Genomic DNA, 57,671 nt, shown 5'->3' with positions numbered 1-57,671 from the left:
GGCACATAAAAAGGCATGGATATATGCCATTGGAAAAAGTTAGATATAAATAGAATATGCAAGAGCGCATAGCTCGCCGCCATAACGATTAAACTCATAATAATCTCAACAAGTCTTTTCATTCTTCCACCTCCTTCCCCCATTTTTGGCAAAAGGGTAAAATACCCATACTTTACCATAAAGAAATAGTATCAATTTTCCAACCATTTTGCAAGCAATTCTTCAGCTTTTTCGCTATTAATTTCGTAAACAGATATAATTTCACTGAGTACAATCTGTCTAGCCATCCCTAAAATTCTGCATTCAGCCGAAGAAAGCTTCTTTTTCTTTTCCTGTTCATAGAGGACTTTAATAACCTCTGCGGCCTGATCCAATTTCCCTGTTTTTAAACGACAAAAGTTCTCCTTCTGTCTTAAATTCCAGTTATCTGATAATGTCGGCCTGCTTTTTCCTACCCGAACCAACGTTTCCTCAACCATGTCCCTTTCCTCCGGCAGGCGAATTCCGGATTTTTCTGCACCATCTTTTGGAATACGAATCATTACGTTGCCGGTGGGTATACGGATAATATAGTATTCTCCGTTTTCTGTTCCTTCAATTTCCTCAATATATCCAGCCCCATGCAATGGATAAACAATTTTCTGTCCTGCTTGAAACATAATCAATTCACTCCTTTTTTCTAATTTTTTCCGAAAAAGGAGATTTTTATGCCTATTATAGGACTTTATTATCATAAATCATTTTTCGACGGAAGTCTTTAAGTTTTCCTGACAATTTATTTAAAATTTATTGTCTTATTTTAATAAATTCATTTTCTCAGCAATCTTTAATCAAGATATAAGGAAAATATAAGTTATTTCCTGTACACCAAACACAATACTTAGACCAAAAGTATTTTTGTCTGTTTTTGAAAAAAACAAGTCATATTCTAAGTCTAGTAAATATGTTATTATGAGGAATAATTTTCAATGAAAAAACTCACCTTAACTACGAAAAGTTTTCGTTTCTTTTTTCCAATTGCGCAAAGTCCACAAAACATAGTTATTTAAACTACGTTCTGCGATTTGTATTGCAATTCTTTCGCTTTTTTGCTATCATATTGTTTATTGAAGTACAGCATCGAAGGAGGACGTTATGGCAGACTATCAAATTTTCAGTGACGGCGCTTGTGATATCGGGAAAGAACGGGAAGAAGAATTCGGTATATCTTTGATTCCTTTCTATGTATCCCTAGATCACCAAAAATATTTTAAGGAGATTGAAGAAATATCCTTAGATGAATATTATAGATTTATCATCGATGAGAACGGATACCCCAAGACTTCTTTGCCCTCTGTTCAAGATTTTATTGATGCCTTTCGTCCGGCTTTGCAACAAGGCAAAGATATTATTTGTACAACAGTTACACATTCCCTCAGCAGCTCAATACAATCAGCCACCACAGCAAAATTAATGCTGGAGGAAGAATTTCCTGATGCAAAGATTTATGTTGTGAATTGTTGGCATATTACAGGATCTCAAACCCTGATACTTATGGAAATGGCTAAAATGAAAAAAGCCGGTAAGACAATTGATGAAGTTTTGGACTACGTTGAAAAAGCCAAAGTAGATGCCCGTATTCACTTTATGGTGGGGGATTTAAGCCATCTTGAGGTTGGGGGCAGAATCGGCAAAATTGCCGCTCTGTCAGGTAGTATTCTAAAAATCAAGCCTTTGATTATTCTCAAAGGTGGAGAGATTAGTGTTGGCGGAGCTGTCAGAAGTAGAAAAAAAGGTCTGGCGAAGCTAGTTGATATTTCCATAGATCACTTTAAATCTACTGGTGAGAATCCAAAGGATTACATTGCCCATATAGGAACAACCAATGTTTGGGATGAAGTTCCCGAATTTGAAGAAGCGTTGAAAAAGGCTTTTCCTGAAATGGAATTCATCTCGCCCTTCCAAATTGGTGCCACCGTGGCTTCTCACACCGGTCCGGGAACGACAGGGTTCTGCTTCGCAAAAAAATATGAAGCTTACCACTTATAATTTGTTTACAGCGACAATCACAGCTTTGTGATTGTCGTTTTTTGTTTACTAGGTTTTACTGGACTCACCAAGCGGTTTGTATTAAGTGAAAAAACCTAACTCTACAAGGCATGCTTTCTGATATTTCCTCCTGCGCAATTCGATAAAATAAAAAGGCAGAGTCCATAAGCTCTCATATTTCTATAAAGACTTATGTCGCATCTTGCGGTAATCAACCCAAAATAATCCTGTTGAACGATTGTTTTTTTCTCTTCATTTGATACAATAGGTGAAGTGCAAATGAAATTTTTAACAACTTTTATTTTTTTTTAGATGGAATTATTTACTACAGGGGGACTTTTAAATGGAAATTGGTGGACTTCAAAAACTATCTTTACTGGATTATCCTGATAGAGCATGCTGCACTATCTTTACTTTAGGATGTAATTTTAGGTGTCCATTTTGTCACAATGCTTCCCTCATTCTCCCTCCTTTTTCAGGCAATATCATTTCTGAAGAAGAAATATTCTCTTTTTTGAAAAAAAGGATAGGACTTTTGGATGGGGTTTGCATTACCGGAGGAGAACCCCTGCTGCAAAAAAAATTGGAACCCTTCCTTTACCAAATAAAATCCCTTGGTTTTTCAATCAAGTTGGATACCAATGGTAGTTTTCCAGAAAGATTACAACGGCTTATCTCAAGCCAACTAGTGGACTATGTTGCCATGGATATAAAAAATGCCCCCAACAAGTACAGCCAGACCATAGGAATCAAGAATTTTGATCTTGCCCCAATCAAAGAAAGTGTGTCCACATTAATGGCAGATGAAATACCTTATGAGTTTAGAACCACCGTGGTGCGTGAATTACATACAGCAGAAGATATGCTTGCATTGGCCCAGTGGATTCAAGGCTCTGAAAAATATTACATTCAAAATTTTGTGTGTTCGGATGATGTGCTGATAAAGGATCTCAGTGGTTATTCTGAAAAAGAATTACAGAATATCCTTCTTAGCATACTTCCTTTCCTACCGGCAGCCGAACTGCGGGGGATATAATTATTCCACAGGTTGTGGTTCTATCTAAAATTAATACTACATATTGTATTTTATGATTGTATGTATAAGCCATCTGTGCTACAATGATGAAAATAAAAAGGAATCGAGGTTAAGAGAGATGTATAGAGTAATTAAAAGAGACGGTCAGTTTGCTGAGTTTGATTTAGTCAAAATCAGTAAGGCAATCACCAAAGCTTTTGAATCACAGAATAAGCAATATCATCCACAAACCATTGATTTTTTATCTTTAAAAGTCACAGCCGATTTTGAACCTAAAATTCAAGACGGTTTTATCTCTGTAGAAGATATCCAAGATAGCGTTGAAAATATTTTGAGTAAAAGTGGATACGCTGATGTAGCTAAGGCTTTTATTTTATATAGAAAACAGCATGAAAAAATGCGAAATATGAAATCAACCATTTTAGATTTCAAAGAAACCGTAGATAGTTACTTAAATGTAACGGATTGGCGAGTAAAGGAAAATTCCACTGTTACATATTCCGTAGGTGGTTTGATTTTGAGCAACTCTGGAGCCATTACTGCAAACTATTGGTTAAGCGAAATTTATGACACAGAAATTGCCCAAGCACACCGTGATGCAGATATTCACCTTCATGATTTGTCCATGCTTACGGGCTATTGTGCAGGTTGGAGCTTAAAACAGCTCATTCAGGAAGGCCTAGGGGGAATTCCCGGAAAGATTACCTCCTCCCCTGCCAGCCATTTAGCAACCCTTTGCAATCAAATGGTAAATTTTTTGGGTATCATGCAAAACGAATGGGCAGGTGCCCAAGCGTTCTCTTCCTTTGACACCTATTTGGCACCCTTTGTAAAAGCAGACAATCTCTCCTATGATGCAGTAAAAAAATGCATTGAAAGTTTTATTTATGGAGTAAATACCCCATCACGGTGGGGAACACAGGCTCCCTTCTCTAACATTACCCTAGATTGGGTTGTGCCCAATGATCTTGCGGAGCTGCCTGCAATTGTGGGCGGTAAGGAAATGGATTTCAAATATAAAGACTGTAAAAAAGAAATGGATATGGTAAATAAGGCCTTCATCGAAATCATGATAGAAGGAGATGCAAACGGACGGGGATTTCAATATCCTATCCCAACATATTCCATCACCAGAGATTTTGACTGGAGCGACACAGAAAACAATCGTCTGTTATTCGAGATGGCTGCCAAATATGGCACCCCTTATTTCTCAAATTACATTAACAGCGAATTGGAACCCAGCGATGTAAGAAGCATGTGCTGTCGCTTGCGTTTGGATTTACGGGAGCTTCGTAAAAAATCAGGAGGTTTCTTCGGCAGCGGAGAAAGCACAGGGTCTATTGGTGTTGTAACCATTAACCTGCCCCGCATTGCCTATCTAGCCAAGGATGAAAAGGATTTTTATGCCCGCCTTGATAAAAAGATGGATATTGCTGCAAGGAGCCTTAAAATCAAGCGTAACGTCGTAACCAAACTTCTGGAGGAAGGATTGTATCCCTATACAAAGCGTTACTTGGGAGGATTTGGAAATCATTTCTCTACCATTGGCCTAATCGGAATGAATGAAGCAACCCTCAATGCCAACTGGATAAAAAAAGATATTTCCCATCCCCAAGCTCATGCCTTCGCCAAAGAGGTTCTGAACTACATGAGAGAACGTCTTTCCGACTATCAGGAGAAGTATGGCGACTTATACAACTTGGAAGCTACCCCTGCAGAAAGTACAACCTTCCGTTTGGCAAAGCATGATGTAAAGCGCTATCCAGATATTATTACTGCCGCTAAAGCTGGTGAGACACCTTACTATACAAATTCATCCCATTTGCCAGTGGGCTTTACCGATGATATTTTTGAAGCACTGGATTCTCAGGATGATTTGCAAACACTTTATACCTCAGGCACTGTTTTCCACGCTTTCTTAGGTGAAAAACTTCCCGGATGGAAAGCCGCTGCAACTTTGGTGAGAAAAATAGCAGAAAATTATACTCTGCCCTATTATACACTTTCCCCAACCTATTCCATTTGTAAAAATCATGGATATATTAATGGAGAAAAGTATGTTTGCGACAAGTGTGGAGGAACAACGGAGGTTTACAGCCGCATTACAGGTTATTATCGTCCAGTACAGAACTGGAATGAAGGAAAAACGCAAGAGTTTAAGGATAGAAAACTATATGACTTGGACAAAAAGTGTGTTTTAAAACATACTTTGAAACAAGACAACCTTAAACTTGACAGCTTTCCCATAAAGAAAAAGCAAAATCCTGCAACAGAAAATAGGATTATGCTTTTCACCACCAACACATGTGCAAATTGTAACATGGTAAAATCCTTTTTGTCTCAAGCCAATATAGCTTATGATCTGATACAGGCAGAAGAAAATAGCGAATTGGTGGAGCAGTACGGAATTAGAAGCGTGCCTGCAATGGTTGTGCAAAATGGATTAGAATTCACATTACACGTAAATGCATCTAATATAAGAAATTATATTGAAACACAAACAGCACTCGTTTGATTCTACAGTGATTTGCTCAATAATAGCATGTAGAGAAAATGCTATCATCATAAATGGAATGCCATGACATCCCTGTCATGGCATTTAATATTTCAGCCAACTAATTTCTAGTTCTCCGACTATTTTTTTACAGGTAAAGACCTTCTTAGAGACTATTCCCACGCCTTCTTGCCTCAGCTTTCTAAAAAGCTTATACAAAATCTCGCACTAGAACCACATAGTTCAGCCTTGGATTTTAGTTATCCAGCTTTTCTAAACATACAATTGGCAGAACCAGATTGTTTTCCTCAAAGCAAAGCAATGAAACTGGGGATAGTATTAATACACTCGTATCCAAAACATAGGTTTTTTCATATATTATCCCCTGCAACAGAATTACTTCTTTATTCTTTAACAAAATCACCAATTCCGTCTAAAACAAGGCGTGGTCTATAGGGATATAGATCAATTGCTTCTCTTGAAGTGACACCGCTTAAAACAAGCACAGTATCCAACCCACTTTCAATCCCTGCAATTATGTCTGTATCCATTCTATCTCCTATCATAACGGCATCTTTTGAATGTACCCCAAGCATTTGTATTCCTGTACGCATCATCAGGGGATTAGGTTTTCCTACGAAATATGCATTCTTCCCGGTTGCCGCTTCAATTGGGGCAACCAAGGCACGGCATGCTGGTATAATTCCGATTTCTGATGGTCCAGTTAAATCAGAATTTGTACCAATCAGCCTTGCACCGTTTAAAACAAACTTTACTGCAAGGCAAATACTTTCATAATTATAACTTTTGGTTTCACCCACAACCACGTAATCGGGATTAGTATTGCTAATGGTTATCCCTGCATCAAAAAGAGCATGATAAAGACCGGGGTCACCAATCACATAGGCACTGCAATTTGGCATTTGCTTGCTTAAAAACTTTGCAGTGGCAAGGGCACTAGTGTAGAAATGCTTTTCATCCACTTCTAAACCTAGCATCTGTAGCTTTTGCTGCAATTCCTTAGGGGTGCGATTGCTTGAATTGGTCAAAAATAAAAATTCCTTACTCTCTTTATAAAGCCACTGAACAAATTCTTTTGTACCAGGCAATAAGTTATTACCATGGTAAATCACACCGTCCATATCACATATAAATCCTTTTTTCTCTTTTATCTTATCCAAATCAAAACTCCTTCCTGCGTAGGCCTTTTACGTACACCTTTATTGTAAGGTATCCGTGTTAATTCTAAAGCAAAATGTTGTTAGGTATTCGTAAAGCCTCCTTATCAATTTAGATTAACTGATAAATCTCAAATTTTTTATCACCCTTACCCTTAAGAAACAAAACTAAAGCATTCTATTTTACTTTTAGGGAAACAATCTTCCCAGTGTAGGTAAAAAAACCATAAATCTATTCAAAACATTTGAAGTATTAGCTAAAATTTTTTGATTTTTCATATTGAGTTATTTTAGTATGCAAATTCAGTATATTTTTACAGAAATTATGAATATTAAATAGCAGACAAAAATACTTGAATGGAAGTGAACAGTATGCCCTTATGGATTATAATTTCTTATTCCATTATAACCGCTCTTTGTGTTTTTTCAGTAATAAAGCTATTTAAAAGGGGTGATATACCCTATGCAAAGGAAGCATTATCAACTTATATCGCTTATACAATATTTTTTGTGGCAATTTGGGTTTTCCATATAGCAATTCCAGACTATGTATTGTTTCTGACAATGCTCACAATTTTAGGGGCATGTTTTTTGGGTCACTATTTAGGTGGCTATACCAAATCCAGAACCTTTGACCGCTATCTTCATGCATTTGGCTCTTTTTCATTCTCTATGTTCACTTATTGTACCTTGAATCATTTTATCAATACGGGAAGCTCCAAATTATTTCAGGCGATCTTTATATTTTGTGCTGGCAATACCCTTGGGGTTTTCTTTGAACTCCTGGAGATGAGCCATGATATTTCAAAAAAAGATGAGCCAAAAACGCAAAAAGGTCTAAGGGATACAGATATGGATATGTTGTTTAACCTAATTGGTTCTTCAGTTGCAGCAGCTTTTTCATTTTTCTGGCTCTTACAATAAAAAAGCGGTGCCTGATTTTATCAGACACCACTTTTATTGCTTTGCATTACTATTTTTATTTCTAAATCTGAATCTGGTTTCTTAATAAAACTATTTCGTTTTTTTGTGATATAAAAAATTTAAAAGACTTTTCATGTGACTTTGTATCAAACCGAAAACATGCACCTTTCCTCCCAAAAACATCAACAATTTTCCTAAGACTATTGATACAGCTACAATTTTAATCCATCACTTATTAAATCCATATCACATATCTCCTTAAATAAATTCACACCCCGGGGGCATAAATACTTCTACATTTTTACATCAAGCTATTCTAGGACTCGCCTTTTCAGAAATTGAAATCTTTGAAATCAGCACTCAGTCAAGCATAGACATTCGGTCTTTAAGTTCATTTCACATCTATTGATGTATATCCACTCAGCATTACTAGTTTACGTAACACTGGATGATACATGAAGGGACATTTCAAGATTTTTAATAAAATTTTTATTCTCAGATGAATGGTTTTTTTATGATATTCTTTCTCCTTCTTTTTACTTTGAAGGGTAAACGTCTGAGCCAATAGAATTGCACTATTTATGGCAAAGCTAATTCCTTCAAGGGAGCTGGGACTAATAAAACCCGCCGCCTCCCCAATCAAAAAGGCTTTATCTTTTCCTGTGCAAATGTCAAAATATGATTTGGGGCGCAAGACAATACAAGCCTCCGTTTTAAGAGGTTTTCCAAAACGAAACCCGTATTTTTCCAAACGTTGTTTTTGCTTTTCAAAAGCTTTTCGACAGTTTTGAGGCGCAAAAGCACCGCCAAATATAAGTACATCATCTTTCGAAATAGACCACGAACAGCAATCACTTGTTTTTTTATCAAATATACAAGAATAAAAAGGTGTTTTGTGCTGTTCACGAAAGCTTTGCTGTATTGCCACATAGCTAGGCATCGTCTTATTCGGATACAATGTCTTGCGGACTATTGAATTGGCGCCATCAGCACCAACAATATATCTGGTATGAAAAATACGACCATCAAAAAGCTCTACTGTGTACCCTTTTTCATCTTTATGAAAACTGCGAACAATTCCATTTGTCTTTTTCACATTGTCAGGAATCAAGCTTAACAGCCACATATCAAACTTGTGTCGATCCAAATTAATATAGGTTCTTTGATAATGGCGTATTAATCCAGTTTCTACATCTATGGTTTTAACGGAAAATATTTGAGGATCCGCCAAAATTTCCTTTGGCATAGTGATGTTTAACTGTGCCAAAGAACGCTGTGCATCCTCTGAAAGAAGTCCACCACAGGGCTTTTCAAATCCATTCTCTTTCTGCTTTTTATCAATTAAAATCACCCGATATCTTTTCGGCAAAAGCCTCGCCAATGTGGCACCTGCAGGCCCCCCGCCAATAATCAAAATATCATAGCATTCATTTTTCATAGTTTCCTCCTTAGTGTTCCTATACCCTTGGTATATCATTGAAACTATTATAATCCTTATTGTAGATATTCCTACATTCCTTAAATTATACAAGCATCCCTCTTTAAATTCAACTAAAAGGAGTTACTCCCTTACCCATGACTACATTTTTCCAAACAATAAGCCTTGTAACCCCTTTTAATAAACAACATCTGCTGTTTTCTCTTCTTTGCTTGTTTGTTGTGACAGATGTATTTCCCTGTGATAAAATGAAAAAACATATAAAATCCATCCCTAACATTAACTTTATTGCACCCGCAACTGGATAGAAACCAATTCTTGCGCAATAGTTGGTTTAAGCAACGCAAAGATTCTGTTAGACTGTTTCATAGAAAGGAGGTACAAAAATGAACATTAGCATATCATTTTTACTTGGTGGTATTCTCATTTATCTGGCTATAGGGGCTCTTATTATTTATTTGATTGTACTTATCATAAAAGCCCTACAGAAATATATCCGTTCCGATGGGGTACGAAAAGAAAAAGACCGGGTAACTAAATCCCTTGGGGAAGCATTGAAAGAAAACCGTACTCGTTGTAAAATGACCCAAGAATTTGTTGCAGAAAGCGTAGGCGTCAGTCGTCAAGCTGTATCAAAATGGGAAAACGGTACTTCTGACCCAAGCACTTCAAATCTATTGGCTTTGGCAAACCTATATGGCATTTCTGCCGAAGATTTACTCAAAGCAGTCAAATGAGCTTATAAATATCAGTCAAAAAAATAGACTGAATCTATGACAACCATGGATTCAGTCTATTTCTTTCTCAAATTTATAAACACTCAATGCTTTAAATACATTCTCTACATAGGGTGATTGTTAAATCCGCATTATGTTGAAGAAACCTTAATACATTCATCTGCACAATCTTTGCAAATTGCTGCACACTTCTTGCAATGCTCATCTTCCATTACGCCACATTCTTGGGCGCACATAGCACAAATTTTTCCGCACAATTCGCAATATTCATAAGCTTGATGTCCATTCATTGACATCAAAGCAACTGATGTTTCACACATCTTAGCACATTCCATTAAAATAAAAAGGCATTTCTTTCTTTTGTTCACATCTGTCTCTTTTAAACATGCATCAAAGCATTCATAGCAAGCCTGGGTACACTTCACACAGGCATCAATGCAAAGCTGAAACTTATCTGTTGCTTTCGTAACGATTCCCATTCTAAAACCTCCTAATTGTTTTTCTTTTTTATCATTTGAAATTAAGGCAATTCTATTCATATTTTTTAACGAATTCCTAATGCTTTACATTTACATTAAATTAAAGGTACTAATAAAAAAACATCTATTCCTTTGAAAATTACAGGATGATAGATGTTTTTTTATTTCCTATTATTTTATTAAAGCATTTTTCTTAACTCATTAAAAGCTTTCTTTAGTTATATTATCATTCATATGGTGATGCAACATGCACTCCCCATGACTCAATTTAAACACTTCCATTTTGTCCATACCAACGGTATCAAACACTTTTTTCGCAAAATGACTATTTTTCAGAACACATTCTTTATCTTCTTGATTGTTGCTAAAAGTAATTTCACCCGTAACCTTTACATAGTCATATTTATCATTGGTGGCGCAAAAGCAAATTTTAGGATTTGCTTTCAACTGTTTGCTCAAATCTGTATCCGAAGACACATAGAATAAAAGTCCCTGATCAGAAATATGAGCCACTTCAAAAGGGCGAGTATCAGGTTTGTTTCCATCACAAGTTGCCAGATTACCGAACTTATTTTTGTTTAAAAAATCAATGGTCTCTTTCATAGCTACCTCCAAATTATGATATCTTTTACTCTATTTTTAACGATTTGTAAATAGTTATACACTTTATTTTCACCATAAGTTGGATGACTAATTATCACATATTAAATTAAAATGCGTAGCATGTGGTAAATACATGTCATTTTCAAGTTCACATCCCTTAAATACTCTTTCCAACCTTCTCTCTTTTCATTATTTTGATTCTTTATTTGTGTATGGCTCTCTTCATTATTTTTTTCAGTAAATGTCAAAAATATGAAAGGCGTTTTTACCATTTTGTTTAATATAATAAAGAGCTTTATCCGCACAACTATAAAGCATCTCAAAATTCACTTCATTCTCCCTTGCCAATGCAATCCCCATGGAGACAGAAAACCTTCCGTCTGGATTTATTTCTGCTTCATCCTTATGGAGCTGTTGCATAATGGCAGTGGCTCTATGACATATCTCTTCATAGGAATGGGCACCATGTTTAAAGATAACAAACTCATCCCCACCAAGTCTGGCCGCTTGCTCATCAAGGCATAGGCATTCCTGTAGTTTTCTAGAAAAATTGATTAAAACAGTGTCTCCGGCAATATGCCCGAAAGAATCATTGATTTGCTTGAAATTATCAATATCAAGAATAAACAGACATCCCCCCCTCTCCTTTTCAAGGGAGAGATTCACCTGTTGACGCAAATAACCTCGCTTCCAAAGCCCTGTGAGCTCATCTGTACTGGAGATATTCTCCATATGTTTAACCTGTTCTTCTTTAGATTTTAATTCTAATTCCAAATACTTTCTCAATGTAAAAAGTTCTAAAATACGATCTATTCGAGCCATCATGATTTCTGGAACAAAGGGTTTTGAGATAAAATCTTGAGCACCAACAGAGAGCCCTTTTAACTCCAATTCTTTGTCTTGCTCAGCCGTTAACAAAATAATGGGAATAGAAGCAGTTTTCGGGTTGTCTTTTAGGCTGTTCAACACTTGAAATCCGTCCATTTCAGGCATCATAATATCCAGAAGAATTAAATCCACCGTTTTTTCTTTCAAATATTCAATTGCTTTTCTCCCTGATTTTGTACAAACAACATCATAAGATTGTTCTAAAGTTTTGGCAACATATTTTAAGTTTGTAACAACATCATCAACAACCAAAATTTTCTTCTTCTCCATTTTTTCCCTCTCTTTCTATTTGGGCATATGCTAACTTTAATCGCACTATGGCTTCTTCAAATTCAAAATCAGCAATATAAGTAATGGCCTCTCCAACCAGCTCCATTACCTTTTTCTGAGAGTAGTGACAGGCATTCCATTCTTGTGCCAAAATATCTGCATCATTGATTGACATATTTTCACAAACTTCTAGAAAAGAAGTAATCATCATCTTTGCTTTTTCTGTTGTTATGTTCTCTTTCTCTTGTAACAAGGAGGACTGTTTATATAGCACTAATGCCTGTTGCAACTGGGCTATTAAGGTTTTATACCGGGCTAAAAACATATTATGGTGGTTTTCCACGTATACTCTATCATTTTGTTTTCCCGCCATTTCCAATTTTGCCGCTAAGTTTGATAGTTCAGATGCACCGATGCTTTCCGCTGAACTTTTTACACCATGGACTTCTATAACATAACGGGAAAAATCAGCGCTGGCATAGGCAGATTCAATTGCTGCAGGAGAAGTTTCACATGCAAAAGCCTCCACTATACTTATAAATATCTTCTCATCGCCACGACAATTAACCAGACCTTTCATCCATTCATACTGTTCAATGTTACTAAAGTATTGCTTTAGGTTCTCAGATGCCCCATGGATTGCCTTTTCCTTCTTAGGTGCTTCAATAAATTCTATTTTATCCTTGGGAAGCCAGTACTCAAGAACTGATCGCAACCTATGGGGATCAATTGGTTTCGTTAAGAAATCATCCATTCCGTTATCTAAAAACATCTTTTTGGCATCATTCACAGTATTTGCAGTTAAAGCCACTATCGGAGTACTATGATAACTTTTATCAGAGGAACGGATGAAAGTTGTTGTTTCTATGCCATCCATGCCCGGCATCATATGATCCATAAAAATAATATCAAACAAATATCCATCTTCTAAAAGCTTCAATGCCTGCTGACCACTGGTAGCCGTTACACAAGCAATATGATAACTTTCCAAAAGCGCAGAGATTACCTTCAAATTTACCACATTGTCATCTACCACTAAAATACTTGCTTTAGGCGCACAAAAAGAGGTTTCCGAGAGGAAAGTCAAGATTCCACCTCTTTTCGTGTCCAATTGTTCTTTTCCAACGCCTTGAGGAATACTAAAATAAAAATTACTCCCCTCCCCATAAACACTCGTTACTCCCACATTACCTTGCATGGCATTGACTAACTTTTTACAAATTGCTAAACCAAGACCCGTTCCTTCTAATTCTCTGTTTCGTTTAGAGTTTACTTGGGTAAAACTATGAAATAATTTCTGAACATCATCTTCCCGAATGCCAATCCCAGTATCGATGACTTCCACCAAAAGAATACCCTCTTTCTCCCCAAGGGGAGTCCAGTCAAGCACCAACTTGATTTCTCCATGATCAGTAAATTTTGCAGCATTGTTCAATAAGTTTGTTAAAATCTGACGCAACCGCATAGCATCCCCTATTAGCACCTTTGGGATGTCTTTTTTTATCTCCAAATTTAAAGAAACTTCTTTTGTTTCCAATTTATATTGGACAATATTTAAGACATCCTGCACTGCTTCTAGGAGAATATATTCGGATTCTATAATTTCAATTTTTCCTGATTCAATTTTTGAAAAATCTAATATATCGTTGATAATACCCAATAGATTATTGGAGGCACTTTTAATGATTTCTACATATTCTCTTGTGGAGCAATCCAAATCCCGAGAGAGTAGAATTTCACTCATACCACAAATTGCATTCATTGGCGTGCGTATTTCATGGGAAACATTTGCTAAAAAATCTGCTTTTGCCTGGGCAGATACTTCTGCTTGCTTTTTTGCCTCTGATGTTTCTTCCATTTTTATTTCAACAATCTTTAATAAATCTTCACTGGTCTGCATGCTGTCAAACGCTAGCTTTTGAAACCTTTGGTTCCAAGATATCACTAAAATAAGTAAAATATGAGCTATGAGAGAAGCTACTGTAATAATTAATATTTTCTCTTGTACCCCTTGCCGCAGAGAATATATAGAAAACAAGACCGTACAAAACAGAATAAAATAGTTATATTTTAGATATTGAAATAACGAAATCATGCAGGCTGTTACCAGAAGCATAACATAGCTAAGGTAAGGCGTGGACTCGGAGAGGGAAAATATCAACTGTGTCCCCAACAAGGAGCACGTGATAATCCAGCCTTGCAGCTGCATTGAAAGCAGGTTTGAAGTGGTAAGTACACCGACAACTAAAACCATAACAATTAAAAAAGTGGCAGTATACACGCTGAGATTCATTTGTTTGAATCTCAATGCCAAATATAGGCAAAAGTATGTATAAAAACGAAAGGCGACCTTCGTAATATTTTTGCTATCAATCAATTTATCCATCTACGTCCTCCTTTCCAATTACCCCAACCCCTTTGGGTAACACAAAAGGTATGGCCCTCTGCTGCAAAATTCCAGACATCTCGTCACAATATTGCTCAACCCCATCACACTGAAACACCAATTTTCTACCATCAGAAGAAGCGATTGTAAAATTCCTTCCTTTCAGTTGAATCAATACATCTGAAAGATTTTCCAAATTCCCTATGCGATACGAATTATAACCTTCCAGCCAACGCATGGTTGTAGATTCTTTCCAAAGGAGAATATCCAATTCTCCATCCACAGGAGTATGATCTTTGGTGGGATAAAATATGGAATTATAGCACTTTCCGTTTGCAATATGCGCCAAAAGATAGTTTCCATCATAATTTTTTCCATCGACAGTTATATGTAATTCTTCCGGTTTAAAACCCACCAGCGTATCTAAAAACAAAGCAAGGTGATAAGCAAAGTTATCATGGAGTGACATAGTTTTTTTGATTTTTTCTACTATTGACTGCATACGGACATCGGCTCCCACAGAAAGGGAGTTACAGCAAATGGCATCCTGTAACTGTACATAATCTAAATAGGCAACCTGTCCCTCTATTAAAGAATCTAAATCCGTAAAAAGATGCTTTTCTTTGAAATTCTCTAAAAATTCTGACTTGCCTCCATTATGGAAAAATGCGATCTCCTTATTTTGGAAAGAGTCAATGCCTCGCAAAACATGAAACAAGGTAGTTGCATCACCACAAGAATAAAATCGGATATTTTCCTCTTGAAATAGTCGGCACATTTTGGAAACCAATTCCGCTTCATGACCAACATAATTGCGGTTAAATACAAGATATTCAAAATTTTCTTTATTCATCAAATAGCTGCGGATTTCATTTCCACTCATAATTGATTTGCATTCCTGATTGATGATAAAAATATGTTTCATGGGAATCCTCCCTTTTATGTACTTATTTTTTTATTGGCTCTTCTAAATAGCTCCGCATAGGCAAAACGGAAATTCCTTTTTCTCGTTGCAAAAAATTCTCTGTAATTTTAAATACCTTTCCTGAAAGAGCTACAATTGCAATGGCATTGGGCACTGCCATCAGTCCATTACAAGTATCTGCCAAAGCCCATACAAACTGTGCATCTGTATTTGCTCCGATAAAAATAAGCACAACAAATAAAATTTTAAATACAAGGATATATCTGGAGCCACCAAAGTATTCCCCTGCCCGCATACCGTAGATTGACCATCCAATCAGCGTGGTAAAGGCAAATAATACAACAGCAATGGTCACAATGGCAGCACCACCCTTACCCAAAACAGTGTGGAATGCATAAAAGGTAATGTTAACACCGGTTAAACCTATGACCTTATCTGCATCAGTAGTTAAGATGGCCAATGCTGTTAAGGTACAAATAATCATAGTGTCTATAAAAACTTCAAATCCTCCCCAAATCCCTTGTATAACCGGTTCCTTTTGTTCAGACAATGTGTGAATCATAACGGAGGTTCCAAGTCCAGCTTCATTTGAAAAAATTCCACGAGCCATTCCGTAGCGAATGGATTTAGAAACGATATAACCCGTTATGCCGCCCCCTACAGAACCAAGACTGAAGGCTTCTTCAAAAATATCCATAAATACACCGGGAATTTTGTCAACATGGAATAAGATAATAATCAATGCACTAATGCTGTAAAACCCTGCCATAAAAGGCACCAATTTTCTTGAGAAGGAAACAATACGCTTTAACCCCCCAAATACAATAATTCCAGTAAATATGGCCACACAAGTTCCTGTCAGCATAGGGTCAATCCCAAAGGTTGACTCCAAAGAAGTAGAGATTCCATTAATCTGAGCAATATTTCCGATCCCAAAGGTCGCCACAAAACAACAGCATGCAAAAATTGTAGCCAAAGATTTCAGTTTCATCCCACGTTCGATATAAACCATGGGTCCACCCATCCATTCGCCTTTGCTATTGCGATAACGATAATAAATACCCAGAACATTTTCAGCATACTTAATAATCATTCCCAAAAAAGCCGAAACCCACATCCAAAAGACAGCGCCTCGTCCCCCTGCTTGTATGGCTGTTGCAACACCAATAATGTTGCCTGTTCCAATAGTTGCAGCCAATGCAGTCAACAAAGCTTGAATTTCTGAAATAGAATTACCATCCTTTTCATATTTCATCTCTTTGTAATGATTTTTTGCCTGACGCCAATTTATATAGCGAAACCACCTGAGTTGAAAAAACTTTAACCCAAAGCTAAAGTATATTCCTGTTCCCATTAAAATAATAATCATAGGAACTCCCCATACCAGTTGGTTCAGTACTTGATTGATTTCCATAAAATTTGAAAACGTTTCTTGCCAGTAGATGCCCCACTTTATCACATGAAATCCTCCATCCATTTCGAGGAAATAAATTATGTATCTTTATTCGCTAATACCATGTTCTCAGTTAAAATACAGTGGTTTTACCTATACTTCCTAAGCTTCGTTCAATTCATTTTGCAACCTATCAACCTCGTCATTCCTCCTAAATTATGGTGAAATTAAATAAAAAACCTTCATAAATATCTTAATTTTCATAATAATTATTTATTTCTATTTTTTTCTAATTTGATTATAGTGTATTTTTTTTGATTATTCAATACGAGAAATTTATACTCTTCGGTAAAAGCCTGCATGACTACTTCATACAATACATAACAGATTTATTAAAAATTTGTAATTTTACTCACAAAAACCTCCTATGTCTTTTGAAGTCTAGCCAGACCCAAAAGTAATGACATAGGAGGTTTTTGCATACTGATTTATTAGCTTGTTGGTTAAGTCTATGAGAATAAGCTGTATTAAAACGAACTACAATCATGTTGGAACTTGCCTGAAATAACAACCGACATAAGTTCAGATGAGGGGGTGGTGTGTTTTCATATTTTTGTTTTCTTTCGTTTTAGCCTAATTACTTTGGCTCAATTTTTTTAACTCCCCTTGAAAAGGCAGTCTCATACACAGCCATCATACCTCTGGGGAACCTGCGCATTCCTTTTCATAAAGTGCCAAAACATCCCCAAGCTTATCTTTAAGAACCACACCATGCCCAGGAGCGATATATTTAAAATCCAAATCTTTCAATGCCAGAACTACCTGCTTTTCCTCAGCGGAAGCTGGCGCAAACACTTTGTCAAAATATGATTTAGCTCCCTGTAAAACTTCCTCAACAGAATAGTCTTTATCAAGGGATGGCTGACACCCCAAATACTGTCCAAACAAATCATTGGAAAACAAGATTTTCTCATTTTCAAAATAAGTAACCATATTGTCATCCCAATGCAATCCCGGGGTATGGGTAAATTGAAATTGGAATGATCCGATTTCCAGCCTAGACAAATTGGCAACCTCTACGAAATTTCCATTTGGATAACGGGAAATCAGTCGCTGTTTGCATGCCGCTGTACAGTAAATGGGAATATCCTCTTTTTCGGCTAGCAATAGACCCAATGCTCCACTATGATCCTCTTCAGAATGATTTAAAATAATGGCATCCAACTGGCTAATGGAAATTAGCTCTTTTAGCTCAGTTAGAAACATCTCCCCTGCCTTTTCAGGAACTGTATCAATTAACACATTCTTTTCTCCTTGCAAGAGGTATGACAAAAAAGAAAAGCTCAAATTTGGTTTTTGAATGACCTTACCAAGAACGGTAATCTTTTCAGTAATTGCATAATACATAATTTTTCCTCCTTTTTTATTTAGAACACGGCAGTTTTCAGAGAACCAATTTACATCCATTTTTATTGTGACATCACCCAAAAAAGCAATAAAATGCAATAGAAATGGGAAATAAAAACGGTAAGAACAATAATAAAGTCTGCTCTCACCGCTTTCCATTCTCATATCCTACAAGAGAAACAGGCTGTTTTATTTATATATCCAAAAATATCATTCTAGGTCAGATTTGATACAAAAGTGATTTTTATGCACTATTATCAAGCCTTCCTGTTGCATTTTACTTAGTTCATTGGAAAGAGCACTGCGATCTACGCTCAAATAATCGGCCAATTGCTGTCGGTTAAAGGGAATATCAAATTCACGGTTTCCTTCTCGGGTGGCTTGAAAAGATAGAAAAGAAAGCAACCGTCCTCGAATGGATTTGGCTGAAGTATGAAAAATGCGGCGGGAAAGGATTAAATTTTTCTGTGCGGAGATTGTCAGTAAGTTACGAATGAGCTTTCCATGATGCCCGCAGGCAGAGGAGCACGGCTGCAAAGTCTTTGTTACATCCAAAAATAAGACCAATGTATTTTCTGCCGCCACCACACTAACCATGAGAGGTTCACCCGGAGCGCAGGCATAGGTTTCGGCAAAAACTTGACCTGGCCCGATTTTATCTAATATACTCTTATTTCCCCAGATATCATCATTCTCAATGGAAACACTTCCCGTCATTACCATTCCAATTTTATGAATCACATCTCCTGCACGATAAATCACTTCCTCCTTTTTGTATGATTTTTCTTCTGCCATTAGGCAATCCAGCATAGATGCAATTTCCTCTGGGGTGGTACCCCGAAATAAATTTGTATTTGACAAAAACAAAGTATCCATTTTCCCACCTCCATTCATTTATATCTTATGTTACGTCCGTGAAATTACAAAAGTTATCTTTAAAATATGATACAATGAAAACCTTTTAAACCAAAGGATTTCATGCCTCCTGACCGATTACTACACATTGCTTTGCATCCTTAACTATATTTATCCGTAAGCTTTTTCAGAAGTCTCAAAGCAGTTTCCTGAACACTGTCTTTTACCGCCTGTCCTTCGAATTGCTCCACCTCACTGTTTATACTCTGCAAAACATCCTCCGCCAAACTGCGGCGGGCAAAAGTATAAACAACATTATTTTCTTTATCAATATGACGCTGTAATAAATCCGCCCATGCAGCAGCGTTTACCAAAATCTCCAACTTATCAATTGTTTTTTTCTCAGCTTCATAGCGGGCTAATGCACTTTCCAGCTCCCCTAAATGAAAACGCCCCATATCATGCTCAACATACATACCATGTTGAATCAGCTTTACAGCAGCAGGCCCCAGTCGTTCCATCATCTCTCGAAATAAAATTTGTTCCTCTTTTCCATGATGATGCTTATCTGCATAGGTTCTTGCAAAGGTAATCATGTCTCTAAAATCGTCCACTTCCACAGGAGCACCCTCTAACACACCGCAACATGCATTGCGAATTACCGCTACAAGTCCAAGAATATTTTCGTGTTCTTTCACCATTAATTCAATTGAATCCATTTTATTACACCTCCTGAATGAGAAACTCCTTACCTAGTTGTTGAAATTTGAAGGGTTGATCTGAAAGACTACCTGAAATAAAAGCATTTCGTAAAAGATAGTAGTGTTCGATATCTCCCCCTGCTTCATCCCAAAATGGCAAATGCAGATCCACCGTTTGGTTCCACAAAACACGCTGATCACTTTGCTCCAAGATTTGATTTACATGGTCGCAAGGCATTCCTTCCAACAAAACATCATTCAGCCCACGATAGATACCTTGAGCATCATTAGAATTTGGCAAAGGATCTTTCTGCCCCATTTGGTATGCCGCTTGTTTGAGATTTTCAATTTTAGAAGAATCCTCTTTCAGGATTTTTGTGACTGCGGCAGCAAAACGCTTTTCTGCGATGGCAATCTGACCTTGTAACCAACCATGGATGTTGCCATTATCTATTACCTCTTCTAAAGGTCTGCGCTCCACAACACCACATACAGCATCCAAATTCTTTTCCAAGTGAATACGTTTTTCCTCAGAAAGAACCGAAGTCATTGATTGTGTTAAGCTCTCCTGCAGCTGAATTTTACGATAAAGCCAGTAATGAATTGGTCCTAAAAATGCACTCATATGTTCATTCCTTTCTGAAAATTTGGTCATGGAACAACAAGTGTCCCATGACCTTCATCTTAGTATTACCCGTTTATTTTATCGTTAACAGATTTTAATACATCTTCAACATTTAAACCATGAACCATACATGCATCTGCCAAAGACTCCATCTGAGAAGAAGGGCAACCCAGACAATGCATACCACACTCCATCAATGCAGGGGCAGTTTCAGGGTATTTGCGTAAAATATCTCCCATAATCATGTCACCTGTAACTGCAGGGCTTTCAATTTCATCACCAAAGAACAGCTTTAAGTCATCTTCAACTGTACCAATGCCTGCAATGCCAAAGTTTTCTACAAGTACCTTTGCCACATTAGGGCTGAGGAAAGCAGGAAGTGTTGGTCCTAAATGAATATTCTTTACGCCCAAGTGTAACAAAGCCAGAAGTACGATAACTGCTTTTTGCTCGTACCAAGCAATATTATAAACGATAGGCAAATCGTTTATATCATCAAGGCCGAATACTTCTTTCAGTTTTAATGCAATAACTGCCAAAGAGTAAGAATCGTTGCACTGTCCTGCATCCAATACCCTTGGAATACCACCAATATCACCCAATTCCAATTTGTTATATTTATATTTCGCGCAACCTGCGGTGAGAATCACTGCATCCTTTGGTAAAGCTTTCGCGAAATCAGTATAATAATTACGGCTCTTTGCACGACCATCGCAACCTGCCATAACAACAAATTTCTTAATAGCACCTGATTTTACTGCACCAACCACTTGGTCAGCAAGGGCCAAAACTTGATTGTGGGCGAAGCCGCCGATGATTTCTCCTGTTTCAATTTCTACAGGAGATGCACACTGTTTTGCATGCTCAATAATTGCAGAAAAGTCCTTTTCCTCCCCAATGGCACCGGAAATATGCTTGCATCCGGGGTAACCAGCCGCACCGGTTGTATACAGGTGCTCTTTATAGCTATCCTTTGGAGGTACAATACAGTTGGTTGTCATAAGAATAGGTCCATTGAAGGATTCAAATTCTTCTTTCTGTTTCCACCATGCATTTCCGTAGTTACCCACAAAATTAGGATACTTTTTGAATGCTGGATAGTAGTGTGCAGGCAGCATTTCAGAGTGGGTATACACATCAACACCGGTTCCTTGTGTTTGCTTCAGCAACATTTCCAAATCCAATAAGTCATGACCGGAAACCAAAATACCTGGGCGAGTACCAACACCAATATTTACTTTTGTAATTTCAGGATTGCCATATGCATCAGTATTCGCTTTATCCAGCAATGCCATACCAGAAACGCCGTACTTACCTGTTTCTAGTGTCAGCGCAACCAATTCGTCAGCGGAAAGACTGTCATCTAATGTGGCAGACAGGGCACGCTGTAAAAATGCATCCACTTCGCCATCCTCTTGAAGCAAAACATTCGCATGCTTTGAGTATGCAGAAAGACCTTTTAAACCATAGGTAATCAGTTCCCGTAAAGAACGAACATCTTCATTTTCTGTGGAAAGTACGCCTACTACAGCGGCTTTGGCATCAAAGGCAGCTTCTTCCTCATCCCAAAGTGCCGCTTCGGGCAAAGCTTCTTTATTTTTCACTTGGGCAAGCAATGCCTTCTTTGTATCCAAAGTGGCACGAATGCGAGCTACGATAGCTTCTTTATCAAAGTTTGCGTTTGTGATTGTTGTAAAAAGATTTAAAGTTATTAAGTGATTGATCGCTTTGGAAACCTCAGTACCTTCAGCACGTAATGCGGTTGTAACAGCAGATATGCCCTTGGTAACATATATCAATAAATCTTGCATTGCTGCAACATCTGGCTTTTTACCGCATACGCCTACTTGTGTACATCCTGTGCATCCTGCTGTTTCCTGACACTGATAACAAAACATTTTATTTTCCATGGTTATTCCTCCAAAATTTTTATAGTTTTTATTTTTTATATTTTTATTTGCTTCTCATCAGACTGCAGATGGGAAAACAACGGTAAGCAACATTTTGAATGCTTCTTTTGCAAAAACTGCATGAGGTTTTTTTGCAGGCATGATTAGGGATTCACCCGGGTTCAAAACATATTCGCTGCCATCCACCGTGAACTGTCCTGTCCCTTCCAGAACAAAAACCATTGCATCGCCGCTGGAATCATGAGAGCTGATTTCTTCCCCCTTATCAAAAGCAAAAAGAGTAACGCTGACATGGGGATTCTGGGCTAACGTTTTACTCACTACTTGCCCCTTCTGAATTGTTACTTCATTGGCTAACAATAAGGCTTTTTCGTGTTCCATATTTTTAATGTAGCTCATGCAATCGCCTCCTTAGTCTGCATTTTCAATGGCACCCACAGGGCAACCACCCTGAGCCTGCGCTGCTGACTCTAACACCTCCGCTGGCACTTCTCCTTCAGAGGCAATAGCTATGCCTGCATCATTCATTTCAAATACTTCAGGACAAGCCATTGCACATAATCCGCACCCGATACAACTGTCATTTACAAAATACTTCATAAGAAACTCCCCTTTCCGGAAATCATCTTTATAATGTTGTTTGCTTCATTTGTTGAACTCAGTATATCATGGTGTAAACAACAAATATGTTGTTTTAACAACAGAAATAAAAATATTTGAAAAATTAGGTATAAAATATCATATTTTTTGTGGAAGCGTTGTTTGCAGTTGCTCTATTATGCTTTAATGTAAAGGAAATGCAACCATAATCTGCTTACTTAAAGATAAAATAAAACAGACAAATTTATATATTCTCAATGGGATGAACGCATTGGTGTGTCACATAAATCAAAGTAATCCCTTTATTCATGGATATCAAAATCGGAAACATCTGCATATCTGGTGGTCTATCCTTCCCCTAAAGCCTTTTGATTGCTTTTCATTTGAAATACCCCAAGCAGTTGATTGATAGAAGAAAAAACTTATCGCAAAAAATAAAAAAATAGCCGCCAAAACCATGAAAGGTCTTGATGACTATTTATTTTCATATAGAATCAATATGTATTATCTAAATTAAAGCTGCCCTTGTTTATCATATCAACAAATTTTTACCACATTTTTTTTTATTTTTCTTTAATAGATAAATACACATTAAATGGCATATCCTCTATTTTCATGCTTAAGCTTATCACATCCGGCAAGCTGGAGATCACTGTAAACTCACCTGTCATCAATGTTGGTGTAGAAATGTCCGTTCTCTTTCCCTTTTCAGAAAGGGAAATACTCGCATTTGCAGCAAGCATATTGCTCAATTCAGATATTGCACTTTGGGCAAGCTCATCAAACTCCACAACCTCCATGCCAAACATCATATAAGAAGCAATTTTTTTTGCACATTCCTCTTCCATTGATAAAAACACATTTCCCGTCAAATCTCCAATAATGCCTATAATACAAATAACACCACTGGATTCAATCTGTTTGTTATGATTTTCTTCCCCAATAAATTTCACATCATTAATCCCTAGCATGGGGACCACATTAAATACTGCATCTTTAAATGCACTTACAATCTCTTCATTCATTACATTCGCTCCTATTAAAACCTACACTCATATAAATTTCTCCAAAAAGGGTATCTGCTTCTACTGAGGTGACAGTATCCAACTTCAATTTAGAAATGGTAATAGACTCACCATGTACCACAGTAGGTGGAGCAACACGCAATCCAAAAATTTCATTATTTTTATTTAACATAGAGCATGCATTTCCAGCTATAATGTTAGCCATTTCACCCAAAACATTAATCACATACTCTTCTGATAATTCTTCTTTTTTAAGTACACTGGAGGCTGCTTTTCTAGCAGAATCAAAAGACATATCCAAAATCATTCTGCCAGAGTACTTACCGATTACCCCCATAACCACAGAAACCCCTCTTGATGTATATTCATCATTACAGGTTCTTGCTTCTTTATAGGTAGGAACAGCCTTAAAAAATTTATTAAAGGTATCTGTCAAAGCCTCTTTAAATGCAGTAAAATATAACTGTTCCAGCTCTGCAAACAGTTCTTCATCCGCCATAATACGACGAATCAATAAAGAAAGCTCGTCCCCATCAACAGGTTTTTGAACATATCCGGATACCTTTTCTTTCTTTGCTTTTCTCAGAATTTCTTCGTCCATCATAGAGCTGATAACTACTACCTTTAAATCCGGATCAATTTTTCGAAGGGCTTTTGTGCACTCAAGGCCATCTGCATCGGGCATTGTCATATCCATTGTTACAAGATCAGGCTTTAAAGCAGAAACAACTTCTACCGCCTCTTTCATAGAATTTGCGCTTCCGATGACTTCAAATCCCTTCTCTTGAAGGATATTGCTTATCATCGCCACCGAAAAAAGAGAATCGTCAACTACAACTATTTTTATATCTTTCATTATGCACCTACCCTTATCCCGCTTAAAAATCAGTAAACATTTCCTCAACCCACAAAATTGATAGTTTTCAAGTTTTTTAGACTCTCCCCTTTCTTTTTTACAAGTTTACCTTTTTTTGTATATTTCTATTATAGCCTATTCTTTTTTGTGCGCATAGTGGTTTATACTATTTTCATAAATAATTTTATTGTAAACCATACAGCCAAATATTTTTATGTGGATATGCTTCATATCTGAAAAACAAGCCTAAAACATCATCTCTCCAGGTTTATAACCATTTGGCAACTCCTCTTCTGTCAAAAACTGAAAGGATTCGTCCCTTAATATGGGCAGAAAAACTTCGCATGGTATTTTGGTGAATTCGCAGGCATAGTTGTTAGAACCGAACCATCCGCCTTCTTTTCCTCCTAAATTCATTCCACGAATAAACTTCGTTTGATTAGAGCAGTCATGTACAGCCAAATCCCAATTTTCATCATCGGCAATTTTCATGAGTTTTAAGGTCAATTCCCTGCTCCAAATGGGAGAAATATACCCGTGTCGAGATATATACATATTTTCACCGGCATAATTATCAATATTGTTTCCATTTAAATGTAACTCCGCACAATTAATAAAGTCTAATTTCGTATCTAAAATTGCTTGTTTTTTCTTGAAGAAAGCTTCAAAAAGCTCAGGTGTCATAGGTGTTTCAATTCCCACACGCTTAATGTATTTTTTTGCGATTCCAATATTTTGAATGACTTTATCTGAACAGTTAGATGCACCTAAATTAAAGCGGATTTCATCAAGGCCCGCATCTCCAAGGGCCTTCAAGGTTTCCTCTGTGGCCAAAATACCGTTTGTATATAAGTGCTGATGGATTTCGGCATTACGGAATTTTTCTATTATAGAATAATACTTCTCAATTTCCATAAATGGTTCTAAATAAACATAGGAAATCCCTGTTGGTTTTTCTTGAATAGACAGCAGTAAATCAATATCCTTTTCATAATATTTTGTGCCGCCAATTTCCCAAAGACCCTCACCAATGGGTGCTATATCATCAAGCTCTCCATAGTTGTAGCAGAACTTGCATTCTACATTACATTTATTGGTTTTTCTGATGGCACTTAGCCCGGTGCCCATCAAGCAAGAACAGCATCCCTTAGGAAATTTTGTGTCATTGCCCACATACAGGGTTCGATGATTTAATGTTTTCAAATTTTTTATTTCTGCCATGAGTTTTTCATTTCTATCATCAATTGCGGCTTCAATTTGTGCAAAAACAGCATAAATAAGTTCTTGTTGTTTTGTCAAAAACTCCTCCTCTTCTGGCAAGGCAGAAAAAAATTCAAACCACATCAAAGCATCTTTTTTCGAAATCTTCATATCTATTTATTCTCCTTTTATAAATCCTGCAAAGCTTTCATTGCTATTTAAGTTCTAACCATCTATGTCCTGGAATACTTGCTTTTTCTATTATGCAGCTTGCAAAAAGCAATCACTGCTCATTTTTGATCGTAACACCCATTTAAAAACAGAATACAGCAGTCTTCCCCACCATTAATTTGACATTTTTTTAGATTTAATCAATTATAGCACACCGTCATCCAAGGGAATAGTCATCTTATGTAATTTCCCATGTATTTTCATGGTCTTTTATAAATAGTTTCAAAAATTTTAGTTGAAAAATTTCTTATTTCTTTTTAAAAAAACGACTACCTGCTTCTTTTCAAACAGATAGTCGTTTCTTATTTAATTATATAAATCTCATCTCTTTTAGATAAATAAATTTACATTTGACTCTTCCGCATCTCCAAGATAAGATGCTACCCCTGCAAACTCCACTCCGTCAATGAGTTCATCTTTTGTAATTCCCATAATGTCCATGGACATGGTGCAAGCAACCAAACGAATTCCATTTTTCAGCCCATGCTGCATTAAGGTTTCCAAGGAATCCACATTTTTGTCATTCATTACCTTTTTCATCATGGCTGTTCCCATGCCTGCCATATTCATCTTAGAAAGCTTTAACTTTTTGCTTCCCTTTGGCATCATAGCTCCAAACATTCTATCCATAAAAGGCTTCTTTACAGCTGGCCCATTAGACTTTCTCAGAGCATTCAATCCCCAGAAGGTAAAGAACATGGTTACAGGTCTGCCCATAGAGGCTGCACCATTGGCAATAATAAAGGAAGCAAGCACCTTATCAAGGTCACCACTGAAAACAATAATGGTTTTTCCTTGAGGGGTTTCAATCATTTGATTTTCCTTTTGCACAGCCACTTTTTCTGTTCCTTTTTTGATATAAACTATATTTTCCTTATTCTGTCTTTCTGTTTTTACCAAAGTATTGCCTGTTCTACGACACCAAGAATCAATATCTGCGGCAAAGCCCATATCCGTAGCAGATACTTTTAGCAATTCATTCTCCTTCATGCCTGAAATTGTTTCGTGCACCTTCATAATGGGCCCCGGGCATTGCAAACCACAGCAATTGAGCACTTTCATCTCTTTATCAGAAATCGGCATTGGTTCTACTGTTTTTTTTTCCGCCGCCTTTAACTGAACTTTGCTTTTTTCATAGTGCATGGATTTATAGAAGCTGGTTCCACATGATAAAACCGAAACATCCTGAAATCCCTTTTGAATCAAGACCCTAGCCGCATTATAGGAACGAACACCAATGGTACAATATAAAATAATCCTTTTATTTTTGTCCAATTCACTCCACCTTGCATGAATCTGTCCTGAAGGAATATGAATAGAGCCTGGGATAGAAAAAACCATTCGCTCCATTTCTTCTGTCACGTCCAGCACTGTGTAATCATTCTTTTGGTTTTCATCTGCCAAAAGCGTATCTAATTCATTCCAGTCAATAAATTTCACCTGTCCCCGCAAAATATTTTCTGCCACATATCCCAGCATATTTACAGGATCCTTTGCAGAGGAGAACGGAGGTGCATAAGCAAGTTCCAATTCCTCTAATTGATAAACGGTTCCGTCCAATCTCATAGTTGTAGCAAGGGTATCAATTCGTTTATCTACACCATCCTGCCCAACAATCTGCCCACCAAGGATTTTTCCCTCTCCATTAAAAAGCATTTTTAGGGTTAGGGGTGTTGCCCCGGGATAATACCCTGCATGGGACTTCTGATTAATCAAAGCCACAAAATAATCCTGATTCTTCACCTTTCCCATGGCCTTTAATTGCTTTTCATTGAGACCTACACTTGCAACATCTAAATCAAATACTTTTGCAACTGCAGTTCCTAAGGTTCCATTATATTTTTTCTTATCTCCAACAATGTTGTCCGCCAGAATTCTTGCCTGTTTGTTTGCGGGACCTGCCAAAGGAATCATTGTTTTGTCTTTTGTTACATAGTGAGTAACCTCAATCACGTCACCTACGGCATAAATATCAGGAATAGAGGTTTGCAAATAATCATCAACCAGAACGCCGCCTTTTTGATTCAAAGCAAGACCAGCCTGTTTTGCCAGTTCATTATTGGGGCGAACGCCAATAGATAAAATGACCAAATCTGTTTCCACAGTGTTGCCACTGGTTAGCTCAATTTGAATTGTATTTCCCTTATGATGGAATTCCTTGACACCATCTCCCAAGATCAAGTTTACACCATTCATTATCATATTTTCATGAACCAGATTTGCCATCTCAGGATCAACAGGAGCCATAACTTGACTTTGCATTTCAATCACAGAAACCTCTAAGCCCTCTGCATGAAGGTTTTCCGCCATCTCTAAACCAATAAACCCGCCACCGATGACTGCCGCACTTCTAGGTTTTTTCTCTGTCAGGTATGCTTTAATCCGGTCAGTATCAGGCACTGTCCATAAGGTAAAAATATTATCCGCATTGATTCCTGGAATTGGAGGCTTAATTGGTGAAGATCCTGTGGCCAAAACCAAATTGTCATAGGTTTCTACATATACCTCTCCGGTTTTTTTATTGGTTACTTCAATCTTTTTCTCTTCAGGAATGATTTTTGTTACCTCACTGGATACCCGTACATCAATATGAAATCTATCTCGCATTACCTCGGGCTTTGTTACCAGAAGTGCATCCCTTGACTCGATTACACCACCAATATAATAAGGCAATCCGCAGTTTGCATAGGAAATATAATCACCACGCTCAAACATGATAATTTCCATAGAATCATCTCTTCTGCGAAGTCTTGTTGCTGTGGTAGCACCTCCGGCTACACCGCCTATAATAAGAGTTTTTTTAGCCATATCAATATCCCCCTTAATAACGTTTGTTATTTGTCTAACTAATCTTTGAACTCATTATAATCTTTATTGAAAGAATTTTCTGTAACCTTGTCACAAAGAAGAATTCTGAAAAAATAACAAGTCTTCTTTGATTATTTTAAAAAAATTCTTTATAAAGAAAATTTGAGCTTTCATAATTTATGGGGTCTCATTAAAGTTATTTGAAAATCATATTATAAAAAATGCTCCAGTGCTTCCTAAAAATACGAGTATCATAATAATTTACAAATCATTTACCTGCTTTCCGCAAAGGGCATGTCTCATTTCTCTCTGCAGTACAAACGAACACCGACCAGAGCACACCCCTCTAAATATGGCGTATGGGTTTGATCCAAGTATTCCAATATTTCTTGGCTTTCAGCACCGGGTTGAATCAAAATGTATTTATAATCTTTATTGCATTCCTTCAACAGCTTGAGACCTTTAGAAGGATGAATACACAAATCAATGACATCAATTGAATCGGGGACATCATTGATTGAAGGCAGCTCTTTTCCTACGCTGTAAACCTTGTAGCCATGCTCTGTCAGTTCATTTTTAATTTTATAAGCGTATTTTTCCTCATTTAAAGTATCACCAACTACTGCAAATACTTTTTCTTGCATAATATCCTTCAAATCCATATAATCACCCTCCGTTTTTAAATTCTTCCGATATAATTTCCTTTTGTTTCCATTCCATCTTTAATAATTATCATTATATCTCTTTTTTCTACAAATTCAATATGAACTATTTTTAGGCAGTACCTTTGTTCGGAAATCAACGTGAATGAAGCATATTGATAAAATAAAGCTTATATTCAATTTTGTATCTTTCAAAGAAGTCTATACCGGTTTTTCATAATTCCTCTCTTTTATTTCTTACCACTAGCATACGTAATGAAAAAAAATTTTCTTTTATTGTCTATAAATGAAAAAGCCTCTAAGCAGAATTTCATTTCAGCATAGAGGCATATAGATTGTATTATTTAAATTACTTATTTATATTGATGCAACACATGATCAACAATGCCAATTACCTTGCCACCCTGAACAAATACACGGGGTACTCTTTTTGTGACAACACAGGTAAGCTCATAGTTGATGGTTCCTAACATATCTGCCAATTCTTCAATAGGCAATACTTGATCACCCTGATGGCCAAAGACAACCACTTCGTCACCCATCTTTACATCAGGAATCCCTGTTACATCCAGCATCAGCTGATCCATACAAACACGCCCTACAACAGGTGCAAAGTGTCCGTTAACAAGCATTCTTGCTTTATTTGATAAGGAGCGATTGTAGCCATCAGCGTAACCAATGGGAACTGTAGCAATAACTCTATCTGTTTCGGCTGTATAAGTCCTTCCGTAAGAAAGCTGTGAACCGGCCTTTACGTGCTTTACTAAGCCTATTGTGGTTTTCAATGTCATTAATGGTTTTATGTCAATCATGCCTTCACACTCGCCTGAGGGGAGCATTCCGTATGTAATAATTCCGGAGCGGCACATGCCTAAATGTTTTTCGGGGTAAGCAATGGTGGTTGCGCTGTTTGCACAATGAGGAATACCAACATCCACACCAGCATCTTTTAACGCATTTACCATTTTATTAAAGCGGGTAAACTGCATTTCTGTAAATTTGGGGTTGTCCGCCTGATAAGCATCTGCAACTGCATGGTGGGTAAAAATGCCTGTGATATGAAGATTAGGCATTTTACTTACCTGAATCAAATCCTGCAAAGACTCATCAAAGTGCTCTTCATCCGCTTGGAAGCCAACACGGGTCATGCCCGTATCCAGTTTCACATGGACGTCAACCACTACACCGGCTTTTTCGGCTTCTTTTTGCAAAGCCTTTGCATAATCCATGCCAACCAAAGCCTGTGTTATCTTTTTTTCATTCATAATACTAACAGTTTCAACCGGGGTATAGCCTAAAACTAAAATAGGTTTTACAATCCCTTCATTACGCAAACTCATGCCTTCTTCGATATTAGAAACGCCAAACCAATCAAAACCTGCATCCTGCAAAGCACGTGCTACAAAACCATCACCATGGCCATAAGCGTCCGCTTTTACAATACCCATTACCTTTTCTCCAGCAGCTAACTTGGATTGAATACTCTTGATATTATGCGCCAATGCATCCATATCAATTTCAGCCCAAGTTCTTTTGATAAAATCCATTTCATTTCCCCCTTTGCTTTCTCAATTGAATCAAAGTACTTTAGAATAACATTTGTTACCATTAAAACCTCATTCATTATAGTACAATTGCCGAGAATTAGCAATAAACTTCGGGATTTTTGTTCACTTTTACTATACTTTAAGCCAGATAAAGTCTGGTGAATAATTCATATGCAGATTTGATTGCATCCGCCCCATCTCCAAGGGTTTCTGCATCACCAACTAAGGCATAAGAAAGCCTTTCATCCATCAACGGCATTGTCAAATCAGCATATTCTCGAGCCTTTGCTCCTGTGGCTAAAAGAATAGCATCTGCTTGAAGGAAAAACTTCTGGTCTCCAATGGAAATAAAAACTTTCCCACTCTCTAAGGCATCCCCTTTGGTATCTGCCATTAATTGAACTCCATTAGCCCGCAATTGGGATAGCAAAGGTCTGGATAATGCTCCAAACTCTTTTCCAAAGATGGCTTTGGCTTCAATTATTTTAATTCTACGCTCCTGATCCATTTCCTTGATAAAAGCTGCTGTTTCCAGCCCCACGACACCACCACCGATGATGACAATCTGTCCTTCTTCTGACTGTGGAGGCAGTGAAACCTTTCCCGAGAGAATGTCGTTTGCAAAAATCCCCTTTTCCACACCCTCAATGGCAGGAGCGCATGGGTGGCTCCCCGTTGCAATTACGGTGAAATAAGGTTTTTTTGAAAGCAAGAATTCTGCATCGCACTTCTGCTCAAATAAAATCTGTACGCCTAATTTCTTTAGTGTTTCTTCCATATAAGTAACATACGCAGAAATGCCATCTTTTTTTGGTGGTTTTGCAGCTAAAATAAATTGTCCGCCCAAACAGGATTCCTCTGTAATCAACGTTGTCATAAAGCCACGTTCAGCCGATTTTTTTGCAGCCTCCATACCTGCAGGACCGCCGCCCACAACAATTACCTCTTTGCGTGTTGCTATTTTCCTACGTTGACTTTCAAAATATTCCTGTCCTACCTCTGGATTAAAACCACACCATATCTCCTGACCCTTTAAAACACTTGCGATGCAACGATTACAACCTTGGCATGGTAAAAACAGTTCCTTCTGTTCCACCCGATTTGCAAACTGAGGGTCTGCCAGAAAGGCTCTTGCTGATCCAACAAGGTCACAAAGACCGTCTCCCAGCAATCGTTCTGCCGTTTCCCCATCATGAATACGGTTACATGCGATGACAGGCAGTCCTGTGTATTTCCTGATTGCTGCTGCAAAAGGGGCATAGGCACCCTTAGAAACATAATAAGAAATCTGGTCAACAGGAGATTCATGCCATCCTCCGGTTACCGTAACACAGTCAATATATTCTGAAACCAAACGACAGAAAGAAATGGTTTCCTCTATACCGTATCCACCATCCATCATTTGAGCACCTGAAACCTTTAGAATAACAGGCATCTCTTCAGCTTTCTCACGGACAGCACGAATCACTTCCAAGGGAAAATTCATTCCCTGATTGGTCTCGTAGCCATAGATGTCTTTTCGTAAATTTGTGACTGGTGATAAAAATTCAGATAGTAAGTAGCCCGCTGAAGCACTGATCTCAATGGCGTCAACGCCTGCACTTTTGCAAAACTCCCCTGCAAAAGCAAAAGCTTCCTTTGTTTCCGCCAACTCCTGCTCGTTCATTTCCATCGGTTCTGCTTTAAAAATTACAGAAGGCACTGAAGAAGGCGCAAGCAAGAGCTTTTTCCCATGGTTCTCTAAGCTTTCATTTCGTCCACAGTGAAACAGCTGTGCAATCAACTTACAATCATATTGATGTAAGCGTTCTGCCAACTCATTCAGACTTTGCAAAGATAAATTATCTATTTGATGCATTCCCTTTAAACTTCCTGCCTCGTTTACGGCCAGAGTCACCGTTATGGCAGAAGCGCCACCTTTGGCTCTAGCTTCATAATAAGCAAATTCTCTTTCGTTAAAAGTATTGCCATCTGCAAAGCCTGTGTGCATTGCCAACATAATCCATCGATTTTTTAATTCCATCTCTCTTATTCTAAATGAAGAATATAACATAAAATCCCTCCGTTATTCTCAAATATGTAATCTCGGTCTCCAAATGTAAGGTTGTTCTAATGCTGCAAGAGTGGTGCAGTTGTGGAAATGCTAATGCGACTGAGGTTTCTATAACTCATTGAATTCATACTTATATTTTTTCGTTTCAAATAGGCTTGTTTTAAAAATTATACCATAAATACTGTAATTTAAAAATGAAAGATAAAGAACTTTCAACAATGTCGTCCAATTCAATAACCAAATAAAGAAAGTAATCACTCCAATGGTTTATCTCACTTTAATATTCTTTCGCATCCGATGAAATAATGACTTAGGGATAAAACCAACAAAAAAGGAGTAACTTCGTTTTTCATACGAAATTACTCCTTGAAACTACTATATTTACGCGAATCTTAACCGCGCCATAAGCCCGGGATTTTTCATAATTTGGCGGAACAAAACATATCCCACGCAGGAAACAGCCAAAAACTCACCAATGGCAACGGTCGCCATTCCGAAAAATAAAGGGCACTCTCCTAAAATATAGAGTTCCACGCCAATAAAAGCATTACAGAATACTGGCCATAGGCTGGCGCCAAATAATGTTTTGCTGTGGGTAATCCCCCAAAGAGCAGCCGCCGTGCAGGCTGTTCCAAAAAATACGTCTATCATACCAAAAGGACTAAATAAATTTGCAATAAAACAGCCCAATATTAACCCCGGCACATACCGTTTGTCAATAAATGCAAGAAGCACCAGAACCTCTGAAATACGCATTTGGATAAACCCAAAGGACAGTGGTGCAATGGCCATAGTCATTACAAAATAGACTGCTGCAATCATTGCAGTAAACACTAAAAACTTAACAGATATCTTATTTCTTCCCATAAAAAAAACCCCCTGTTTTTTATTCACGAGATGGTGGGACAGACTCTCTGTCCTTCGCAAGGAACATCTCATAATATTAAATTACCTTAACATAGGTATTATACAAGGCTCTAAGAAAAAAGGCAAGAGGCATTTCAAAATTAGATTTATGTGTACGCTGTTAGAATACTGTTAAAATTTTATATACTCTCTTATATTTCTCTATACTGTGTTAAATATATGTAAAATTTGTGTATTTTTTTTGTAAAATAAGTAACAATACTTTCATTTTTTCAAAATTCAAGTAATTTCAACACGAAATGATAAAAAATATCAACATAAAATTTGACATGCAATTCAACACTTTTAGTTTAATAAAACGATTCATCAATTTTGTAGTGTATTATATATTAAGTCTTTCATTTATTTCTCATTTTCGCCCTAATTTTTCCATTAAATCATTTGTTGTCTTGTATTTTTGTATATACACAATGTCTAAATAAGCTCTAATAATTAATATACCAAAAAACACCATTTTTTCTCGATTAACATACCTTTATGCTAAATTTAAGCAAAAATAGCGTTTTTTTAACGGGATAAATGACAAAAAAACAACATGTTTTTAGCTATTCAGTATAAAATTTTAATATTTTTTGTATATAAAACACCAAATTCATAGCAATTTTGCTAATAAAGCAGTTATCTTCCGAGTTTTTTTCATTTTTTTATTTTTTTTTAGTGAATTTTATATTTTTTTTGTATTTATTACTTTTTCAATTGGCTTATTTACTGAAATTTATTTTACCCTCTTGAAATCTTCGCCATTTTGTAACATAATGTTAAGCGTCCGTAATTTTTTTAACAAACTGTATTGCGGCAAAGTGGGAAGAAATGTAAAGTAAATGTTCATTTAGTACAAGGAGGAATTAAGTAATGAATGTAAAGAAAAAAGGCATGGGTGACGTAGCAGTAATTGGTATGGCATTATTTGCGACGTTCTTTGGTGCAGGTAACCTGATTTTCCCCCCGTTCTTAGGGATTAATGCAGGTACTGAATGGTTTATCGGCTTTTTATGTTTCTTTGTTGCTGATGTTGGGGTGGCATTGGCAGCTATTTTTGCTATGATTAAAACTGGTGACATCTCTATAAATGGTCTTACTGGTAGAATTGGTAAGTTTCCATCATTCATCGTGAACATGTTGATTGTTTGCTGCATCGGACCTTTTTTATGTATCCCCCGTACAGCTGCAACCACTTTTGAAATGGGCGTTCTGCCACTTTTCCCGTCTTTTAACTCTTGGATATTTGGCGGTATCTTCTTTGGTTTAGTACTTCTGTTTACCATCCGTCCATCAAGCGTAATTGATGTTATCGGCAAGTTCTTTACACCACTTTTGGTTGCCTGCCTTTTAGGAATAATTCTAGTTGGTGTTTTACATCCAATTGGCCCAGTTGTAGTTACAACCGGATTTGAAACTGCAAAAGAAGGCGTACTTGCAGGATACCAGACAATGGATGTTTTGGTTTCTATCGTATTCATTATCACTATTGTTACTACTGCACACGATAAAGGCTACAAAGATACAAAATCATCTATAAAGATTATCACACAATCTAGTGTTTTTGCTGCAGTTGCTTTATTCGTTATTTATGGCGGTTTATGTTACTTAGGTGCTACAACATCTGCTGGTGGTTTTGAAGGCTACAATCAGGCTATTTTGCTTGTTGCAATTACGAAAGAATTGATTGGTAACTATGGCATTTTAATTTTAGGAATCATTGTATTTTTTGCATGTATTACTACCGCAATCGGTTTAGTATCTTCTTGCGCATCTGTTTTTGTTACAATAACAAACAATAAAATTTCTTATACAAAAGTTGTTGTCGCTGAAGTTATTTTTAGCTACGTTATTTCAAACTTTGGTATCTCAACAATTATCAGCATTGCAGGTCCCATTTTAACTCTACTGTATCCCGTAATTTTAGTTATGATTATTTTAAGTTTCTTTGGCAAGAAAATCAAAAATAATAACATTTTTGTTGGTGCTGCTTTAATGGCTTTATTAGCAAGTGCTGCTGATGTTTTATTAGGCTATGGTTTGCCTTTTGAATTTGCAAAAAGCCTTCCTCTGGCTACATTCCAGTGTGGATGGGTTCTTCCTGCTCTCATTGGTGGCATTGTGGGTAAATTTATTCCTATGTCCGAAAAAGCAATTTTGGAATCAAAAAATCAAGCAGATTTAGCTTAAACTAAATGGGCGCCAGTCAAGATGACTGGCGCCCTACTTTTCTTGATAATTTTATATTTAAAATGTTTCAGTTCTATATATAGAGAAATTAACTAGTCTTTTACTGCTTTTAAAAAGCCTTTCCCTTCTAACTAATATATTAATCATTCCAAATTTCAAATTTATTTAAACACATATAATCATTTTCCACTGTCGTTTATTACGCTATCTACTCAATTGATTTCATACACTTACTATAAACCATGGAAGGATCCACCCTTCATATATTCCTATGCTGATTTGCGAAACCCCATGCTCATATTATGATTATATAGAGAAACACCACTCTTTTAATTGCTTGTAACCATATAATTTTCTACTTACTTTTTATCATGGGTTCTCCCACTAATTTGCTGAGACATATAAATAAGGTCACTTCTTCTATTAAAAAATAACCTTATTATATTATAAATATAATGAAATCCTTATCAACCAGGAGCAGATACCAAAATTCAAATCTGCTTGCTAATTAGAAGCCGTTTCTTTTCAATTTCAAGCTTGTCCGTGGGATATGCGCAAATCTCCTGAAACATGCATTCTATTTCATTTTCATGCTTTAAAAACAATTTAGCGAGCAATGGGTCAAATTGAGTACCAGCCCCTCTTCTAATCTCCTCACAGGCATATTCATGGGTAAATGCCTGATGATAGGGGCGGTTGCTTACCATTGCGTCATATGCATCACATATGGAAGTTACCCGTGCCACATATGGTATATCAGCTCCACTTAAACCATAGGGGTAACCCTTACCATTCCACCATTCATGATGATAAACCGCCGCCTGTACAGTAAGTGGTAAAAGAAATATAGGAATTTCTCCTGAACCACTTTCCCTATAAAAAGCAAGCAAGTCTTGAGCATAAATTGTGTGGCAACGTATAATATAGCGTTCTTCCACCGTGAGTGCCCCTGTTTTACTCAGTATATAGGGAGGGACACAAACCTTTCCAATGTCATGGAAATAAGCAGCTTTGCTATAATAATCAAACAATTGCGCTTCCTCAGGCTTTGGCAACCACTCTACTAGCTTCCCAACAAGTATCTCTACATTTAAACTGTGCCTAATTTGATCTTCAGGCAACATATGAATCAATTCATCTGCTGTTAAACCTTGAAAAAATTCAAACAAAATTACGTCCCCCTTTACGCTTTTTCTCTTTAGGCTGCATATTTTTAATTTTGATTTATCTTTTCCTTAGTGCCTTTGCTAGACCAAATCTATCGTTTCATTAAAATAGATTGTCCATGTTTATTTTCTGAAGAAAAGAATGAACCACTTTCTCAAATAATTATCATCAAAAAATACATCTTGGGTATCACTGTATTTCATCTTATGCAATATATGAAAACCCAAATTAAATAAAAAGATCTGTTTCGAATTTTAAGGTTATTTTTGCAAAAAAATATTACGTAAACATATTCATTTGAGGTAAAATAAATCTTTCATAAGTAATTTAATCCAATTCTTATAATTTGCAATAACACAAAACAGCACATAAATCAATTTGTATGGGGGATATTATTTAAGCTTCAAGAACGCAGTATACTTGATACTGTGCCATAAGCATAAAATACCCAATTTTCAAGATATTTTTAACGGATTACTATGATTTAGACGGCGTATTTAGAAATTTCAGCAGAGGCGATATGCATAGCATTATACTTTTCCATTGCTGCCTTTTTCTGTTCAATTAAAGAATGGGCATATATATTTAAAGTTATAGAGACATTAGAATGTCCTAATATCTCACTAATGGTTTTAATATCTACACCTAATTCTAGCCCTCGTGTAGCAAAGGTGTGCCGTATTGCATGAAATTTACGATCTCTTAAATGCGCATCCGCTAGTAGTTTTTTATATAGTTTTTGAAATATTCTAGGATCAATGGGAGTTTCTTTTCCCGATAGAACAAAGGCATCTTCATTGCCTTCCCAGAGGTTACGCTGTTGCACCAATTTAAGCAGAAATTCAGGTACAGGAATCTTGCGCATAGAATTTCGACTTTTGGGAGTTCCAACTATTAATTCAGTTTTTTTAGTATCCTGCTTAAAGGTTTTCACTCGCGATACCGTTTTTGTAATCGACATAAACCCACTTTCCCAATCAATATCCCCCCACGTTAGAGCACAAAGCTCCCCCAGCCTGATACCGGTATATAGGCATAATATAATGCCTAAGGAACGTTGATCCTGTGACTGTAATGCAGCAGCTTCTAAGCTTCGCTGTTCTTTAATGGAGAAAATTTCAACTTCTCGTGTCTCCAATTTCGGTGGCTTTACAGTTGCCAAAATGGAGGCGCTGTTTAACTCATCTTTTAATATTTCTCTCAAAGCAATTTTAAAAATAGTAAATATTTTTTTCTTTGAGGTGTCTGCAAGTAATTCATTTTCTCCAAGGGTCTTGGTAAATTGAGTAACAGTCTCCAATGTAATTTTATTTGTTTGCTCATTCTGAAAAAATGGCAGAATGTGCTTATTCATACAATGATAATAACTTTCATAGGTTAGTGGTTTTACATTTTTCAAGGTAATCTGTTTTTGAAGCCACCCCTCTAAAAGCAAGTATGCATTTGTTTTCTGCTCAACTTGTTTCTCTTTATGAAGTTTTGCATTCTCTTGAAACAATCGCATTTTTAGCTTTGCATCCTTATAAGTTTTTCCATAAAAATATCTGTATTTACCTTTTTCAATAAGCAACCTTGCCTCCCAACGACCATCCTTACGTTTATAAATGTTTTCTCCTCTTCGAGCCATTGACATTCTCCTTTTCCTTGATTAAAATATTGCTTCCATGACGCCGCACTTGACGGCGAAACTTGTAATTACGCTGAAAAAGCATTCTGTAATAATCAAAATACAAATTATTTTTTTGTTTTCGTGATTTTTCGACAAAAATGTCGCACGAATTGACAAACTGAAAGCAGTTGTTATATAATAAATTGTATTATATTATACTTAATTGCAGTTGCACAGTATCAAGTATACTGCGGTTTAATTCTTTTTTTCAATGTTAAACTGAAAGCCCCTTTACAAACTGTAAAGGGGCGCTTTAACGCTCACTATTTTTCCTCTTAATTGAGACATATATTTTACATTTAATATACTTATTCTGTGCAATCAGTGTTTTGTTTTCTTTCATTGCTTATAAGTATTTTTGTCTCTTTTTCACTCGTTCAATTCAAGGATATATCTTCAGATTATGACATCACTATTTTAATATTTCACGTGATCATTGATTAAGGAATTTAAATAAATCGTTTCTTCACCTTGATTTTCAGAGAAAGATGTATCACTTTCTCTTATGCTATAACTTTCTTTTTCTCTGGTTAATTTAAAGTGGGTAATTTCTTGCTTTAAAACTTGTGCCTGTGCCGCAAGTTCCTCACTTGCAGCAGAGCTCTCTTCTGATGTTGCCGCATTGGTCTGTATAACTGCCGATACCTGAGAAAGCCCCTGGTTAATCTGCTCAATTGCAGCAGCCTGAGAAGATGATGCAGACTCTATTTCTCGTATAGATATTTCCACCATTGCTGCTTTTTCAGAAACATCAATCAATAGCCCCACTGTTCTTTCCGCAAGCGCTTCACCTTCAGAAACCAATGTTGTAGATTTCAGAATCAAATCTGCTGTCTGCTTCGCTGCTTCTGCCGACTTCGCCGCAAGATTTCGAACTTCATCAGCAACAACAGCAAAACCTCTTCCCGCATTTCCCGCACGTGCAGCTTCTACTGCAGCATTTAATGCAAGTATATTCGTCTGAAATGCTATATCCTCAACTAATTTTGTTATCTTTGTAATTTGCAAAGAAGACTGACTAATCTCCTTCATTGCATGATTTAACTTCTCCATTTGCTCACTACTGGAAACAACACCTCGACCAGCCTGATTTACATACTCTCCTGCTTTTTGTACACTGGCAGCATTATTTACCGCCTGCTCGGAAATATTTGAAACAGCAGAAGTCAACTCCTCTAATGATGCGGCCTGTTCTGTAGAACCGGCGGACAACGCTTGTGCTCCATCAGAAACCTGCCTTGCACCAAAATCAACCTGTTCGGAAGTAATTGCTACAGATGAAATTAAGCTATGCAGCTTTTCAACTAGGTCACGTAACGCTTTGCCAATAATATCTTTTTCACAGCGTACTGTTACAGTTGTTGTTAAGTCACCGGTGGCAACGGTTTCAGCCTCTTTACTTAACGCAATATTTGCCTGAATTAATTGATTAAAAGCCAGTGCGACCTTACCGATTTCATCATTTCGGTATTTTACCTTTTTATCCTCTTCTGACATTAAATTGTAGACATCAACATCTCCTACCGCTAAATGCTCAGCAACCATAACTAGCATTTGCATTGGTCTGCTGATTATATTGGATATAAATTTGCTCATAAGAATTGCTATAATCACAGATATCACAATTGTCACAGCCATTAAAATAATTGCGATCCAAGATGTGGTTTTCTCATTTTCCAAAGTTTCTTTTGCTGCTAAGTTATTATATTCTGTAAGTGTATTAAATGCGTTGGATGTATCATTGCCAACCGATGCGCCCTCTTTAATTAATACCAATATAGAATCCTTAGAACCGCCGCTATTAGCTGCTTGTACAATTTTATCTGCAACACTTTTATAGTTTTTAAATGCCTCCTGAGCCACATCGAAATTCTGCTGATCTTGCTCATTGGCAATTCTGCTTGCATAGTGATCTAATTGCATTTGAATCTCGTTTATTTCACTTGTAATCACATTGCAATACTTCTGTTTATTTATATCATAGTAAATATAAAGATCTCTAATGGAAGTTCTAACATCTTTAAAAGAAATTTCTGCCTCCGTAGAATAGGCAATTCCCAATGTATTCTGATCGTAAGTTTTTTGTTGGCGACTGAGCATGTTTAGCATGTTTCCGATTCCAACAATGCCAATAACAAGCCCTAAAAACACTGTAAGAAGAAACCCGATGCTTAACTTTTTCGATACCTTCGCATTTTCAAACCACTGCTTCATTCCATATCCCTCTTTCTTTTATTCTCCTAAAAATAATTAGCTTACAATTCTTTACACTAGATTTCATTAATACATAAACAAAGAAATTCTCCACTCTTTTTATATTGAGAGTCATTTTTTGTCAAATATCCTCCTTTCCAAAAATAATGGTTCTAACTTGGTTTTACGATCATATACTTAGAATTTCTATAGTGTATGTTTGAAAAAGCATTATGTTCTCATCATAGAAGGAGACTCCTATCTGCAACCTGATGAGGTGTCAGAATACATAAATACTCTTTTTAAAAACGCAGTATAAATAATACTGTGGTGAGGCGTAAAAAACCTTGTATTTGATAGAATTAGGATAACTCATGACAAGAAAATGACGATTTATCTTTGCATAGTGACAATGATATGATTGATTTATAATCTTGATAGTTAAAAGATACGAAAATGGATCACCTAGGCTTTTTAGTGCCTATTACATTTAAGTTGTTTAAAGGTATTCTAAGTAATAGTAAATTCACATGACGTTTGTTTCGACGGCGTAATCTCTTTGTTCTGGCAGAATTTCAAATTAAACCAAAGAAATATATCATAAAAACTTATTATTTAAGGTTTTTTATTGTTGTAACGTGATGATTGACAATAAACAAACATTGGATATATAATATAACATGACAAAATATGGCAAAATACCTCACCACAGTATTATTTATACTGCGTTAAAATTTGGTCTTTTTGTAGCTCTAAAAAGCGTATTGACTGAACTATTTACATAAATCAGTTAAATACGCCTTTTTCAATCTGAATAAATTCAAAGATTTATAACCTTAATGATAAATTATGTTTTAATACAAAAGTTTCAATAATTTCATTTATACTTTTAATAGATATAATGCGAAAATTAATTATCTGATTTTAAAATTATTAAAATTATGGTAATATATTATTATTAAATTTTCAGATTTTTTAGGTGGGATGGCTGAGATGTTTAGAATTGCTATTTGTGATGATAACAAATTTTTATGTACTCAAATTGAAAAGCAGATTGATGAGTTTTTTTCAACAGAATTGATTGATTATGATATAGAAGTGTTTTTTTCTGGAGAGGAAATACTCACAAATTTAAAAGAAAAGGAGAAATATGACTTAATCTTTCTTGATATTGAATTAGATCAAATAAACGGAATCCATGTCGGACGTTATATTCGAGAAGAGTTATTAGATGACAACACACAAATTGCTTTTATTTCTGCTAAATCTTCTTACGCTTTGGATCTTTTTCAAGTTCGACCGATTCATTTTTTGATAAAACCCATAGCAAAAGACCAGATTTTTAAAATCATTGAAAAAACGTTGGAATTACAGGGTAGACAAACAAAATTCTTCTGTTACAAAAGCGAGAGAACAGAAAAGAAAGTATCTTTTAAAGATATTCTTTATTTTAGTAGTGAAGGCAAAAAAATATTTTTACATATGAAAAATGGAAAGGATTATTTTTATGGAAAATTGAGCGACTTAATTGTACCATCGGAAGACTTCTTATGCATTCACAAATCTTTTATTGTAAATAGGCATAGTGTCATTCAATTCAAGTTTGATAGGGTTCTACTGAGTAATTCAGAAGAGCTGCCCATTAGCCGTATTTATCGAAAAGAAGTAAGAAAACAATTAAATTTACTACAAAGAGAGGTTTTATAAAATGGAAGGGATTTCCTATAACGAAGTGATTTATTTAATTTCCAATGCTTTTCGTATTTTTGCCATTAAATTATTTCTTGAATTTTTCTTCTTCAAAAAAAATCTGAGGTGGCAGCCTTGGACTCAAACAGCTGTATTATTTCTTTATTTTATTATCAATAGTGGAGTCTATTTATTAGCACGAAATCCACTTCTAACAGTCATTACCAATGCAGTTTTGTTTGTAGTGTTGACCCTCCCCTATAAGTCATCCATTGGCCGCAGGATATTTGCAACCTGCTCCATTTTTATGATTGGGGTAATTTGCGAGGGAATTGTAGCAAGAACGGCAATTTTATTATATGGCTTGAGCCCTAAAATTGAAATAATTACATATGTAATGAGCAATTTTTTATTGTATTTTATCATTTTAATCATGAGACGATTTTTTATAGAACGGGAAGATATATTCCTACCTAAATTACATTGGCTCTGTATTACTATCATTCCATGTATATCATCGATAGCGGATATCGCTCTTATATTAGGAGGATATGAACAATGGGTAAACGTTACCGTTATTTCAAGCTTATTCATCATAAACATTGCTTTTTTCTATCTCTACGCACAAGTAGTGGAGAAATATGAAGTAGAAATGCAAAATCAATCATTATCACACCAAAATAAAGCTTACAATCAGCAACTCCTTGTGATACGTACGGCTGAAGACAACATGAAAAGGCTGCAACATGATTTCAAGAATCATCTAATTGCTATAAAAGAATTATCGTCAAATTGTAATACAGAAAACTTTAAAGAATATTTTCAAGCTTTAGAAGAAAAAATTGAAATGAAATCAGAATTTGTGATGACAGGAAATGAGTCCTTAGATGGTTTGATTAACTATAAGCTACAAACTCTATATGATTTAGGCGTAAAAGTAGAGCTAAATATTAATATCCCGCAGAATATAAATATTCATGCTTTTGATGAGATTGTTATATTAGGAAACCTACTTGACAATGCAATCAGAGCATTACAAGAACAGGAAAATGGCTTTTTCCGAATGGATTTTGTTTATGATCGAGGGACAATTCTTTTACATATTAGAAACTCTTTCATTGGGGAGATCAAAAAGAAAGGTAATACATTTTTCAGCACGAAAAAAGAATCCAATGAACCCCATGGTATTGGTTTAAGCAATGTAAAAAGAATTGTTGAAAAATACAGTGGTATCCTAACCATTCTTACCGAAGAAAACTATTTTGACGTAGAGATAGTTATGTATGTATAAAAATTTCTAGTTTAATATCCGACTTTCTACTATCATCTGTTGATATTAAATTATTCAGTTCTTGTTAACATATGATATTGCAATCCTTGTTATTTGATATAAGTGTAGGTGCCACAAAAAAGTATTGCCTAAAGCTGGTACAGTCCTAGTCCTGTGCCAGTTTTTTTTCGTGACATATTAAAACTTATTTCCTACCCTGTTACTATACTACTAAACCAAACCCAAACAAACAACTATCCCCCGATGTGCCTGCATTTCAGATTTTAATTAAATAGCTACCTTTCTTTTTATTTATTACATTATAATTCTTCTATGTCTGTACAATGTGTTTTGTTTTTATAAATTCCCATAAGTAAAATAACTGAAAGAAAGCATACCGATACTTCTATTACTGTGGTGATAATGTCAAACCTTAAAAAATATGTCAACGCAGCAATCCCTGTTAGAAGCAATAGTACTTTATGAACCTTTTTCCGATAATTCACTTGCTCGTTCTCCAGCAACGGCTTATTCGCATCTGCCACCGGAGCATATCTCCAAATAACTCCAAAAGAAACAAAATAAATCAAGAACTCCCATATACTTTCTTGTTGCTGTAAAAATTGAATTACTAACAAAATAATTACTGTTGTAAAACTTGACATGATATAGCACCTAAGCTGTGTCTTAGCGTGATACCCTCCTGCAAAAATGCGCAGTGGAAGAAAGCAAATCAAGTAAATAACTATTTCAAGAAGCATGTTCAGGGCGACCCCAATGAGCAGAGCTGTACAAATATTCAACAGTAAAATCGCACCCTGGTAAACGCCGAATAAATAAATATCCTTATCGTCTTCCTGCAGCCCTTTTGATAGCTGCATTTGTTTCCAAATTCCATCCATCAATTTCTCAGTCATGTGCAATCACCCCGAACAGTACACTTTTAATTTTATTCTCTTCTCAACTTTTCACTCCCTTGAGGTAGTTTAGGTTGGTAATATTCAAACATACAGGTTATATTAACCGATATAGTTGTAATCACCATCGCCAAAGAGGCAATCACCTTCCATAGTTCCGTACATACTTTATTTGTTCCTTTTTTCATAAAAAAAACACCCCATTTCTTTAAGAATAGTTGGAATAATTTGTACAAGAAAAGAATAACACTTTTTTAGCCTAAAATTACAATATGCCAAAATTTGCATTGTTTTTTACAAAATTGACCACTAAATCAAATTATAATTTCAGTTTGACATATTTATTAGTAACTTTAAGGCATATTTTTTATAAAGAATTGATGATAAAAAAATGGAAAACCAATTATTCATTTATCTAATAAGTTTCACCCTATTTGTCTTCCCAGTTTCCTTTCCGGCTTACTAATTCTACTATCAAAAAAAGAAAAGATAAAAGTCAGCACTAAATTAGCGCTGACTTAATAAATGCTTACCTTATTCTAATAAAAGACTTTTAATTAAATTAGTTATTCCCTTTACTATAGAACCTTTCAGTTTCATTATCTTCTTTTTCAATAGTGGTACACAGGCAAATATGGTCTTTCTCCGTTTCCACAACACAACCAGTTATACTAACCCACTGATATTGTCCATTTCTGCAAGTTTGTCGATAAACTTTCCTACTATCCCCACAGCCGGCTCTTATTATCTGGTTTATATTTTCTTTAGCCAGAACTTTGTCATCAGGATGAATTGAAAGAAGAAAATCATCACCAAATAGCTCCTGAAATTCTTTTTGAGTATAGCCAAACATTTCAGCTATTTTTACATTTGAAAATAGAATTTTCATATTTTCAGAAGCTTCAAGCACCAAAAGCCCTTCATCTACATGATTGGTCAATGCTCTCAGGCAATGCAGTAATTTTTCATTTTCTTCCGTTTGCACTTTATATTGGGTAATGTTTTCCATGGTCACATAGAAAAAATGCTTACTCTCACTATTCTTAAGGAGTCGAGCTCGTAGCTTAAACCAATTATTCTTCATATCGCGCAGTTTGGATTTCCGCATCACCTCACAACATGTTTCTTTTCCCCTATGAACTGCCTCTTCCAACATAGAAATGATAAGCGCTCTATTTTCTCCTTCATAATAAGAAAAAATACTTCGTCCATCCTCTGCGTATTCCGCTCTGGTTATCCCCATTTCCTGAAGAAATTGGTCATTAATTCTTAAGGCTAGCAGTGCCTCATCTTTTTCATCATATTCCACTACTGCTGCTCCGCCAACAAAACAGTTAAACAGTAAGGTTGATTGGGATGTAAAGCTTAATAAATCAATGGAGCCTTGAAAGCTTTCTACATAACTTTTATCCAATGCTGAAACAGTTTGAGAACCATCTAATAGCTTTTCAAAATCCTCAACTGCCATTGGCCTTGAGAATAAGTAGCCCTGCATCAGCAAGCAACCAATGCTCCTTAAAAATTCCGCTTGTGCCTTCGTTTCTACACCCTCTGCTAGCACAGGGAGCCTTAATGCGGTAGCCATACGCACAACTGCATTTAAAATATTTCCACTTCTTTCATCCTTATAATCTCCCCCTAAAAACCTCATATCCAGCTTTAAAATATCTACGGGAACATTTTGTAGCATGTTTAAGGAGGAATAACCACTACCAAAATCATCCATATGTACTTCTATACCATGGGTTCTTAAAAGATTCACTGTATTAACCAACTGCTCGGCATTTTGGGTATAGGCACTTTCCGTTATTTCTAAATGAAGCATCTCGGGACTTAAATCATATTCATGAAGCAAGGAGAGAATATTGCCCACTAGGTGGGGATTATAAATATCTCTGCGAGAGACATTTACAGAAATAGGGACCAAGTTCAGCCCTTTCCTCAGCCATTCTTTTAATTGTATACAAACCTGCTCCCACATATACTCGTCCAGCCTAGAGATAAATCCATTACGTTCAAACAAAGGAATAAACTTACTGGGTAAAATCATTCCTTTTCTTGGGTGCTGCCAACGAACCAAAGCCTCTGCCCCAATCATTTTGCCTGTTTCATAATTATATTGTGGTTGAAAATATGTAATAAACTGCCCATCTCGCAGAGCAAATTCCATCTCGTTAACAATTTCTTGTTGTTCTAATAGTGCCTCTCTCATAGAATCATCAAACCATGCATAGCGCTTTCCATAACTGTCTTTGATTGAGCGTAAAGCAAGTAAAGCCCTATCACACATTAACGCAACGTCCAGAGAAGGATCGTTAATCAGATAAAGTCCAACACGCGGGGTATACTCAAATTCAATTGTTTTTAAATGGGTCATATAGTCATCAATGATTTGCGTAATCTCCTCTGGATCAAACCCTTCTGCCTCTTGGCAGCATACAAAATGATCTGCATCATATCTGGCATAAGTCTTGACAGAATTATTCTTTTCCTTATATTCCCGAAAAAAATCACCAATTTTCTGCAAGTAAATGTCTCCAACCTCAGTACCAAACCAATCGTTAAACACCTTAAAATTATCAATGTCCCAACGAATTAAAACAAACTTTTTGTCAGCATTTTTCCGAAGCATCTTTGCTGTGTATCTATGAAATGCATTTTTATTAAATAAACCTGACTTTTCGTCTGTATCCATAAGCTTCAGTTCAAGTCTATAAGCACGGTTCTGCTCTGCAAGTTTTTCCGAATCCTTACGAGCCATAATATTTTTAATACGGTGGAGGATAATAAGAGGGCTGAAGGGTTTGGCCATAACATCAGTAGCACCGCAGGATAATGCCCGAATTTGGATGTCCTCTTCGTTATTGGCTGTAATTACAACCGTAGGAATGGTACGCAATAACTCATCCTTCTGCATTTCTTCCAGAACGCAAAATCCATCCATCAGCGGCATCACAATATCCAATATTAATACGGCAACATCCTTTAACTGTCGCAGCTTTTCCAAGGCCTCAACGCCGTTTACAGCCTCCTCCACATAATACTCTTCGCCAAATATTTTTTTCAGCAATAAGCGATTTGGCTCAGCATCGTCAGCAATTAGAATTGTTTTTTTACCACTATCTGCATCCATTGATTGATCATGCCTCCTTTGCGGCAGCAATGCCCTTCATTACAGCATAATATGCCACTTCCATTCCACAAAAAAGCTCGTAAACCATATTTTTTTCAGGAACCTCACATTTACGCAAATACTCACTCAATACTGCTGTTGTAAGATATAAAGTGGTCATATCTGTATTACCTGCAACCCCTTTTAACGTATGAACAAATTCATATAAGTTTTTATAATTTTCAGTTTCCAGTGCGGCTTTTCCCTTCTCAAATGTATCGTCATTCAAAAAGGTAATTAATATACTTTCATAAAGTTGTATGTCCCCAAGAAAACGGGCAACACCTTTATCATAATCAATGCCAGAGTTTTTCAGAATATCGCTGTCCATTTTACATCCCCATCCTTTATCCCTTACTGAAAAAGAAAAAATCTATTCTCACTAAAGCCATCTTTCATACACAAAAAATGTTCCCCAAACTTAATCTACCCGTGCTTGCACAGGTTGTCTCATATATAAGTTACAAAAATGTATTCGAATCGAATGCGCAACTACTAAGGACTTAGCTCTTTTAAGCTGTTGTCACACTTGTGTTTCTTTCAATAGAGTAATTTATACGAAATGGATTCAACAAAATGATACTCTTATTAAATCCTTAAGGAGCATAAAGCCCTTTATACGTATTGTAGCGAAAATTCCGATTTATAAAATTTACATTTTCCCCGTGACTCATAAAGCCTTAAAGGAAATATAAAACACCAATGTGAAACATAAAATATTACCTAATTTCTCAATTATATCAAATTTTCCAATTTTTTTCTACATATATCTCACTTCAAGAAACAAAAAAGTAGCCTTTTAAGACTATATAATTAGTTAAACAACCTATTTAAATGTGGTTTTAGATATTGCTGTCCTTCTTATTGATTTTGTATCTTTATACATTCACCAATTTGTCCCTTCCTTCATATTTTATAGAAAAGAGAACAACCACCCATTTTTCTCGAAACAGAAAGGAGGATAAAAAATGATCGGACAAACATTTAATAGATGTTGTAGAGGCTGCTGCCGTAGAGGCTGTCGGTGCTGCAGATGCAATCGCTGCTGTTGTAGATGTAACAGATGCTAAAACTATTTGCAAACTGAAAGGAGGATATATCATGTATGACCAACGAAGATCATGTAACAGAAGGTGCAGGCATTCTTGCAATGGCTGCCACTGTTCCTGTAAATATTGGTGGTGGCAGCAATACTGGCGCAGACAAAGCTGCAGACCACGGAGACAAAACGTTTGTGCATCAGAGAATGATTATTGGGAATGGGAAGAGGATTAAAATAATATTTGGTATATGACCATAGCAGTAAAGTTTTAGTAAGGGTGTTATCCACTGTATATGAGAAAATGGAGTTTTCTGTATTCAGAATCTTCATTGTTTTTTCTAGAAAAGCCCGATTGCAACTGGATGATTTCCTTGCAATACGGGCTTTGCATTTTAAAGATTATTATTTGTCAGATGATGTAGTTATTACTCCTTTACAATCCTTAAAAATGTATTTGCTTTTCTGCATAATCTTTCAATAGGAAAAGCACCTTTTGTCCTGTAATTGATATAATGGGAATATAAGTCAACAAGGAGGTCGTTTCCATGCGCCCTATCGTTTCTTTAGATGATGTCAGCCTTCGTTATCATAGTGTGAATGGTGAAACATTGGCTGTTTCTAATTTAAATCTCTCCGTTCAGGCTGGTGAATTTCTCAGTATTGTCGGCCCAAGTGGATGCGGTAAATCCTCCCTGCTTTCAATGCTGGCAGGACTAATCACACCTTCCCATGGAAAAATTTCTGTAGACGGAGAAATTGGATATATGCTGCAAAAGGATTATCTTTTGGAGTGGCGTACCATACGCAATAATGCCCTGCTGGGCTTGGAAATACAAAATAAGCTTACACCTGAAAATATTGCTTTTGTTGAAGCACTGCTTGATCAATACGGTCTTTCTGATTTTAAAGAGCATTATCCCTATCAGCTTTCCGGAGGAATGCGTCAACGGGTTGCTCTCATTCGTACATTGGCCATAAGACCTGATATACTGTTGCTGGATGAACCATTTTCTGCCTTAGATTATCAGACACGCCTTTCCGTTTCCGACGAGATCGGGTCTATCATACGCAAAGAAGGAAAAACCGCAATTTTAGTCAGCCATGATATCTCAGAAGCAATCAGCCTTGCAGATAGAGTTGTAGTTCTTTCTTCTCGCCCTGCCCAAGTAAAAAGGATTTATGATATTCATCTGTCCATTGATGAATATAGTCCCATAAAGGCCCGAGAGGCACCCGAATTCCGGGAATATTTTAATGCAATTTGGAAGGAGTTAGATGTTCATGTGGCATAAACAAAAGGATACAAAATTCATGTCAAAGGAACAGGCGGCCTTTTTAAACCGCTTACAGCGAAGGAAAAATGCTGTACATGGCATTCAATGGATTCTTCTAATTGGTTTTTTTCTCCTTTGGGAAATTGCTGCTCGTGTTGGCTGGATTGATCCGTTTATTTTTAGTCAGCCAAGCAGAATGCTATCTGCTGGCATACAAATGGGAAAAGACGGCACATTGTGGACACATATCGGAACAACCCTTTGGGAAACTGTAGCTGGTTTTGTTCTTGGAACCATCCTCGGCACATTGACTGCAATTTTATTATGGTGGAATCGTTTTATTTCAGATATAGCTGAACCATATTTGGTAGTATTAAACTCCTTGCCTAAAACCGCCCTCGCTCCAATTATTATCGTTTGGTTAGGGAATAACCAAACTTCCATTATTGCGGTTGCTTTATTGACTTCAGTTATTGTTACAGTAATGAGTGTCCTGAATGGTTTTTTACAAGTAGATACTGAAAAAATAAAGCTGATTCAAATTTTCGGCGGCACAAAAGCACAGGTGCTAAAAAAAGTTGTCTTTCCAGCTAACATTCCTTGTATTTTAAACGCACTAAAAATCAATGTAGGCTTATCTTTTGTAGGTGTCATTGTAGGTGAGTTTCTGGTTGCACAATCTGGATTGGGATTTTTGATTGTATACGGAAGTCAAATATTTAAATTAGACTGGGTAATGCTTAGTGTCATTATACTTGCTATCCTTGCCGCTCTAATGTATGAGGGTATCGCCCTGCTTGAAAGAAAATGCTTAAAATGGCAACAATAAAAAAATCTCCTTTGACTGTAAAACATTCAAAGGAGATTTTTATAAAGAAAATAAACAACTAAATTATTTTTAGGATAGTTTAAAAACTGTTCTGCAAGAGTGTTTCTCAACAAATATATTATTTGTCGTCTACTGGTATAATGTCAAATTTTAATATAAAATCATTCTCACTAATAATCGGAATTCCCAATTCCTTCGCCTTTTCATTTTTAGAAGATGCTGAAAAAACATCATTATTAATCAAATAATTAGTCTTCTTCGTAACACTGCCCGTTACCTTTCCTCCCAGCAACTCTATGGTCTCTACGAGAGCCTTCCGATTTGAAAACCTTTCCAAATCTCCTGTTACTACAAAGGTTAAGCCCTTTACAAGAGATCCCTCAGTTTTAACTTCTACCGGAAACTTAATTTTCAAATACTTCAAAGCGCGATTTAACAATATTTTATGTTCTTCTTCTCCAAAATAATGATGAATGCTATGGGCTATTACAGTTCCGAAGCCGTCGATATTAATCAATTCATCTTCTGATGCCTGGATAATACAATTCAAATCATACTGATATTTACTACATAAAAGCTTGGCGTTACGCAAGCCCACCTGATCAATACCTAAAGCATAAATAAAATTCGGAAGTTCCACTTGTTTTGCCTTTTCAATGGACTTTATTAAATTACTATAGGATTTTTCCCCGAAGCCTTCCATTTTTTTAATTTGTTCTTCATATTTTTCCAAACAAAAAATATCAGGATATTGCTGAATAAAACCCATTTCCAGAAACTTCTTAATGGTCTCCTCAGAAAAGCCCTCCATATTCATGGCATCTCTTGAGACGAAATGGGTAAGTCTTTGAATTCTTTGGGCAGAACACTCAGGGTTTGTACAGTATAAAGCCTCGCCATCTCGTTGTTTCTTGATCTGAGTCTCCCCTCCGCATACAAAGCAATGCTTTGGAATCTCAGCCGAGTCAGAGCACGTCAAATTCTCTGCAATTTGTGGGATAATCATATTTGCTTTATAAACTTTGATACTATCACCAATACCCAGCTTAAGCTCCCGCAAGATACTGACATTATGCACACTGGCTCTACTAACTCTAGATCCCTCCAAATCCACAGGATCAAAGATCGCAATTGGGTTCATCAATCCAGTTCTCGAGGTATTCCATTCAATTTCCCGCAAGGTAGTCTCTGCCATTTCATCCGCCCACTTAAAGGCAATGGAATCTTTGGGGAATTTCGCTGTTCTGCCAAGATTTTCACTGTAAGCAATACTATCAAAGGTTAAAACCAATCCATCGGATGCAATATCATTCTCTTTTATATGTGAGCGAAACCATTCCACTTCCTGCTCTACAGTTTCAGCAGTCACAATCCTATGATTAACTACATCAAAACCAAGATCTGCAAGCCACTGTAAGTTCTCTGCCTTGCTATCGGACAATACCTTACCCTCAGCGCTTACTAATGTAAACGCAAAAAACTGGACTCTTCTTTTTGCGGCAATTTCACTATTAAGCTGGCGTACCGTTCCACTGCAAAGATTTCTAGGATTCTTATATTTCTCTTCTTCCTGTGACCCTTCGTTAATGCGATGAAACTCTGTATAAGAAATAACGCCTTCACCACGCAGAACTAAACTTCCTTTAAAAGCAATCTGTAACGGTAAATTAGCAAAGACCCTTGCATTATGGGTAACGTCCTCTCCAATTTCACCATTCCCTCGAGTGATTGCCTGTTGAAGAGTCGCATTTTCGTATGTTAATACGATAGTTAGACCGTCCAATTTCCAAGAAAGTATTCCATTTTCTCCGCCTAAGAAACTTTTTAATTTTAGCGGTTCTTTTGTTTTATCTAAAGATAATATGGGGCTGTCATGCTTCACCTTTTGCAAATTACTCAATACTGTATAACCAACCCTTTGGGTAGGGCTATTCGCTAGTATGATTCCGCTTTCCTTTTCCAAACGCTCCAGTTCATCATACAAACGATCATACTCCTGATTAGACATTATTTCTGCATCCTTTTGATAATACGCTTCAGCCGCTTTATTCAAAAGAGATACCAATTCCTTAATCCGGTTTACCATTCAGCCTCAACTCCTAAATCTTTATTCGGTTACTTTAATCAGCTTTGATAATTTCGCCATAAACTTCTTTGTTCCCTTCTCACCAAAGGAAACCTCAACTTCATAATCCGCACCACCATTTTGTATGGATTTTACCACGCCGATGCCATACTTTGGTGCACGCACCTTATCGCCTTCTTTATAATTCAATTCAAAATCCTTTGGAGCAGGCATTCTCTTATTTTCCGAGGAAGGAGTAATGAAAGTTGCAGGGATTCCTGTTCCTCTTCCACCGATACGTTGCTGTTTTAAAGATGTAATTGGCGAAAGCTTCATACTATTTTTCATGGCATACTTCTTTGCCATTTCAGAAATTTCCCTTGTAGGCATATCCACCAACTCTTGGGGGATTTCCTTTAAAAAGCGAGATGGAGGATTGTATTGTGTAATCCCATGTTGCATACGGCTTTTTGCATGGGTCAGAAATAATTCTTCTCTTGCACGGGTAATTCCCACATAGCAAAGGCGTCTTTCCTCCTCAATATCCTTTTCTCCTCCATACATTACTGCACGGAAAGTAGGGAACATACCTTCTTCCATACCAATCATAAATACATAGGGAAACTCCAAGCCTTTGGCGCTATGTAATGTCATAAGCACAGCGGCATCCTCCCCTGGCTGATAACTATCAATATCTGCCACTAAAGAAACCTCTTCCAAAAAGCCCATCAATCCGCCTTCAGGGTTATTTTTATCGTATTCCACCGCTTTATTCACAAATTCATCGATGTTTTGCAAGCGTGAAAGAGCCTCTTCTGTCCCCTCTGTCATCAACAGTTGGAAATATCCTGAGCGTTTTACCACTGTATCAATCAATTCCGCTGCAGATAAATCAGCGGCGTCTTTTTGTAAACTAATAATAATTTCAAGAAAGTCTCGGAATTTTGATGCTCTTGTTTTTAATTCTGTAATCTCATCCAACCTCAACAATGCATCGAACAAAGATATTTGGTTTGCTTCTGCAAATGCTGCAACCTTATCTATAGATGCCTCACCAATTCCTCTTTTGGGAACATTGATAATTCGGCGCAGAGCAATGGTATCAACGGGATTGGCTAAAACCTTGAGGTAAGAGAGAATATCTCTAACTTCCTTACGCTCGTAAAACCGAACGCCCCCAAACAAACGATAAGGGATTCCCTTTTTCACAAATTGATCCTCCACCGCACGGGATTGCGCATTGGTACGATACAGCACTGCCATATCCTTAAATTCTTTGCCACTATTTACGATTTCCTGAATCTGTTCTGCAACGAAACGTGCCTCGGCATATTCATTTTCCCCTTTAAAAATATGGAGAATATTTCCACCATCATTCTCTGTCCAAAGAGATTTATCTTTTCTTGTCTGATTATTCTGAATCACGGAATTTGCCGCTTCCAGAATTTTTTGGGTAGAACGATAATTTTGTTCCAGCTTTATAACAACGGTATTAGGGAAATCCTTTTCAAAATCCAAAATATTACGAATATTTGCACCACGCCAACCATAGATACTTTGGTCATCATCTCCAACAACACAAAGATTCTTATATTTAGAGGCCAGCATACAAACCAATTCATACTGAGAGGTGTTCGTATCCTGATACTCGTCCACCATAATATATCGGAATCTATCCTGATACTTTTCCAAAACATCAGGATGATTTCTAAACAATAAAACAGTTTTATAGATTAAATCATCAAAATCCAATGCATTGTTTTCTTTTAAACGTTTTTGGTAAGTACGATAAACTAAAGCGATACGACTTGCTTTTTCGTCTCCCGGCTCAGCATTTTTGGAATAATCCTCCCAAGAAACCATTTCTTCCTTCTGGTTGCTGATAATAGACATTGCACCTCTTACCGAAAAGGATTTATTCATGGTGTCAAAGCCCAATTGTTTAAAAACCTCACGCATAAGCTTTTCTTGATCGTCAGCATCATAAATAGAAAATTGTCCGTCATAATCCAAATAATGAATTTCACGGCGTAAAATACGAACGCAAGTGGAATGGAATGTACTAATCCAGATATCCTCCGCCCCATTTGGTACCAGCTTAAGCACACGCTCTCTCATTTCCTTTGCAGCTTTATTTGTAAAAGTAATCGCAAGGATATTCCAAGGTTTCACTCCTGTCTCCAGCAAATGGGCAATACGCACGGTTAACGCTCCGGTTTTTCCACTACCTGCCCCAGCCAAAACCAAAACGGGACCATCCTTTTGTAAAACAGCCTTTTGCTGCATCGTGTTGAGCTGCTCAAACCCTATCATATTATTCTCCTCTTCCTAAATAAACTCCACAATATATACTTTCAGTTATGATATATTAAAAAAACAGATGAAATTTTACGAAACGATTCGCTGGGCAACCCTGCCCCTAAAATCTTGTACCAATTATCATCTGGATAAACGCTCACATAAGCTTTAAAAAGCGCCAAGAAAGGCTGATATCGATGAAGTCCGGATTCGTTTCCCACTGCTTCGTCAATAATCAGCCCCACGCTTTATTCATACATTCATAAAACTTAATTTTCTTCCTTCTGTTCCAATGCCTTCACGCGATCTATCGCCAATTTATATCCGTCAGTCCCATAATGAAGACATCGATTCACTCTGCTGATTGTTGCAGTTGAAGCACCGGTTTTCTCTGCGATTTCTACATAGGTACATTTTGCATCCAGCATAGCTGCAACCTCCATACGCTGGGCAATGGCCTGAATCTCATTCACCGTACAAAGATCCTCGAAAAGCTGATAGCACTCTTCAACTGTATTCATACACAAAATACATTGAAAAAGCTTATCTGTAAGTTCTGTTTTAATTTTTTTATTCATATGCCAAGGCCACCTCTTTTGCACTATAATCCTTTTTATATTAACATACTAAAGTGCTAAAGTAAAGGGATTTCCTTCTATTTTTTCTGCCTTTTATTGCGTTTTATTGAATACAAAAGTTTCTGAGGATCAGTATTTAAAACCAATTCTTCAGGAAAACTCATTTTTTCCAGCAGTCTTTCTACATAATAAATATCGCCAATTCCTGTATAGAAATGAGCATCACTCCCCACTACAATGGGTACCCTCTCTTCCATGGCCATTTGCAATAATTTTTCTATATTTTCATCACTACCTGCACGGAAGCCTCCCGGCACCAAAGATGCATTGTTGATTTCAAGCAAAGTACCTGTTCGTTTAGCAGCTTTGAAAATTTCGTCATAATCCAAAGGATATCTGGGGTCACCGGGGTGTCCTAATATATCCACAAATGGATTTTCCATTGCACGGATGCAAGCATTAGTGTTTTCTTCCATGGTTCCAGGTGCAATACAAGGAATATGTAAGCTTGCAATAGAAAGATCAAGACCAGAAAGGGTTCGCTCATCCATATCAATGCTTCCCTCAAAGTCAAGAATATTAAGCTCTACTCCTTTTAACACACGAACGCCAAAAAGCTCATCAGGAATTACGTGAAGATTTGCAAAATAAGCATGGGATGTGGTATTTTGCATTGCAGGCGCATGCTCCGTCAAAGCAATTAGCTTAAGCCCATTTTCTGCGGCAGCCCGGACGTTTTCTTGAATTGTACTGTAGGCATGTCCGCTGGCCAGACTATGGGTATGGGTATCTGCTAAAATTTTCATAATTTTCATCTCACCTCCAATGCAACAGATTCTTGCTTCTTATTCTAAATAGGAATCACTTAGTATCCCTGGTTAATCATTTGATACAGTGAAAGACACCTTAAATGAAAACATTTTCTTATCCCCATTATGAAATGCCTTTCCACTCAAGTTTAAAGTATAGCATAAAATTGATAGAAAAGCAAAAATCATATAAAAATTTCTTCTGACTCCAACACAGCATTATCTTTTTATCTCTACCTGAAACATTTAATAATGCCATTGGCGATATAAATGTACCAGTCAATTTTTAAAATCATCACCACCAGCTCAGCTGGTGGTTTGCTCTGCCCCTAGAAGGGGCTTTT

At 36.6% G+C, this 57,671-nt stretch carries 48 protein-coding genes (1 of these 48 running past the window's edge); 11 read left to right on the top strand and 37 right to left on the bottom strand.

All coding sequences use genetic code 11. The features are described from left to right. On the bottom strand, nt 1-122 hold the start of the coding sequence (locus tag NE558_RS12060) for a PIN/TRAM domain-containing protein (protein WP_256150356.1). It extends 958 nt beyond the left edge of the window; 122 of the gene's 1,080 nt are visible here — the first part of the coding sequence; it begins with the start codon at nt 120-122; its stop codon lies beyond the left edge, outside the window. 69 nt (nt 123-191) lie between these two features. Next, complete coding sequence (locus tag NE558_RS12055; RefSeq protein WP_256150355.1) at nt 192-659, bottom strand: CarD family transcriptional regulator; 468 nt, start codon at nt 657-659, stop codon at nt 192-194. Between the two features lie 475 nt (nt 660-1,134). Between NE558_RS12055 and NE558_RS12050 the strand changes: the two genes are divergently transcribed. The 3 genes from NE558_RS12050 (at nt 1,135) to NE558_RS12040 (ending at nt 5,579) form a co-directional block, all read left to right on the top strand. Then, complete coding sequence (locus tag NE558_RS12050; protein WP_256150354.1) at nt 1,135-2,028, top strand: DegV family protein; 894 nt, start codon at nt 1,135-1,137, stop codon at nt 2,026-2,028. 343 nt (nt 2,029-2,371) lie between these two features. Next, the gene (locus NE558_RS12045; protein WP_256150353.1) at nt 2,372-3,064 is read left to right on the top strand and encodes an anaerobic ribonucleoside-triphosphate reductase activating protein; all 693 of its coding nucleotides are present in this window, start codon (nt 2,372-2,374) and stop codon (nt 3,062-3,064) included. Nucleotides 3,065-3,182: 118 nt separating this feature from the next. Further along, a complete protein-coding gene (locus NE558_RS12040; RefSeq protein WP_256150352.1) occupies nt 3,183-5,579 on the top strand; it encodes a ribonucleoside triphosphate reductase in 2,397 nt (798 codons plus the stop codon). A gap of 235 nt (nt 5,580-5,814) precedes the next feature. Here the strand turns inward: NE558_RS12040 and NE558_RS14690 are convergent, their stop codons facing one another. Further along, a complete protein-coding gene (locus NE558_RS14690; protein WP_256150351.1) occupies nt 5,815-5,982 on the bottom strand; it encodes a PIN domain-containing protein in 168 nt (55 codons plus the stop codon). Beyond that, nucleotides 5,963-6,739, bottom strand: a complete 777-nt coding sequence (locus NE558_RS12030) for an HAD-IIA family hydrolase (RefSeq protein WP_256150350.1) — start codon at nt 6,737-6,739, stop codon at nt 5,963-5,965. The genes NE558_RS14690 and NE558_RS12030 overlap by 20 nt, the downstream gene beginning before the upstream one ends. A 588-nt stretch (nt 6,740-7,327) precedes the next feature. On the opposite strand from NE558_RS12030, the gene NE558_RS12025 reads away from it, so the two are divergent. Continuing rightward, complete coding sequence (locus tag NE558_RS12025; RefSeq protein ID WP_256150349.1) at nt 7,328-7,660, top strand: hypothetical protein; 333 nt, start codon at nt 7,328-7,330, stop codon at nt 7,658-7,660. A 391-nt stretch (nt 7,661-8,051) separates the two neighbouring features. Here NE558_RS12025 and NE558_RS12020 read toward each other — a convergent pair whose 3' ends face one another. Next, nucleotides 8,052-9,098 carry an FAD-binding protein gene (locus NE558_RS12020; protein ID WP_256150348.1) on the bottom strand — a complete coding sequence of 349 codons (1,047 nt, stop codon included), beginning with the start codon at nt 9,096-9,098 and terminating at the stop codon, nt 8,052-8,054. Nucleotides 9,099-9,484: 386 nt separating this feature from the next. Here NE558_RS12020 and NE558_RS12015 point away from each other — a divergent pair, with 386 nt between their 5' ends. Beyond that, nucleotides 9,485-9,835 (top strand): helix-turn-helix transcriptional regulator, encoded by a 351-nt coding sequence (locus NE558_RS12015; protein WP_256150347.1) that lies wholly within the window; start codon nt 9,485-9,487, stop codon nt 9,833-9,835. Between the two features lie 131 nt (nt 9,836-9,966). Here NE558_RS12015 and NE558_RS12010 read toward each other — a convergent pair whose 3' ends face one another. The 21 genes from NE558_RS12010 to NE558_RS11910 all read right to left on the bottom strand — a co-directional run bounded on the left by NE558_RS12010 (nt 9,967) and on the right by NE558_RS11910 (nt 34,126). Further along, the gene (locus NE558_RS12010) at nt 9,967-10,314 is read right to left on the bottom strand and encodes a four-helix bundle copper-binding protein (protein ID WP_256150346.1); all 348 of its coding nucleotides are present in this window, start codon (nt 10,312-10,314) and stop codon (nt 9,967-9,969) included. A gap of 201 nt (nt 10,315-10,515) precedes the next feature. Further along, nucleotides 10,516-10,917, bottom strand: a complete 402-nt coding sequence (locus NE558_RS12005; RefSeq protein ID WP_256150345.1) for a pyridoxamine 5'-phosphate oxidase family protein — start codon at nt 10,915-10,917, stop codon at nt 10,516-10,518. 234 nt (nt 10,918-11,151) lie between these two features. Beyond that, nucleotides 11,152-12,075, bottom strand: coding sequence for a diguanylate cyclase (locus tag NE558_RS12000; protein ID WP_256150344.1), 924 nt, complete (start codon nt 12,073-12,075; stop codon nt 11,152-11,154). Further along, nucleotides 12,047-14,461, bottom strand: a complete 2,415-nt coding sequence (locus NE558_RS11995) for a hybrid sensor histidine kinase/response regulator (protein WP_256150342.1) — start codon at nt 14,459-14,461, stop codon at nt 12,047-12,049. The genes NE558_RS12000 and NE558_RS11995 overlap by 29 nt, the downstream gene beginning before the upstream one ends. Next, entirely contained in the window at nt 14,454-15,386 is a 933-nt protein-coding gene (locus tag NE558_RS11990) for a diacylglycerol/lipid kinase family protein (RefSeq protein WP_256150341.1), read from the bottom strand. Before NE558_RS11990 ends, NE558_RS11995 begins: the two co-directional genes overlap by 8 nt. Before the next feature lie 22 nt (nt 15,387-15,408). Further along, nucleotides 15,409-16,845: an alanine/glycine:cation symporter family protein gene (locus NE558_RS11985; protein ID WP_256150339.1), complete on the bottom strand. Its 1,437-nt coding sequence runs from the start codon at nt 16,843-16,845 to the stop codon at nt 15,409-15,411. 627 nt (nt 16,846-17,472) lie between these two features. Next, the gene (locus NE558_RS11980) at nt 17,473-18,186 is read right to left on the bottom strand and encodes an FprA family A-type flavoprotein (RefSeq protein WP_256150337.1); all 714 of its coding nucleotides are present in this window, start codon (nt 18,184-18,186) and stop codon (nt 17,473-17,475) included. A gap of 210 nt (nt 18,187-18,396) precedes the next feature. Beyond that, nucleotides 18,397-19,062 carry a Crp/Fnr family transcriptional regulator gene (locus NE558_RS11975; protein WP_256150335.1) on the bottom strand — a complete coding sequence of 222 codons (666 nt, stop codon included), beginning with the start codon at nt 19,060-19,062 and terminating at the stop codon, nt 18,397-18,399. Between the two features lie 140 nt (nt 19,063-19,202). Continuing rightward, nucleotides 19,203-19,760, bottom strand: coding sequence for a hemerythrin domain-containing protein (locus tag NE558_RS11970; RefSeq protein WP_256150333.1), 558 nt, complete (start codon nt 19,758-19,760; stop codon nt 19,203-19,205). A gap of 4 nt (nt 19,761-19,764) precedes the next feature. Then, complete coding sequence (locus NE558_RS11965; RefSeq protein WP_256150332.1) at nt 19,765-20,367, bottom strand: hypothetical protein; 603 nt, start codon at nt 20,365-20,367, stop codon at nt 19,765-19,767. Between the two features lie 65 nt (nt 20,368-20,432). Beyond that, entirely contained in the window at nt 20,433-22,277 is a 1,845-nt protein-coding gene (hcp, locus tag NE558_RS11960) for a hydroxylamine reductase (protein WP_256150331.1), read from the bottom strand. Nucleotides 22,278-22,334: 57 nt separating this feature from the next. Next, complete coding sequence (locus NE558_RS11955) at nt 22,335-22,676, bottom strand: cupin domain-containing protein (protein WP_256150330.1); 342 nt, start codon at nt 22,674-22,676, stop codon at nt 22,335-22,337. A gap of 12 nt (nt 22,677-22,688) precedes the next feature. After that, on the bottom strand, nt 22,689-22,877 hold the full coding sequence (locus tag NE558_RS11950; protein ID WP_256150328.1) for a ferredoxin: 189 nt from the start codon (nt 22,875-22,877) through the stop codon (nt 22,689-22,691). Nucleotides 22,878-23,440: 563 nt separating this feature from the next. Next, complete coding sequence (locus NE558_RS11945) at nt 23,441-23,902, bottom strand: chemotaxis protein CheX (protein ID WP_256150327.1); 462 nt, start codon at nt 23,900-23,902, stop codon at nt 23,441-23,443. Next, nucleotides 23,895-24,758, bottom strand: a complete 864-nt coding sequence (locus tag NE558_RS11940; protein WP_256150326.1) for a response regulator — start codon at nt 24,756-24,758, stop codon at nt 23,895-23,897. The genes NE558_RS11945 and NE558_RS11940 overlap by 8 nt, the downstream gene beginning before the upstream one ends. A gap of 246 nt (nt 24,759-25,004) precedes the next feature. Further along, entirely contained in the window at nt 25,005-26,129 is a 1,125-nt protein-coding gene (locus tag NE558_RS11935; RefSeq protein ID WP_256150325.1) for a radical SAM protein, read from the bottom strand. 390 nt (nt 26,130-26,519) lie between these two features. Continuing rightward, entirely contained in the window at nt 26,520-28,997 is a 2,478-nt protein-coding gene (locus NE558_RS11930; protein ID WP_256150324.1) for an FAD-dependent oxidoreductase, read from the bottom strand. Nucleotides 28,998-29,296: 299 nt separating this feature from the next. Then, nucleotides 29,297-29,659, bottom strand: coding sequence for a CoA-binding protein (locus NE558_RS11925; protein WP_256150323.1), 363 nt, complete (start codon nt 29,657-29,659; stop codon nt 29,297-29,299). A 353-nt stretch (nt 29,660-30,012) separates the two neighbouring features. Further along, the gene (alr, locus tag NE558_RS11920) at nt 30,013-31,206 is read right to left on the bottom strand and encodes an alanine racemase (RefSeq protein ID WP_256150322.1); all 1,194 of its coding nucleotides are present in this window, start codon (nt 31,204-31,206) and stop codon (nt 30,013-30,015) included. Between the two features lie 139 nt (nt 31,207-31,345). Beyond that, a complete protein-coding gene (locus NE558_RS11915) occupies nt 31,346-33,259 on the bottom strand; it encodes an FAD-dependent oxidoreductase (protein ID WP_256150321.1) in 1,914 nt (637 codons plus the stop codon). A gap of 381 nt (nt 33,260-33,640) precedes the next feature. Next, entirely contained in the window at nt 33,641-34,126 is a 486-nt protein-coding gene (locus tag NE558_RS11910) for a QueT transporter family protein (protein WP_256150320.1), read from the bottom strand. A 912-nt stretch (nt 34,127-35,038) separates the two neighbouring features. Between NE558_RS11910 and brnQ the strand changes: the two genes are divergently transcribed. Beyond that, the gene (brnQ, locus tag NE558_RS11905) at nt 35,039-36,355 is read left to right on the top strand and encodes a branched-chain amino acid transport system II carrier protein (RefSeq protein ID WP_256150319.1); all 1,317 of its coding nucleotides are present in this window, start codon (nt 35,039-35,041) and stop codon (nt 36,353-36,355) included. A gap of 491 nt (nt 36,356-36,846) precedes the next feature. Here brnQ and NE558_RS11900 read toward each other — a convergent pair whose 3' ends face one another. The 3 genes from NE558_RS11900 to NE558_RS11890 form a co-directional block, all read right to left on the bottom strand. Then, nucleotides 36,847-37,524, bottom strand: a complete 678-nt coding sequence (locus NE558_RS11900; protein WP_256150318.1) for an HD-GYP domain-containing protein — start codon at nt 37,522-37,524, stop codon at nt 36,847-36,849. A gap of 482 nt (nt 37,525-38,006) precedes the next feature. Beyond that, entirely contained in the window at nt 38,007-39,149 is a 1,143-nt protein-coding gene (locus tag NE558_RS11895) for a tyrosine-type recombinase/integrase (RefSeq protein ID WP_256150317.1), read from the bottom strand. Nucleotides 39,150-39,608: 459 nt separating this feature from the next. Next, nucleotides 39,609-41,405, bottom strand: a complete 1,797-nt coding sequence (locus NE558_RS11890; protein WP_256150316.1) for a methyl-accepting chemotaxis protein — start codon at nt 41,403-41,405, stop codon at nt 39,609-39,611. 963 nt (nt 41,406-42,368) lie between these two features. Here NE558_RS11890 and NE558_RS11885 point away from each other — a divergent pair. Continuing rightward, complete coding sequence (locus NE558_RS11885) at nt 42,369-43,091, top strand: LytR/AlgR family response regulator transcription factor (RefSeq protein WP_256150315.1); 723 nt, start codon at nt 42,369-42,371, stop codon at nt 43,089-43,091. A gap of 1 nt (nt 43,092) precedes the next feature. Beyond that, nucleotides 43,093-44,364 carry a sensor histidine kinase gene (locus NE558_RS11880; protein ID WP_256150314.1) on the top strand — a complete coding sequence of 424 codons (1,272 nt, stop codon included), beginning with the start codon at nt 43,093-43,095 and terminating at the stop codon, nt 44,362-44,364. 299 nt (nt 44,365-44,663) lie between these two features. Here NE558_RS11880 and NE558_RS11875 read toward each other — a convergent pair whose 3' ends face one another. From NE558_RS11875 to NE558_RS11860, 4 genes are all read right to left on the bottom strand, one after another. Beyond that, nucleotides 44,664-45,260 carry an accessory gene regulator ArgB-like protein gene (locus NE558_RS11875; protein ID WP_256150313.1) on the bottom strand — a complete coding sequence of 199 codons (597 nt, stop codon included), beginning with the start codon at nt 45,258-45,260 and terminating at the stop codon, nt 44,664-44,666. A gap of 32 nt (nt 45,261-45,292) precedes the next feature. Further along, nucleotides 45,293-45,448, bottom strand: coding sequence for a cyclic lactone autoinducer peptide (locus NE558_RS11870; protein ID WP_256150312.1), 156 nt, complete (start codon nt 45,446-45,448; stop codon nt 45,293-45,295). A 374-nt stretch (nt 45,449-45,822) separates the two neighbouring features. Further along, nucleotides 45,823-48,393, bottom strand: coding sequence for an EAL domain-containing protein (locus NE558_RS11865; RefSeq protein ID WP_256150311.1), 2,571 nt, complete (start codon nt 48,391-48,393; stop codon nt 45,823-45,825). A 7-nt stretch (nt 48,394-48,400) separates the two neighbouring features. Further along, complete coding sequence (locus NE558_RS11860) at nt 48,401-48,763, bottom strand: Hpt domain-containing protein (RefSeq protein ID WP_256150310.1); 363 nt, start codon at nt 48,761-48,763, stop codon at nt 48,401-48,403. Between the two features lie 774 nt (nt 48,764-49,537). Here NE558_RS11860 and NE558_RS11855 point away from each other — a divergent pair. The 3 genes from NE558_RS11855 to NE558_RS11845 all read left to right on the top strand — a co-directional run bounded on the left by NE558_RS11855 (nt 49,538) and on the right by NE558_RS11845 (nt 51,577). Continuing rightward, nucleotides 49,538-49,726, top strand: a complete 189-nt coding sequence (locus NE558_RS11855) for a hypothetical protein (RefSeq protein ID WP_256150309.1) — start codon at nt 49,538-49,540, stop codon at nt 49,724-49,726. 293 nt (nt 49,727-50,019) lie between these two features. Next, nucleotides 50,020-50,766, top strand: a complete 747-nt coding sequence (locus tag NE558_RS11850; RefSeq protein ID WP_256150308.1) for an ABC transporter ATP-binding protein — start codon at nt 50,020-50,022, stop codon at nt 50,764-50,766. Beyond that, on the top strand, nt 50,756-51,577 hold the full coding sequence (locus tag NE558_RS11845) for an ABC transporter permease (RefSeq protein WP_330643477.1): 822 nt from the start codon (nt 50,756-50,758) through the stop codon (nt 51,575-51,577). The genes NE558_RS11850 and NE558_RS11845 overlap by 11 nt, the downstream gene beginning before the upstream one ends. Nucleotides 51,578-51,695: 118 nt before the next feature. Here the strand turns inward: NE558_RS11845 and ligA are convergent, their stop codons facing one another. From ligA to NE558_RS11825, 4 genes are all read right to left on the bottom strand, one after another. Then, a complete protein-coding gene (gene ligA, locus NE558_RS11840) occupies nt 51,696-53,663 on the bottom strand; it encodes an NAD-dependent DNA ligase LigA (protein WP_256150306.1) in 1,968 nt (655 codons plus the stop codon). A 21-nt stretch (nt 53,664-53,684) separates the two neighbouring features. Next, nucleotides 53,685-55,955 carry a DNA helicase PcrA gene (pcrA, locus tag NE558_RS11835; protein WP_256150305.1) on the bottom strand — a complete coding sequence of 757 codons (2,271 nt, stop codon included), beginning with the start codon at nt 55,953-55,955 and terminating at the stop codon, nt 53,685-53,687. Nucleotides 55,956-56,209: 254 nt separating this feature from the next. Then, on the bottom strand, nt 56,210-56,518 hold the full coding sequence (locus NE558_RS11830; RefSeq protein WP_256150304.1) for a YerC/YecD family TrpR-related protein: 309 nt from the start codon (nt 56,516-56,518) through the stop codon (nt 56,210-56,212). A gap of 77 nt (nt 56,519-56,595) precedes the next feature. Beyond that, the gene (locus NE558_RS11825) at nt 56,596-57,333 is read right to left on the bottom strand and encodes a phosphatase (protein ID WP_330643476.1); all 738 of its coding nucleotides are present in this window, start codon (nt 57,331-57,333) and stop codon (nt 56,596-56,598) included. Nucleotides 57,334-57,671: the final 338 nt, after the last annotated feature.

This window comes from Anaerotignum propionicum (assembly GCF_024461735.1).
Taxonomy (GTDB): domain Bacteria; phylum Bacillota; class Clostridia; order Lachnospirales; family Anaerotignaceae; genus Chakrabartyella.
This window is presented reverse-complemented; position numbering and strand designations above follow the sequence as displayed.

Excerpts from the sequence above, each read along its gene's own strand:
- ligA (WP_256150306.1), bottom strand. The coding sequence starts at position 53,663 with ATGGTAAACCGGATTAAGGAATTGGTATCTCTTTTGAATAAAGCGGCT.
- NE558_RS12040 (WP_256150352.1), top strand. The coding sequence starts at position 3,183 with ATGTATAGAGTAATTAAAAGAGACGGTCAGTTTGCTGAGTTTGATTTA.
- NE558_RS11885 (WP_256150315.1), top strand. The coding sequence starts at position 42,369 with ATGGCTGAGATGTTTAGAATTGCTATTTGTGATGATAACAAATTTTTA.
- NE558_RS11945 (WP_256150327.1), bottom strand. The coding sequence starts at position 23,902 with ATGAATGAAGAGATTGTAAGTGCATTTAAAGATGCAGTATTTAATGTG.
- NE558_RS11990 (WP_256150341.1), bottom strand. The coding sequence starts at position 15,386 with ATGAAACATATTTTTATCATCAATCAGGAATGCAAATCAATTATGAGT.
- NE558_RS11975 (WP_256150335.1), bottom strand. The coding sequence starts at position 19,062 with ATGGATACTTTGTTTTTGTCAAATACAAATTTATTTCGGGGTACCACC.
- alr (WP_256150322.1), bottom strand. The coding sequence starts at position 31,206 with ATGGATTTTATCAAAAGAACTTGGGCTGAAATTGATATGGATGCATTG.
- NE558_RS11895 (WP_256150317.1), bottom strand. The coding sequence starts at position 39,149 with ATGGCTCGAAGAGGAGAAAACATTTATAAACGTAAGGATGGTCGTTGG.
- NE558_RS11880 (WP_256150314.1), top strand. The coding sequence starts at position 43,093 with ATGGAAGGGATTTCCTATAACGAAGTGATTTATTTAATTTCCAATGCT.
- NE558_RS11865 (WP_256150311.1), bottom strand. The coding sequence starts at position 48,393 with ATGGATGCAGATAGTGGTAAAAAAACAATTCTAATTGCTGACGATGCT.
- NE558_RS11940 (WP_256150326.1), bottom strand. The coding sequence starts at position 24,758 with ATGAAAGATATAAAAATAGTTGTAGTTGACGATTCTCTTTTTTCGGTG.
- NE558_RS11870 (WP_256150312.1), bottom strand. The coding sequence starts at position 45,448 with ATGAAAAAAGGAACAAATAAAGTATGTACGGAACTATGGAAGGTGATT.
- NE558_RS12000 (WP_256150344.1), bottom strand. The coding sequence starts at position 12,075 with ATGGAGAAGAAGAAAATTTTGGTTGTTGATGATGTTGTTACAAACTTA.
- NE558_RS11910 (WP_256150320.1), bottom strand. The coding sequence starts at position 34,126 with ATGGGAAGAAATAAGATATCTGTTAAGTTTTTAGTGTTTACTGCAATG.
- NE558_RS11845 (WP_330643477.1), top strand. The coding sequence starts at position 50,756 with ATGTGGCATAAACAAAAGGATACAAAATTCATGTCAAAGGAACAGGCG.
- NE558_RS11970 (WP_256150333.1), bottom strand. The coding sequence starts at position 19,760 with ATGGATTCAATTGAATTAATGGTGAAAGAACACGAAAATATTCTTGGA.
- NE558_RS11855 (WP_256150309.1), top strand. The coding sequence starts at position 49,538 with ATGACCAACGAAGATCATGTAACAGAAGGTGCAGGCATTCTTGCAATG.
- NE558_RS11850 (WP_256150308.1), top strand. The coding sequence starts at position 50,020 with ATGCGCCCTATCGTTTCTTTAGATGATGTCAGCCTTCGTTATCATAGT.
- NE558_RS11875 (WP_256150313.1), bottom strand. The coding sequence starts at position 45,260 with ATGACTGAGAAATTGATGGATGGAATTTGGAAACAAATGCAGCTATCA.
- NE558_RS11925 (WP_256150323.1), bottom strand. The coding sequence starts at position 29,659 with ATGGATTTGAAGGATATTATGCAAGAAAAAGTATTTGCAGTAGTTGGT.
- NE558_RS12010 (WP_256150346.1), bottom strand. The coding sequence starts at position 10,314 with ATGGGAATCGTTACGAAAGCAACAGATAAGTTTCAGCTTTGCATTGAT.
- NE558_RS12055 (WP_256150355.1), bottom strand. The coding sequence starts at position 659 with ATGTTTCAAGCAGGACAGAAAATTGTTTATCCATTGCATGGGGCTGGA.
- NE558_RS12045 (WP_256150353.1), top strand. The coding sequence starts at position 2,372 with ATGGAAATTGGTGGACTTCAAAAACTATCTTTACTGGATTATCCTGAT.
- NE558_RS12020 (WP_256150348.1), bottom strand. The coding sequence starts at position 9,098 with ATGAAAAATGAATGCTATGATATTTTGATTATTGGCGGGGGGCCTGCA.
- NE558_RS12050 (WP_256150354.1), top strand. The coding sequence starts at position 1,135 with ATGGCAGACTATCAAATTTTCAGTGACGGCGCTTGTGATATCGGGAAA.
- NE558_RS11935 (WP_256150325.1), bottom strand. The coding sequence starts at position 26,129 with ATGAAGATTTCGAAAAAAGATGCTTTGATGTGGTTTGAATTTTTTTCT.
- NE558_RS12005 (WP_256150345.1), bottom strand. The coding sequence starts at position 10,917 with ATGAAAGAGACCATTGATTTTTTAAACAAAAATAAGTTCGGTAATCTG.
- NE558_RS12015 (WP_256150347.1), top strand. The coding sequence starts at position 9,485 with ATGAACATTAGCATATCATTTTTACTTGGTGGTATTCTCATTTATCTG.
- NE558_RS11890 (WP_256150316.1), bottom strand. The coding sequence starts at position 41,405 with ATGAAGCAGTGGTTTGAAAATGCGAAGGTATCGAAAAAGTTAAGCATC.
- brnQ (WP_256150319.1), top strand. The coding sequence starts at position 35,039 with ATGAATGTAAAGAAAAAAGGCATGGGTGACGTAGCAGTAATTGGTATG.
- NE558_RS11860 (WP_256150310.1), bottom strand. The coding sequence starts at position 48,763 with ATGGACAGCGATATTCTGAAAAACTCTGGCATTGATTATGATAAAGGT.
- NE558_RS11825 (WP_330643476.1), bottom strand. The coding sequence starts at position 57,333 with ATGAAAATTATGAAAATTTTAGCAGATACCCATACCCATAGTCTGGCC.
- NE558_RS11995 (WP_256150342.1), bottom strand. The coding sequence starts at position 14,461 with ATGGATAAATTGATTGATAGCAAAAATATTACGAAGGTCGCCTTTCGT.
- NE558_RS11915 (WP_256150321.1), bottom strand. The coding sequence starts at position 33,259 with ATGTTATATTCTTCATTTAGAATAAGAGAGATGGAATTAAAAAATCGA.
- NE558_RS11950 (WP_256150328.1), bottom strand. The coding sequence starts at position 22,877 with ATGAAGTATTTTGTAAATGACAGTTGTATCGGGTGCGGATTATGTGCA.
- NE558_RS11965 (WP_256150332.1), bottom strand. The coding sequence starts at position 20,367 with ATGAGTGCATTTTTAGGACCAATTCATTACTGGCTTTATCGTAAAATT.
- NE558_RS11930 (WP_256150324.1), bottom strand. The coding sequence starts at position 28,997 with ATGGCTAAAAAAACTCTTATTATAGGCGGTGTAGCCGGAGGTGCTACC.
- NE558_RS11955 (WP_256150330.1), bottom strand. The coding sequence starts at position 22,676 with ATGAGCTACATTAAAAATATGGAACACGAAAAAGCCTTATTGTTAGCC.
- hcp (WP_256150331.1), bottom strand. The coding sequence starts at position 22,277 with ATGGAAAATAAAATGTTTTGTTATCAGTGTCAGGAAACAGCAGGATGC.
- NE558_RS11980 (WP_256150337.1), bottom strand. The coding sequence starts at position 18,186 with ATGTATTATGCAATTACTGAAAAGATTACCGTTCTTGGTAAGGTCATT.
- NE558_RS11830 (WP_256150304.1), bottom strand. The coding sequence starts at position 56,518 with ATGAATAAAAAAATTAAAACAGAACTTACAGATAAGCTTTTTCAATGT.
- pcrA (WP_256150305.1), bottom strand. The coding sequence starts at position 55,955 with ATGATAGGGTTTGAGCAGCTCAACACGATGCAGCAAAAGGCTGTTTTA.